53 protein-coding genes and 2 riboswitches (1 of these 55 running past the window's edge) are annotated in these 57,278 nt (G+C 61.2%); of the genes, 33 read left to right on the top strand and 20 right to left on the bottom strand.

Translation table 11 applies throughout. The annotated features are described in order from the left end of the window. The 5 genes from RCO31_RS25170 to RCO31_RS25190 all read left to right on the top strand — a co-directional run. Positions 1-707 (top strand): NAD(P)-dependent oxidoreductase (locus tag RCO31_RS25170; RefSeq protein ID WP_308971325.1); only part of this gene is annotated, 707 nt, incomplete at its 5' end. Between the two features lie 98 nt (positions 708-805). After that, a riboswitch (Fluoride riboswitch) is annotated at positions 806-869 on the top strand. A 167-nt stretch (positions 870-1,036) separates the two neighbouring features. Then, positions 1,037-2,173: an MFS transporter gene (locus tag RCO31_RS25175; protein WP_374991534.1), complete on the top strand. Its 1,137-nt coding sequence runs from the start codon at positions 1,037-1,039 to the stop codon at positions 2,171-2,173. Further along, positions 2,173-2,577, top strand: coding sequence for a fluoride efflux transporter CrcB (crcB, locus tag RCO31_RS25180; RefSeq protein WP_308971327.1), 405 nt, complete (start codon positions 2,173-2,175; stop codon positions 2,575-2,577). Before RCO31_RS25175 ends, crcB (RCO31_RS25180) begins: the two co-directional genes overlap by 1 nt. Beyond that, positions 2,574-3,026, top strand: coding sequence for a fluoride efflux transporter CrcB (crcB, locus tag RCO31_RS25185; protein WP_308971328.1), 453 nt, complete (start codon positions 2,574-2,576; stop codon positions 3,024-3,026). Before crcB (RCO31_RS25180) ends, crcB (RCO31_RS25185) begins: the two co-directional genes overlap by 4 nt. A gap of 2 nt (positions 3,027-3,028) precedes the next feature. Then, on the top strand, positions 3,029-3,373 hold the full coding sequence (locus RCO31_RS25190; RefSeq protein ID WP_308971329.1) for a DUF190 domain-containing protein: 345 nt from the start codon (positions 3,029-3,031) through the stop codon (positions 3,371-3,373). A gap of 192 nt (positions 3,374-3,565) precedes the next feature. Here the strand turns inward: RCO31_RS25190 and RCO31_RS25195 are convergent, their stop codons facing one another. Together RCO31_RS25195 and RCO31_RS25200 are read right to left on the bottom strand one after the other, a co-directional pair. Next, the gene (locus RCO31_RS25195) at positions 3,566-3,934 is read right to left on the bottom strand and encodes a RidA family protein (protein WP_308971330.1); all 369 of its coding nucleotides are present in this window, start codon (positions 3,932-3,934) and stop codon (positions 3,566-3,568) included. An 8-nt stretch (positions 3,935-3,942) separates the two neighbouring features. Continuing rightward, positions 3,943-4,275, bottom strand: a complete 333-nt coding sequence (locus RCO31_RS25200) for a putative quinol monooxygenase (protein WP_308971331.1) — start codon at positions 4,273-4,275, stop codon at positions 3,943-3,945. 218 nt (positions 4,276-4,493) lie between these two features. Here RCO31_RS25200 and RCO31_RS25205 point away from each other — a divergent pair, with 218 nt between their 5' ends. From RCO31_RS25205 to RCO31_RS25220, 4 genes are all read left to right on the top strand, one after another. Continuing rightward, positions 4,494-5,405, top strand: coding sequence for an AraC family transcriptional regulator (locus RCO31_RS25205; protein WP_308971332.1), 912 nt, complete (start codon positions 4,494-4,496; stop codon positions 5,403-5,405). Further along, entirely contained in the window at positions 5,402-6,100 is a 699-nt protein-coding gene (locus tag RCO31_RS25210) for a formylglycine-generating enzyme family protein (RefSeq protein ID WP_308971333.1), read from the top strand. The genes RCO31_RS25205 and RCO31_RS25210 overlap by 4 nt, the downstream gene beginning before the upstream one ends. A 143-nt stretch (positions 6,101-6,243) precedes the next feature. Then, positions 6,244-7,290 (top strand): aldo/keto reductase, encoded by a 1,047-nt coding sequence (locus RCO31_RS25215; protein ID WP_308971334.1) that lies wholly within the window; start codon positions 6,244-6,246, stop codon positions 7,288-7,290. A 215-nt stretch (positions 7,291-7,505) separates the two neighbouring features. Then, a complete protein-coding gene (locus RCO31_RS25220; RefSeq protein WP_308971335.1) occupies positions 7,506-7,751 on the top strand; it encodes a hypothetical protein in 246 nt (81 codons plus the stop codon). Between the two features lie 23 nt (positions 7,752-7,774). Here the strand turns inward: RCO31_RS25220 and RCO31_RS25225 are convergent, their stop codons facing one another. The 3 genes from RCO31_RS25225 to RCO31_RS25235 all read right to left on the bottom strand — a co-directional run bounded on the left by RCO31_RS25225 (position 7,775) and on the right by RCO31_RS25235 (position 11,778). Continuing rightward, positions 7,775-9,154, bottom strand: coding sequence for a S41 family peptidase (locus RCO31_RS25225; protein ID WP_308971336.1), 1,380 nt, complete (start codon positions 9,152-9,154; stop codon positions 7,775-7,777). 217 nt (positions 9,155-9,371) lie between these two features. Further along, entirely contained in the window at positions 9,372-10,223 is an 852-nt protein-coding gene (locus RCO31_RS25230; protein WP_308971337.1) for a fumarylacetoacetate hydrolase family protein, read from the bottom strand. 19 nt (positions 10,224-10,242) lie between these two features. Continuing rightward, positions 10,243-11,778 (bottom strand): bifunctional 3-(3-hydroxy-phenyl)propionate/3-hydroxycinnamic acid hydroxylase, encoded by a 1,536-nt coding sequence (locus RCO31_RS25235; RefSeq protein WP_308971338.1) that lies wholly within the window; start codon positions 11,776-11,778, stop codon positions 10,243-10,245. A 142-nt stretch (positions 11,779-11,920) separates the two neighbouring features. Between RCO31_RS25235 and RCO31_RS25240 the strand changes: the two genes are divergently transcribed. Continuing rightward, positions 11,921-12,898 (top strand): amidohydrolase family protein, encoded by a 978-nt coding sequence (locus RCO31_RS25240; RefSeq protein WP_308971339.1) that lies wholly within the window; start codon positions 11,921-11,923, stop codon positions 12,896-12,898. On the opposite strand, the gene RCO31_RS25245 is transcribed toward RCO31_RS25240, so the two are convergent. Next, positions 12,895-13,671, bottom strand: a complete 777-nt coding sequence (locus RCO31_RS25245; RefSeq protein ID WP_308971340.1) for a DNA-binding transcriptional regulator — start codon at positions 13,669-13,671, stop codon at positions 12,895-12,897. The genes RCO31_RS25240 and RCO31_RS25245 overlap by 4 nt on opposite strands. Positions 13,672-13,846: 175 nt before the next feature. On the opposite strand from RCO31_RS25245, the gene RCO31_RS25250 reads away from it, so the two are divergent. From RCO31_RS25250 to RCO31_RS25265, 4 genes are all read left to right on the top strand, one after another. Beyond that, a complete protein-coding gene (locus tag RCO31_RS25250) occupies positions 13,847-14,821 on the top strand; it encodes a VOC family protein (RefSeq protein WP_308971341.1) in 975 nt (324 codons plus the stop codon). Positions 14,822-14,857: 36 nt separating this feature from the next. Next, complete coding sequence (locus RCO31_RS25255) at positions 14,858-15,829, top strand: tripartite tricarboxylate transporter substrate-binding protein (RefSeq protein ID WP_308971342.1); 972 nt, start codon at positions 14,858-14,860, stop codon at positions 15,827-15,829. A gap of 122 nt (positions 15,830-15,951) precedes the next feature. Then, positions 15,952-16,926, top strand: a complete 975-nt coding sequence (locus RCO31_RS25260; RefSeq protein ID WP_308971343.1) for a Bug family tripartite tricarboxylate transporter substrate binding protein — start codon at positions 15,952-15,954, stop codon at positions 16,924-16,926. A gap of 48 nt (positions 16,927-16,974) precedes the next feature. Then, positions 16,975-18,627, top strand: a complete 1,653-nt coding sequence (locus RCO31_RS25265) for an alkaline phosphatase family protein (protein ID WP_308971344.1) — start codon at positions 16,975-16,977, stop codon at positions 18,625-18,627. Between the two features lie 11 nt (positions 18,628-18,638). Here RCO31_RS25265 and RCO31_RS25270 read toward each other — a convergent pair whose 3' ends face one another. The 3 genes from RCO31_RS25270 to RCO31_RS25280 all read right to left on the bottom strand — a co-directional run bounded on the left by RCO31_RS25270 (position 18,639) and on the right by RCO31_RS25280 (position 23,603). Beyond that, positions 18,639-19,835: a CoA transferase gene (locus RCO31_RS25270; protein WP_308971345.1), complete on the bottom strand. Its 1,197-nt coding sequence runs from the start codon at positions 19,833-19,835 to the stop codon at positions 18,639-18,641. Positions 19,836-19,941: 106 nt separating this feature from the next. Further along, positions 19,942-22,398: a CoA transferase gene (locus tag RCO31_RS25275; protein ID WP_308971346.1), complete on the bottom strand. Its 2,457-nt coding sequence runs from the start codon at positions 22,396-22,398 to the stop codon at positions 19,942-19,944. A gap of 8 nt (positions 22,399-22,406) precedes the next feature. After that, positions 22,407-23,603 carry an acyl-CoA dehydrogenase family protein gene (locus tag RCO31_RS25280; RefSeq protein WP_308971347.1) on the bottom strand — a complete coding sequence of 399 codons (1,197 nt, stop codon included), beginning with the start codon at positions 23,601-23,603 and terminating at the stop codon, positions 22,407-22,409. A 377-nt stretch (positions 23,604-23,980) separates the two neighbouring features. On the opposite strand from RCO31_RS25280, the gene RCO31_RS25285 reads away from it, so the two are divergent. From RCO31_RS25285 to RCO31_RS25300, 4 genes are all read left to right on the top strand, one after another. Next, positions 23,981-25,135, top strand: a complete 1,155-nt coding sequence (locus RCO31_RS25285; RefSeq protein ID WP_308971348.1) for a thiolase domain-containing protein — start codon at positions 23,981-23,983, stop codon at positions 25,133-25,135. Further along, positions 25,135-25,521 (top strand): Zn-ribbon domain-containing OB-fold protein, encoded by a 387-nt coding sequence (locus tag RCO31_RS25290; protein WP_308971349.1) that lies wholly within the window; start codon positions 25,135-25,137, stop codon positions 25,519-25,521. Before RCO31_RS25285 ends, RCO31_RS25290 begins: the two co-directional genes overlap by 1 nt. A 106-nt stretch (positions 25,522-25,627) precedes the next feature. Continuing rightward, positions 25,628-26,782 carry an acyl-CoA dehydrogenase family protein gene (locus tag RCO31_RS25295; RefSeq protein ID WP_308971350.1) on the top strand — a complete coding sequence of 385 codons (1,155 nt, stop codon included), beginning with the start codon at positions 25,628-25,630 and terminating at the stop codon, positions 26,780-26,782. 30 nt (positions 26,783-26,812) lie between these two features. Next, positions 26,813-27,619 carry a hypothetical protein gene (locus RCO31_RS25300; protein ID WP_308971351.1) on the top strand — a complete coding sequence of 269 codons (807 nt, stop codon included), beginning with the start codon at positions 26,813-26,815 and terminating at the stop codon, positions 27,617-27,619. A 960-nt stretch (positions 27,620-28,579) separates the two neighbouring features. Here the strand turns inward: RCO31_RS25300 and RCO31_RS25305 are convergent. After that, positions 28,580-30,949, bottom strand: coding sequence for a xanthine dehydrogenase family protein molybdopterin-binding subunit (locus RCO31_RS25305; protein WP_308971352.1), 2,370 nt, complete (start codon positions 30,947-30,949; stop codon positions 28,580-28,582). A 278-nt stretch (positions 30,950-31,227) separates the two neighbouring features. On the opposite strand from RCO31_RS25305, the gene RCO31_RS25310 reads away from it, so the two are divergent. Both RCO31_RS25310 and RCO31_RS25315 read left to right on the top strand, forming a co-directional pair. Then, a complete protein-coding gene (locus RCO31_RS25310; RefSeq protein WP_308971353.1) occupies positions 31,228-32,304 on the top strand; it encodes a Ppx/GppA phosphatase family protein in 1,077 nt (358 codons plus the stop codon). A 1-nt stretch (position 32,305) separates the two neighbouring features. Then, entirely contained in the window at positions 32,306-32,992 is a 687-nt protein-coding gene (locus RCO31_RS25315) for an RlmE family RNA methyltransferase (protein ID WP_308971354.1), read from the top strand. A 40-nt stretch (positions 32,993-33,032) separates the two neighbouring features. On the opposite strand, the gene RCO31_RS25320 is transcribed toward RCO31_RS25315, so the two are convergent. Beyond that, positions 33,033-34,502 carry a PepSY domain-containing protein gene (locus tag RCO31_RS25320; RefSeq protein ID WP_308971355.1) on the bottom strand — a complete coding sequence of 490 codons (1,470 nt, stop codon included), beginning with the start codon at positions 34,500-34,502 and terminating at the stop codon, positions 33,033-33,035. Between the two features lie 2 nt (positions 34,503-34,504). Further along, entirely contained in the window at positions 34,505-36,775 is a 2,271-nt protein-coding gene (locus RCO31_RS25325) for a TonB-dependent siderophore receptor (protein WP_308971356.1), read from the bottom strand. Between the two features lie 101 nt (positions 36,776-36,876). Then, positions 36,877-37,069: riboswitch (cobalamin riboswitch) on the bottom strand. Between the two features lie 390 nt (positions 37,070-37,459). Between RCO31_RS25325 and RCO31_RS25330 the strand changes: the two genes are divergently transcribed. Further along, positions 37,460-38,137: an energy-coupling factor ABC transporter permease gene (locus tag RCO31_RS25330; RefSeq protein ID WP_308971357.1), complete on the top strand. Its 678-nt coding sequence runs from the start codon at positions 37,460-37,462 to the stop codon at positions 38,135-38,137. A gap of 616 nt (positions 38,138-38,753) precedes the next feature. Here the strand turns inward: RCO31_RS25330 and RCO31_RS25335 are convergent. Continuing rightward, positions 38,754-39,167, bottom strand: a complete 414-nt coding sequence (locus tag RCO31_RS25335) for a hypothetical protein (RefSeq protein ID WP_308971358.1) — start codon at positions 39,165-39,167, stop codon at positions 38,754-38,756. A 277-nt stretch (positions 39,168-39,444) separates the two neighbouring features. Between RCO31_RS25335 and RCO31_RS25340 the strand changes: the two genes are divergently transcribed. Next, positions 39,445-40,296, top strand: a complete 852-nt coding sequence (locus tag RCO31_RS25340; protein WP_308971359.1) for a hypothetical protein — start codon at positions 39,445-39,447, stop codon at positions 40,294-40,296. A 47-nt stretch (positions 40,297-40,343) separates the two neighbouring features. Here RCO31_RS25340 and RCO31_RS25345 read toward each other — a convergent pair whose 3' ends face one another. The 4 genes from RCO31_RS25345 to RCO31_RS25360 form a co-directional block, all read right to left on the bottom strand. After that, positions 40,344-40,766: a hypothetical protein gene (locus tag RCO31_RS25345; protein ID WP_308971360.1), complete on the bottom strand. Its 423-nt coding sequence runs from the start codon at positions 40,764-40,766 to the stop codon at positions 40,344-40,346. Beyond that, positions 40,754-41,227, bottom strand: a complete 474-nt coding sequence (locus RCO31_RS25350; RefSeq protein ID WP_308971361.1) for a hypothetical protein — start codon at positions 41,225-41,227, stop codon at positions 40,754-40,756. The genes RCO31_RS25345 and RCO31_RS25350 overlap by 13 nt, the downstream gene beginning before the upstream one ends. Before the next feature lie 36 nt (positions 41,228-41,263). Further along, positions 41,264-42,214 (bottom strand): hypothetical protein, encoded by a 951-nt coding sequence (locus tag RCO31_RS25355; RefSeq protein ID WP_308971362.1) that lies wholly within the window; start codon positions 42,212-42,214, stop codon positions 41,264-41,266. Between the two features lie 114 nt (positions 42,215-42,328). Continuing rightward, on the bottom strand, positions 42,329-42,952 hold the full coding sequence (locus RCO31_RS25360) for a hypothetical protein (protein ID WP_308971363.1): 624 nt from the start codon (positions 42,950-42,952) through the stop codon (positions 42,329-42,331). 269 nt (positions 42,953-43,221) lie between these two features. Here RCO31_RS25360 and comJ point away from each other — a divergent pair, with 269 nt between their 5' ends. After that, positions 43,222-43,704 (top strand): competence protein ComJ, encoded by a 483-nt coding sequence (gene comJ / locus RCO31_RS25365; RefSeq protein ID WP_308971364.1) that lies wholly within the window; start codon positions 43,222-43,224, stop codon positions 43,702-43,704. A 153-nt stretch (positions 43,705-43,857) separates the two neighbouring features. Here the strand turns inward: comJ and RCO31_RS25370 are convergent, their stop codons facing one another. Continuing rightward, positions 43,858-44,283 (bottom strand): hypothetical protein, encoded by a 426-nt coding sequence (locus RCO31_RS25370; protein ID WP_308971365.1) that lies wholly within the window; start codon positions 44,281-44,283, stop codon positions 43,858-43,860. Positions 44,284-45,137: 854 nt separating this feature from the next. On the opposite strand from RCO31_RS25370, the gene RCO31_RS25375 reads away from it, so the two are divergent. Next, the gene (locus RCO31_RS25375; protein WP_308971366.1) at positions 45,138-46,100 is read left to right on the top strand and encodes a hypothetical protein; all 963 of its coding nucleotides are present in this window, start codon (positions 45,138-45,140) and stop codon (positions 46,098-46,100) included. A 305-nt stretch (positions 46,101-46,405) separates the two neighbouring features. Here RCO31_RS25375 and RCO31_RS25380 read toward each other — a convergent pair whose 3' ends face one another. After that, positions 46,406-47,062 carry a LysR family transcriptional regulator gene (locus RCO31_RS25380; protein ID WP_308971367.1) on the bottom strand — a complete coding sequence of 219 codons (657 nt, stop codon included), beginning with the start codon at positions 47,060-47,062 and terminating at the stop codon, positions 46,406-46,408. A 143-nt stretch (positions 47,063-47,205) separates the two neighbouring features. Between RCO31_RS25380 and RCO31_RS25385 the strand changes: the two genes are divergently transcribed. Further along, the gene (locus RCO31_RS25385) at positions 47,206-48,432 is read left to right on the top strand and encodes an MFS transporter (RefSeq protein ID WP_308971440.1); all 1,227 of its coding nucleotides are present in this window, start codon (positions 47,206-47,208) and stop codon (positions 48,430-48,432) included. Positions 48,433-48,824: 392 nt separating this feature from the next. Here the strand turns inward: RCO31_RS25385 and RCO31_RS25390 are convergent, their stop codons facing one another. Then, positions 48,825-49,469, bottom strand: a complete 645-nt coding sequence (locus RCO31_RS25390; protein WP_308971368.1) for a glutathione S-transferase family protein — start codon at positions 49,467-49,469, stop codon at positions 48,825-48,827. A gap of 359 nt (positions 49,470-49,828) precedes the next feature. Here RCO31_RS25390 and RCO31_RS25395 point away from each other — a divergent pair, with 359 nt between their 5' ends. From RCO31_RS25395 to RCO31_RS25430, 8 genes are all read left to right on the top strand, one after another. Continuing rightward, entirely contained in the window at positions 49,829-50,638 is an 810-nt protein-coding gene (locus tag RCO31_RS25395; RefSeq protein WP_308971369.1) for a class I SAM-dependent methyltransferase, read from the top strand. Positions 50,639-51,092: 454 nt separating this feature from the next. Beyond that, positions 51,093-51,536, top strand: coding sequence for a hypothetical protein (locus RCO31_RS25400; RefSeq protein ID WP_308971370.1), 444 nt, complete (start codon positions 51,093-51,095; stop codon positions 51,534-51,536). A gap of 544 nt (positions 51,537-52,080) precedes the next feature. Further along, on the top strand, positions 52,081-52,434 hold the full coding sequence (locus RCO31_RS25405; protein WP_308971371.1) for a metalloregulator ArsR/SmtB family transcription factor: 354 nt from the start codon (positions 52,081-52,083) through the stop codon (positions 52,432-52,434). 109 nt (positions 52,435-52,543) lie between these two features. Further along, complete coding sequence (locus tag RCO31_RS25410; RefSeq protein WP_308971372.1) at positions 52,544-53,035, top strand: SRPBCC family protein; 492 nt, start codon at positions 52,544-52,546, stop codon at positions 53,033-53,035. A 1,315-nt stretch (positions 53,036-54,350) separates the two neighbouring features. Next, positions 54,351-54,821, top strand: coding sequence for an NUDIX hydrolase (locus tag RCO31_RS25415; protein ID WP_308971373.1), 471 nt, complete (start codon positions 54,351-54,353; stop codon positions 54,819-54,821). Between the two features lie 23 nt (positions 54,822-54,844). After that, positions 54,845-55,492 (top strand): TenA family protein, encoded by a 648-nt coding sequence (locus tag RCO31_RS25420; protein ID WP_308971374.1) that lies wholly within the window; start codon positions 54,845-54,847, stop codon positions 55,490-55,492. Between the two features lie 413 nt (positions 55,493-55,905). Beyond that, positions 55,906-56,367 (top strand): carboxymuconolactone decarboxylase family protein, encoded by a 462-nt coding sequence (locus tag RCO31_RS25425; RefSeq protein ID WP_308971441.1) that lies wholly within the window; start codon positions 55,906-55,908, stop codon positions 56,365-56,367. Between the two features lie 152 nt (positions 56,368-56,519). After that, a protein-coding gene (locus RCO31_RS25430; RefSeq protein WP_308971375.1) for an SDR family NAD(P)-dependent oxidoreductase crosses the window boundary here: on the top strand, positions 56,520-57,278 show its 5' portion. The gene runs 105 nt beyond the window's last position; only the first 759 of its 864 coding nucleotides appear in the window; it begins with the start codon at positions 56,520-56,522; its stop codon lies beyond the right edge, outside the window.

The following is a 57,278-nucleotide window of genomic DNA, read 5'->3' on the forward strand; positions in this document are numbered from 1 at the left end:
TGGCTCCTCATCTGGCGACCAAGCTGAACATCGTCGGCATGGACAATTGCTTTGAGGCAGCAAGGCTGTTTGACGTCAAGCACACCATCTATGCGAGTTCGCTCGCCGTCAGCGGCCTGCAGTCTCACTTCGGAAAAAACAAGTCGAAGGAAACCGACGGTAAGTTCGGAAGCAATCAATATGCGATGCACAAGATATTCAACGAGTGGCAGGCTCATGATTACCATCAGAAGTATGGCATGGTGATTACCGGCGTTCGTCCCACCAACGTAACCGGTCCGGATAAAGTGCGGGGATCGATCGATCACGTAAATTGTATAACTCTGCCGGCTCGCGGTCGTCCGGTTAAGTTTCCTTTCCGGGATGCGATGCGTATTCCCATTCACGTGGATGACATTGCGGAAGTCTTCGCCAGGATTGCGGTAACGGATCGGCCGGTGCACGCTATTTACAATTCAGGAGGGACGCCGCTCAGCATGGGTGAGCTTGCAGACCTCGTTGCGGAATTTCTGCCCCAGGCTGACATAACATTTGAGAAGGACGCCGGTGGGCTCGCGCAGTCAGCCAACTTTCTGATCGACAATACCCGCCTGATCGAGGAATTCGGCGTTCAATACGCGCCCTTCAGAAGCCGCGTCTTGCAAATTATCAACGATGTCCGACAGAGCGAGGGTCTCCCGTCGGTGACGGATCCCACGCTCCGATAGTGCCGGAAGCAGTCGAAGAAAATAGTGCCGTAGCGGCTTGAGATGCCTGGGCTACAGGCCGACCTTTCTTTTCGTTACGTCTATGTGCTAGGCTCGAGCCATCAGATGGGGATGGAGTCCCCCGATACCCGCCCGTCGTGGGCTGATGACTCCTGCTGATGGTGGGGCTGCAAGGCCTCGTCGCGGCGGGAGCATGGTGTAGACCCGCCGATGGCGGGTTTTTTGTTGCCTTGATGTGGACGTGAGGCAGCTGCGTGGCAGAGACGACCAAACCCAGTTCCGTATTGGGTCAGATCCCGAAAGGGGTTTGGGTGCTGGGTTTTGTGTCCATGCTGATGGACATCTCGTCGGAGATGATCCACGCGCTTCTGCCAGTCTACCTGGTAACTGTGCTCGGCGCATCGATGGTGACCGTCGGGCTTATCGAGGGAATTGCCGAGGCCACCGCGTCGATCACCAAGATCTTCTCTGGTGCGCTCTCCGATTGGCTCGGCAAGCGGAAGCTTCTCGCGGTGATTGGTTATGGACTGGCGGCCTTTACCAAGCCGGTCTTTCCGCTTGCACCATCGATCGGCTGGCTGGTCGCTGCTCGCTTTGTCGACCGTGTCGGCAAGGGCATTCGTGGTGCCCCGCGCGATGCACTCGTCGCAGATCTTGCGCCGGCGCAACTGCGCGGGGCGAGCTTCGGCCTGCGCCAGTCGCTCGATACGGTTGGGGCGTTCCTCGGCCCGCTGCTTGCGATCTGCCTGATGTGGTTGACGGCGAGCTTCCACGCCGTGTTCTGGGTCGCGGTGATCCCGGCATTCCTCGCGCTGACGTTGTTGTTGTTTGCGGTTCACGAGCCGATGCGGCAGCCCGGCGCTCGGGACGGCAAGAATCCGTTGAGTCTCGCGGCTATCAAGCGGCTCGGAGCCGCCTACTGGCTGGTCGTTCTGGTCGGCGTCGTGCTTACGCTTGCCCGCTTCAGCGAGGCCTTCCTGATTTTCCGTGCTCAAGATGTCGGGCTGAGTCTGACTTTTGTGCCGGTCGTGCTCGTGCTGATGAACGTTGCCTATGGGCTGTCAGCTTTCCCGGCGGGGGTGCTCTTCGACCGCACGAACCGGAAGGGACTTCTCGCTGCCGGCCTCGTGCTGCTGGTGGCGGCCGATCTGGCGCTTGCGCTGATGCCGAACCTGGGCGGCGTGGCGCTCGGCGTGATCTTGTGGGGTCTGCATATGGGATTCACACAAGGGCTGCTCGCGACGCTCGTTGCCGATACGGCGCCTGCCGCCTTGCGCGGCACAGCATATGGCTACTTCAACCTATTGACTGGCGTCGCCATGCTTGTCGCCAGCGTCATGGCGGGTGCGCTATGGGACGCTTACGGTCCAGCCGCTACCTTCCTCGTTGGCGGCGCATTCGCGGTGCTGACGCTTGGCGTACTGGTCGCGATGCGCGGCGTGACGGGCAGGGTGGCCGCCGATTGATGGGAGCGTTGGGCAACGTGCTAATCAGCTTGATGTGCGTCGCGATCGGTAGCGCGCTTGGCGGGATCGCCCGCTATTTTGTCTCGGGCGTGGTGGCACGGCGATTGGGCGAGACATTCCCCTGGGGCACGATGACCGTGAATGTCAGCGGGGCCTTTCTGGTCGGTATTCTCGGCGCACTGGCGGCAGACGGCAGTTCACTGTTCGCGTCCAGCAATCCGTGGCTGTTTGCCGTGACAGGCTTTCTTGGCTGCTACACGACGGTGTCATCCTTCAGCCTGCAAACGTTGGCGCTTGCCCGCGACGGCGATATCAACCGCGCGGCAGGCAATGTCCTGCTGTCCGTGCTGCTTTGCCTTGGCGCCGTTGCCTGCGGCTTCGGCGTCACGAGGTTGCTCGCATGAATGATGCAGCCCCGCCCGAACAACGACGCCTGGCGTCGTCTGGCTTGAACAAGACGGCGCAGCTCTATGGCTGGGTAGCGCTAGGCAGTGTGCTCGGGGGCATCGCGCGTTATCTTGTGTCGATCGCGCTTCAGTTCGGACCGGCATTTCCGTGGGCGACATTGTTCGTCAACGTCAGCGGTTCCTTCATCATCGGCTTCTACGCAACCCTCAGCGGTCCCGACGGACGACTGTTCGCCCGTGCCGCGCAACGACAGTTCGTGATGACGGGGTTCTGCGGAGGATACACGACCTTCTCGACCTTCAGTCTTGAGACCTTCAGGCTGCTGGAGGCCGGCTTGGCAGGCGCCGCGCTGATGAATATCTCCGCATCAGTCGTTGCTTCACTCCTCGCGGTTTGGATCGGCCATATTCTGGCGGATCGCCTCAATCGTATCAGAGGGACATGACAATGCAGATACCAAGAGAAGCGCTTCAGCTCCGCATCTTCATTGGTGAAAGCGACAGCTTCGGCGCATCGCCGCTGTATGAGGCCATCGTGCTCAAGGCGCGGGAACTGCATCTTGCCGGCGCAACCGTGTTGCGAGGAGCAATGGGCTACGGCAAGTCGAGCCGGCTTCACACCACGAAGATACTTCGGCTCTCGGAGGATTTGCCGCTGGTCATCGAAATCATCGATAGCGAGGATAACATCAACCGCTTCCTGCCTGTTCTCGATGAGATGATGACGACCAGCGGCCTCGTGACGCTGGAGAAAGTTCAGGTTCTCCAATATGGAAACAAGGTGCCGGCATGAAGCGGCCTCGCCGTGATGAGGTCGCGGCTTCAGTGTCGTCCCCCGCGAAAGCGGGGACCCATACGCCGTGTCGTCAATGAGGCAGAAATGACTCATTGACTTGATTTCAACAGCAGCGCTCAACAATGAGCGCGGTGGTCATACGTCCCCGCGTTCGCGGGGACGACGTTGAGATGCAGCTTAATGCGCAAACTAAGAGACCTTCACCGCGGCCGTGACGACGACTTCGATCCGCACACCCTCGCCAAGATCGTTGATCCCGATGGTAGCGCGGGCCGGCAGCGCGTTCTTCGGCAACCAGTTGGTCCACACCGGGTTCATCTGGGCCTTTTCGGCGATGTCGGTCACGAAGATCGTGGCGGCCAGGATATGATGCTTGTCGGAGCCGTGCTTCTCGAGAAGTTCATCGATCTGGGCGAAGACGTCTGCTGCTTGCCCGGCCATATCGAGCGTGAGATCGTCGGCAACGACACCGGCGAGATACAGAGTATTCTGGTGTCGAACGACACCGGACAGAATGGACGACGGTTCGTGTCTGGTAATCACTTCAGAGCCTTTCATAGCAAGGTTCAGTCGTTAAGGATGTGGCACTTGGCCACGCGCTTGCCGGTCAGCAGCTTGTCAATCCGCTCGTGCTGCTCATCATGGCCCGGCTGCTGGCGATGCTTATCAATGGAAGCCTGATCGCGCCAGCGCTCCGTGAGGAAGACGACACGCCCATCACCGCCGATCGGTTGCGACACTTCCATCCGCAAACAGCCGTCGTCTTTCAATGTTGCCGCGCAATTCTCGATCAGCCGGTCCATGAACACGTTGCGGTTCTGCTCGGGCACATCGTATTCGACGATGATGGCGATATGTGGTTCCTGGCTCATTTTCTTCTCCCTTGTGCTGCATCGCATGACGCGACGTCCTGACCAGCGACATCCCGCCGCGTGTCAGCAGCTTCGACAGAATGCTCTGGATCCGGGCCCTCGATTGTCAATCGACGGCGAGGTCGGCAACGAATCCTCACAGATTATTGTTCGGCAGTCACGTTGAAAACGCGCTTCGCCGAAGCCTACGATTTTGGCCGGCATTCGTGCAGTGGTGCAGGAAAGCCCGATCAAGAGCGTCTTGCATGTCACGGTCTTCCGCCAACGAGGCCTGGAAAGTCAGTCCGCTACCCTCGGACCACAAAAGGTTCGAATGGGATGGCGCGTGCTTCGAGAGCGCTCGCCGCGGCTATACCCAGGCGGTCGAGGGTGCGATTTCGCCGAAGCGCCATCTTCTGATGGTGACGTTACATGGAGGAGCGCGCCAACACGAATACGTCGCGGATTGCGGCTTTCGCTATCATGGGGCAGACCGGCCCGGCTCGGTCTCATTCCTGCCGGCCGGTTGCGCGAGGCAGTTGCGGTTGCGGGACGTCGCATGGGACTGGGCGTCATTGGCGCTCGACCCTGAAGCAGTGCCGATACTGACCGAACACGGCTCGCTTCGTGCCTTTAGTTGTGCTGAAGATAGCTTCGTGTTCGGTGCACTTGGCGAATTCTATCGCCTGGTCCGCGCAGATGGCGCGGTTGATCCGCTCTACTGCGAGGCGATGACCGAGGCCCTGGTGCAGTACGTCGCCCATCGTTACTTCAGCGTGCCTCCCGTTGCAGAGCACGTCGGCTTGACGCGGCGACAGGTGTCCCGCGTCGTGGAATACGTCGACGCCAACCTTGCCGTGCGCTTGCGTATTGCGGAGCTCGCGACACTCGTCGGACTATCGGAGGGGCATTTCCAGCGCGCCTTCAAGATGGCGACAGGGCAGTCGCCGCTTGCCTTCGTGAACTTCTGCCGGGTGCAACGGGCGTTGGAACTGCTCTCGCGGACCGATGCGCCTATCCTCGAGGTTGCTGCGCACGTCGGATTTGTCAGCCCAAGTCATTTTGCCCGGGTCTTCCGAAGTCTGGTCGGCACGACGCCTCTCAGATATCGCCTTGAAGCACCTGACAAGGCGCGTCCCGTTGCGGAGATCTCTTCTCCTGGCATGAGGAAGGAATGAAGCGCTCGGTTGTTGGCGTAGTTGCGCTACTCGCAGCTCTCGATGCGTGTCCGGCGCTTGCTGCTCAGTCCGATCGTGTGCGGATCGATGCGTTTCTCATCGACCGAACCGAGGTCACCATCGCCCGCTATCTTGATTTTGTTCATAACAGAGGCGTGACGACTGCCGCCGAGCGCGATGGCGGCGGGCATGAGTTCGTTCAGGGCTGGCAGAGGAGGCCGGGATGGTCATTTCGTGCGCCATTTGGCGTCACCGGTCGGGATGATGAACCGGCCACCCATCTCACTTGGGCCGAGGCCGACGCATATTGCAGGTTCGTCGGCGGCAGGTTGCCGACCTTCGAAGAGTGGAAGCTCGCGGCCTATACAGAATTTCGCGAGGCAGGCGATGGTGACGGGCGGAGGCGACAGACGTTTCCCTATCCGGTCGGCGCTGAATCCAATGGCATGAACACGGCCGACGCGGACGGTTGGCCTCGGCTTGCCCCGGTTGGAACCACGAAAGCTGGGATCAACGGGCTCTATGATATGGGCGGCAATGTCTGGGAGTGGGTCGCCGACCGCCGTAACGGCGAGGCGCTGACCGCAGGCGGCTCCTTCTGGTATGGGGCTGCGCAAACCAGGTCAGAAGCGGCGCAATGGAAAAGCGCCGATTTTTACGCCGTGTATATCGGGTTTCGCTGCGCTTACGACTGAGGCTGCGTGGCCGCTGGTCGCCTTACGTCCTTCACCTCGGGCGAAAATATCGGAAATGGAGCATTTCATCAGGAATGCGCGCGCGGATCGACAGCTTGGTGCCTTAAGTCAGGTCGGCTTTGGCTTCAAACTGGAGATCGCATATGTCCCATCATCACGGTTTGCGCAGCACGTACAGCCGCCGGTCGGTCATGCGCGCGCTCGGCGCTGGCGGCCTGGCGTTCGCGTGCAGTTCGTCTTTGCCGCACTTGGCGTTCGGCCAGGCGGGAACGCCGATCACACGCGCCGTGCCCAGGACCGGAGAACGAGTGCCTGTCATCGGCCTGGGAACGTTCGAGACCTTTGACGTCAATCCGGGCGAACCTCGTGAGCACATCAGGGAAGTCATCCGGCGATTCCACGCGGCCGGAGGTCGCGTCGTCGACACATCGCCGCTCTACGGCATGTCCGAAGTCAGCGTCGGCGATTTTGCAAACGAACTCGGAATATCAGGTGACCTGTTCATCACCAACAAGACGTGGACGACGGGCGAGTGGCTGTCTGACGACAGCCACTCCGAAGCGCAGTTTCGCAAGTCCAGCGAACGGCTGTGGCGCAAGGCGATGGACGTGCAACAGGTACATAGCCTGGAGAATCACGATCAGGTTCTTCATCTGCTGCGGAGATGGAAGCAGCAAGGCCGCGTCCGCTACGTCGGCGTGACCCAGTGGAGCAATGAATATCATCCGATCGTCGAGCGCCTTGTCCGCAGCGGCGGTCTCGATTTCATCCAGATCAATTATTCGATACTCAACCGGGCGGCCGAGCAGCGAATCCTGCCCGCTTGCGCCGATCACGGCGTCGCGGTGCAGGTCAACATGCCGTTTGAGAAGGCGCGATTGTTCACACCGGTCGCGAAACAAGCCGTTCCCGAATTGGCTCGTGATATCGGGGCACGCAGCTGGGCGCAGTATTTCCTAAAATTCGTTGTTTCGCATCCGTCCGTCACCTGCGTCATTCCGGCGACCAGCAATCCCGAGCATCTCACCGACAACATGGGCGCGCTTTACGGTGAAATGCCCGACCAGGCGATGCGTGGACGGATGGCAAAGCACATGGAAAACATCCCGGGTTTTGACATGGCGCTTCGTCAGGCGCCGTATCCCGGCAAGCAATATGGCGGTGTTGTGACATGGCCGTTCCGCTCATGACCATCGCGGCGAGTCCAGCCTCACCGAAAGGCGATCGCGCGCGACGCACATTTGTTTGAGTGGAAGTTGATCTCGGTCGGGTCGCCGCTCGTGCTATTCAGAGGCTGGCCGTGTCCGAAGCGGATCACATTCAAGCCGTCAGACACGCCAGCTCCATTGCAGTCGAACGTCGTCTCGAAGCGTTTCGTGATTTCGGAAACGGGAGAGGATCAAACATGAAGCGCACCTATTACCGCCGCAAGCTTTCGTTCGCGTTGCCGGCACTGCTTTTCCTCACTTTCTCGGTTCTCGAGACGGTCGAGATTTCGTCGGTCGGCAATGCGCTGAATCTGGCGCTCGGCCCCGACGAGCGGGTAGCCGAACAGGTCACACTGGTGAGCGACACCGAAGGAAACGCACCGTGCGCAAAGACGGGCTGCGTCAGTAAGCCCGCCGCGTGTCGCACCTTCAGGGACATTTAGAGGGGGCAGGGGGCTAGCGTCGCCTATTGGGCTTCGAAGCCGGTGGCCAGCTGCGCGACTGCCGCTTCGAGAACAGGATCAGCGCCGGCCGCGTAAGGCACAGGCCGTTCGACCCTGATGTCCGGGGCGACACCGGCACCTTCCAGGCGTTGTCCATCGAACGTGAGTGAACTGGTGGCGACGTACAGCATTAATCCGCCCGGCATGGCATACGGACTGCCACTCGATACGGCACCTGCCGTCTGCGTGCCGATCGTGCGGCCAAAGCCGCTGCGCTGATAGCCGTACGCGACGATCTCGCCCGCGCTACGGGTCTGATGGTCGATCAGTATGGCCGAGCGTCCGCGGAACGACCGCACTCCGGTCGCGCGCGCTCCGTGGTCGCCGCCTGCAGCACTGTCCTTGCCCGATCGATCGATGAAGCGCAGCGATCCCCAGTAAGGTCTTTGCGCGGTGCCAATCATATCGAGCAGTTGCGCCGCCGCGTCGATACTGCCGCCGACGCGGCCCCGCATATCGACGATCAGCGCGTCCAGCGGTGGGCCGTGATCGCGCGGCGGATCGACCGTGGACGGATCGAGGTCCGCCAGCGCTGCCCTGAAGGTTCTGGTCTCGTTGACCGCCCACACGTGAATGTAACCGATCCGGCGGCCATCCTTCTCGATGATGCGCGCGCTGGCCTTCGTCGCTGCGGAGAAGGCGACGGAGGGGACGATGGGAACGACCGGCACGCCGATACGTACCGGCGCTGCGCCGCGGGTGCGGCGGATTTCGATTTCGACGCTGCTGCCAATCTTGCCGCGGAATGCGGCGATCGGGCTGTAGGTCTGACCGTCGACGGCGAGAATCTCGTCGCCGAATTTCAGTCCTGCTTTGTCCGCGGGCGATCCTTCCAGAACGCCGTCGACGAAGTGACGGCCGTCGATCGCGGTCGTGAACGCGCCGATACCGGGGAAGTAAGGCCCGGTGCCCCAGAATCTGTCTTCGATCAAGCCGGCCGTGCCGCCGGCCCCGCGCAGCGCATCAAGCGTAAGATAGTAGCGAAATTCGTCCGGCGTATAGAGGCCGGTGTGCGATGTGTGGAGTTCAGCGAGCAATGCATTGATCAGAGAGACTGCTTCGTTTTCGCTGCTTGCTGAAACAATGGCTGGGCGCGCGGCGCGCGCGCGTGCCTGCCAATCGAGCGATTTCAACAGCTCGCTGTCCACAAACCGTCGATCGATGGTTCCGACCACGGCGTCGAACAGCGCCGGCAGATCAACGGAAGACGCCTGGGCTTCTGTTCGCTGCGAGGCCGCAGGCTGCTCGGCGCGGGCAATCGATCCGAGCTCCGGCACGGGGCAGACCGCTGCCAGCATGCCGGCAAGCAACCAGACCGAAAGGTGAGCTTTGATCCGCTGCATATCGCGCATCCAAGCGATCTGCGATGCGCCGGGCAGGGAGCATCGCCAACCTTCATCTGAGGCTCATTTCACGGTAAATATATGTCACGCGCTTCGCGTGTACACTATGCGGTCGGCCGGGAGTTGGCGCCGGCCGACCATATTGCCAGGGTGACGAACGATCATCTGGTCAAGACGATATGTTGCGCGGCCAAAACGTCTTGGCCGGTCTGGCGCGCTATTCGCCAACGACGGGATTGCGCAGGACCCCGATGCCCGAAATCTCGACCTCCACAGTGTCGCCTGGTTTCATGAACAGTGGCGGCGTGCGCTTGAGGCCGACGCCGCCCGGCGTGCCGGTCACGATCACATCACCGGCCAGCAGCGGAATGATCGTCGAACAATAGGCGATGAGTGCCGGGACGCTCGTAATCAGCTTGTCGGTGGTCGTGTGCTGCACGCGTTGGCCGTTCAGCCGCGTCTCAAGTGTGAGCGTTGCCGGATCGGAAATCTCGTCAGCCGTCACAAGCCAGGGGCCAAACGCGCCAGTGGCTGCGAATGTCTTGCCTGCAAGAAACTGCGAGGTGTGGCGCTGCCAGTCGCGGATGCTGCCTTCATTGTAGCAGGCATAGCCAGCGACGTGTCGCAGCGCATCGTCCTCCTTGATGTGACGGCCGCCGCGCCCGATAACGACGGCGAGCTCGCCTTCGTAGTCGAACTCCTCGGAAACGGCCGGCTTGATCATCGGTCGCAAATGGCCAACCTGGCTGCCAGCGAAACGGGCGAACAGGGCCGGCTTCGCTGTGACGGCGCGCCCGATCTCCGCGACATGATCATGATAATTCATCCCGACACAGATGATCTTGTCCGGGTCGGGGATCACCGGCAACAGCGTCACGTCTGACAGGGGGATGTCCGGACTGGCCGATCCTGCGATCTCCCGTGCGGTGTCAAGGCCGCTGTTCGTCAGCAGCTGCCGCAAGGTCTTGTGCCCGCTGGTCGCCAGGCGGGCGCCGAGGTCAATGAGGTGCCCGTCTTTCACGACGCCGTAGGACGGCTTGCCGGCATATTCGTAAGAAGCGAGTTTCATTGCATTCCTTGCGTCGTGATCAGAGCTGGGCAGCCAGTGCGTGCCGGGATTGGATGGGTGCCGGCAACAATCGCAGCAGCGCGGTGAAATCGTCTTCCGTCATCGCGGTCCCCACCACATAGCGGTCGGGTCGGACGAGCGCGGCGTTGACGCTGTTTTGGTCAAGCCAGAGCTGAAGCGCGCTTGCGGCGTCATCGATAATGCGAATGCCGATCTCGCGAGCGGCCGCCTTTGCCCGCTGGGAAAGCGAGTGTGCGAACGCTGGCGCCGCAAGCAGGGCAAAGTCGTAACCGACGACATGGTCGAGTTGCGTTCCGCCGATCAGCGCGGGTTGTGGAGCCAGTTGACCGCCGAGGCTGTCATCGCTGATCCACAACCCGGGTCCGAGGCGCGGTTTCGCCGACGTGAATTTCACGGTCTCATCACCCTTGCGCCCGAGCGCGGTCAGCGCCACGCTCGCGTTCTTCGTATTGATGATGCCGCCGAGCCGTATCGCCCGCTCGATGTATTCCCGGACGTGAGGGGAGCGTTCGCTCTCATAGCTGTCCAGGAGGCTGTCCGGACTGCGTCGCGCGACGACATCGGCGAGTTTCCAGGCAAGGTTCGACGCATCGCGAATGCCGGCGCACATGCCCTGTCCCAGAAACGGAGGCGTCTGGTGCGCGGAGTCGCCGGCGAGCAAAAGCCGGCCGACGCGCCAGTGTTCGGCCACAACGGAGTGGAAGGTATAGACGGCAGCGCGCTCGATCGCGCCGTCTTCAGGCCCGACCCAGCGGCGCAGGAGCGGCCAGATGCGGTCCGGGGTCGTCATCACATGGACATCCTCGTCGGAAAGCAGGGTGATCTCCCAGCGTCGACGGTTGTTTGTGCCACGGACGTAGGTCGCCGGCCGGGTCGGATCGCAGTACTGCACGCTGTAATCGCCAAGGTCCGGACGCGGGCGGCTCAGTAGGAAATCGATCACCAGCCAGCGCTCATGGAAGCCGAGATCGTCCATCGACACGCCCATGAACCTGCGAACCAGCGAACGCGCGCCATCACAGCCGACGACGTACTTCGCCCGGCATTTTGCGAGCCGTCCGGTAGACAGATCCTCGAACCGAACGACGACGTCACAAGCTTCCTCCTCCAGGGCAAAGACGTCGCAGCGCGTCATGACGGAAACGCTCGGCCAGCGTTTGAGGCCGCTGCGCAAAGCCGATTCAAGATCGGGCTGATGAAACCGATAGCTGGGATGCCATCCTTGCGATGCGATTTCAGACGAACGCGACCAATCGAGGATGAGCTTGCCGTCAGCGTCGACGAAGTGCATGCCGATTGAGGGTATGGCATTCCGGTTGATCGCGTCACTCAGCCCGATCGTTTGGAAAATTCGCATTACCTCATCATCGAAGTGCACGGCACGCGGCAGATGATAGGCTGCGGACTCCCGCTCCAGCACAAGTGTCCTGACGCCACGCAGTCCGAGAAGATTGGCGAGCGTAGCCCCAACCGGGCCGTATCCGATGATGACAACCTCGACCTCTAGGTCGCGGTGTTGCGAGCTCTGCGTCATGACCGCATCAATCGGCGACCAGTTGGCGGGACGCAAGGCGGGTTCGGCTTCTGTCCGCGAGGCGGACAGTCGTTCGCTCGGCCGGTCGGTCTCGCAGGAAGTATGATATGCGGTCTGTTACCCTCGAAGTGGAGCAAAGCCTATGTCGCAGGATGTGATCGACGTTCATGCGCACATTCTGCCGGATGCGTATCTCGAGGCCATGCGCGACGCCGGGCTCGCGAATGCACGCGGGCAGGTGGTGGGCGATGGTTTTCCGTTTCCTGTCTGGAGCCTCGAAGACACCTTGTGCGTGATGGAGCGTCACCGGGTTCGGGCCAGTGTGCTTTCCATCACCGCGCCGGGCGTGCAATTTCTGAAAGGGGCGGCCGCGAGGAGGCTCGCGCGTCTGCTGAACGAGGCTATGGCGGATATTGTCCGCGCTCACTCCACGCGATTTGCCGCTCTCGCCGTTCTGCCGTTGTCAGACGTTGAGGCGTCGCTGCAAGAGGTCGGCTACGCCCTCGATGAACTGCATCTTGATGGAGTAGGTCTCTACAGCAATGTCGACGGAGTCTATCTCGGGGACCCGCGTTTTGAACGGCTTCTTGCAGAGTTGAATCGTCGGGAGGCCGTCCTCTTTATCCATCCCGCGCAGCCGCCGGCATTCGCGCATTTCGGTCTCGGACTCCCGTCGCCGATCCTGGAGTATCCGTTCGACAGCACGCGAATGCTGGCGAGTCTGCTCTATTCAGGTGCGCTCGCGCGATATCAGCGCATCAAGCTGATCGTGCCGCATGGCGGTGGTGCCGTTCCTTATCTGGCGTCGCGGATAGCCCGCGCGGCCTCGGCTGGCTTCCAGAAGGGCGTGAGAACCGCGCCGGACGAAGCCATGCGGCTGCTTCGCACGGTCCATTATGACCTGACCGCCATGGGCGAGCCGGGCAACCTCGCGCTCTTGAAGGAATTCGTCCCGGTCGACCGGCTGCTGGTCGGCTATGATTATCCGTTTCGACCGGAGGCGACAATCGCGCCGCAGGCGTCGACTCTGGATGCATTTGAGGGCTTCACAGACGCTGGAAAGACGCTGATCAAGGCCGGCAATGCCATGCGTTTGTTTCCTCGGCTCGCGACCAGCTAGGTCGGTGCGCCGAGCCGAGTGGCTGCCTCCATCATCGGCGGAGCAAATTGCGAGATGGCGTCCCGCGGATCGAGCGCGATGCGGATCCAGATGATGGACATGCAGCCAAGAACGAAGCCTTCCTTGACGATCGGAACGGCGATGCTCGATGTTCGCGAGTTGTATTCTCCGTCTGTCCGCACCCCGAAGCCGCGGGCGCGAGTTTCAAGAAGCATGCGGTCAAGATGATCCTTTGCTAGAAAGGGTTGATCGTCAGGATCCTCCGCACGGGAAATGTGCTTCAGGATGATCTCGCGCTCGGCGGCCGGACAAAAGGCGAGGTAAGCGCGGCCGCTCGAAGTCCGCAGCATAGGTAGTCGCCGCCCGATCATGCCGCGATCGATCGAAAGCGGACTCCGCGCGTGCGTCGTCTCCTGAACGACCATCGCTGCATTCTCGTAGGTCGACAGATCGACCGGCCAGACGAGCCGCTTCGAGAGTTCGCCAATGACCGGGGCAGCGGCCTCGCTGATCAACATGCTCGGGTCGTAGCCATCGCCGAGGCTGGCGGCCTTTCTTGTGACACGAAAGCGGTCGTCCGAGGCGCTGCGGGCGACGTAGCCGAGCTCCTCCAACGTTTCGAGCAACCGGTAGACTGTAGGTCGTGCCAAATCGAGCCGCTGCGCAAGTTCGCTCACGCGGATTCCGCCCGAACGGTTGACCTCCAGCAGGACATCGAGGCCGCGCTGAATGGACCGGACGCCGTCGGTGCGCTTGTCGGCTGTGGTTGACATAAGCTGTTTGCGGAAGCCCTGGACAATCGGTTGAAGCTGTCCACCTAATGGACAGAACTTGAGGATCGGTTGAGCCGATGCCTCCGCCTGATGTAATGGCGTTGGCGAGAGCTTGTAAACCGAGCGTCGCTGTTGTTGCGGTGCACGAAGGCCGCGAGGGCCCATGTCAGCAAACATGTCAGCAAATACTGAACTGAAGTCGCTTGGATATATCGGCGTCCGGTCCGACAAGCTGGCCGACTGGAGCGAAGTTGCGGTCAGGCTGCTCGGCATGCAGCCGGTCGATCAGGCGAAAAGCCTGCGCACATTCCGGATGGATGACCGCAAGCAGAGGTACATCGTATCCAACGATGGCGCGGACGGCCTGGGCTTTATGGGGTGGGAAGTCGAGGCTCAGAGTGATCTCGGCTCGCTCGCGTCACGGCTTGAAGCTGCCGGTACTGCCGTCGCGCATGGGTCGCGTGCCCTGGCCGAACAGCGCCGCGTCGCAGATCTGATCACGTTCGCGGACCCGGGCGGAAACCGGCTCGAAGTCTTTTGGAAGCCGGAAGTTGCCGACACACCGTTCGTGCCGGGCCGGCCCATATCGGGCTTTCGTACCGGACCGCTCGGCATGGGCCATGTGGTGCTGAACGTGAGCGGTATCGATCGTCTGTTACCCTTCTATCGCGACCTGTTGGGCTTCGGGATCAGCGACTACAGCCTGAAGCCCTACAAGCTCTACTTTTTCCACGTGAACGGACGGCACCACAGCTTTGCGATGGTGGAGTCGGGCAAGCAGACCCTGCACCATTTCATGGTGGAGCTCGGAAGTCTGGATGACGTCGGGCAGGGTTACGACCTCGCGCAGACGCAGGCGGACCGCATTGCGTACTCGCTCGGTCGGCACACAAACGATCACATGACGTCGTTCTACATGCGGACGCCGTCTGATTTCTTCATCGAGTATGGATGGGGCGGTCGCGTCATCGACCCCGCGACCTGGCAGCCGCACGAGACCTTCGATGGGCCAAGCTTCTGGGGCCACGAGCGCTTGAATCTTCCGCCCGAGCAGCGGGATAGCTTCCGGCAAATGCGGCTCGATGCGGCCGCACGCGGCGTGCGCGCCCCGGTCAACTGCGCCTGGCTGGAGCAGGTCAGGCACGACTGAATTCATCAATCAGAGCATTATCTGGGAGAAGACAGGATGTGCCGCCTGATGCGCGCGTGCGCGCTTTTGCTTGCGGTCCTCGCCGCGTCTGATGCTGGCGCGCAGGAGTGGCCGGCGCGCTTCATCAAGATGATCGTGCCCGGCTCGCCGGGCAGCGCGCCTGACGTGATGGCGCGCTTCATCGCGGATCGGCTGACGCAGGTCTGGGGCCAGCAGGTGATCGTCGAGAACCAGCCGGGGGCCGGTGGAAACATCGGCGTTGCCGCCGCTGCGCGCGCAGCGCCGGATGGCTACACCTTGTTGTTCAGCCAGGCGACACCGCTGACGCTCAACCAGCATCTGTTCAAGCAGATCCCATACGATGTCGAGAAGGATTTCGATCCGGTCACATTCGTTGGCGACGGCCCGATGCTGATCGCGGCATCGCCGAAGCTTGGCGTCAGGAGCATCAAGGAGCTGATCGCGAAGGCGAAGACGAGCCATGGCAGACTCTCTTATGCGACGCCGGGCGTGAAAGATGTGCCGCATCTGACCGGCGAGTTGCTCAAATCGATGACCGGTATCGAGATGCAGCACGTCTCGTATCGCGCCAATACCCAGGCCGTCACCGATACGATGACGGGCGTGGTCGACCTCGTGGTCGACGGTGTGCCGGCGCTGCTTCCGCAGGTGAACGCGGGCAATCTCGTCGCTTTGGGCGTGACCTCCGAGCGCAAGTTGCCTGGGCTCGAAGCACTGCCCCTCGTGAACGAGACGCTTCCGGGGTTTGCGATCTCGGGCTGGTTCGCCGTGCTCGCGCCAAAGGGCGTTTCGTCCACCATCCTGCAGCGGGTCAACAAGGACGTGCAGGCGGCGCTGGAGATCGAGGATCTCGTCACGCGGATGAAGGATCTCGGTGTGTATGTCGACCGTTCGAACACCACGCCGCAGCATCTGGTGGGTTACATGCGTGCGCAATCGGAGATGTTCGGCAACATCGTGCAATCGGCGAAGCTCGAACGGGATTGATCGCCGCAGATCAGGACTGTTGCGACGTTGTCCGTCTGATGGACGGAGCCCAGAAAGACGCTGCTCCGGTCGATGCGAAATCCTAGTCTTGTTGGCATCGTTCCCGTGCACAAGGTCACAGTATGACAGCGTTTTTCACGAGCTCTGCGAAGCTCGCACTTGCCGCATGGCTGACATTGACCACGGCGCCGGCGATCTCGCAGACATCCTCGTCGACCATCCGCATTGTCTTTCCGTCCGGCGCGGGCGGCAGCGGCGACACGTTAGCGCGTCTGCTGGCAGATCGCATGCGCAGTGAACTTGGGCAAACGGTGGTCGTCGAGAACCGTCCCGGCGGTGCCGGCAGGATGGGGCTCTTGACCGTGAAGTACGCCCCTGCGGACGGGACGACCTTGTTGTTGACGCAGATGGCGCCGATGACGTTGCTTCCGCATGTCCACAAGTCGCTGGACTATGATCCCGTGAAGGATTTTGCGCCGATAGCACAGGCGGCCAGCTTCAGTTTCGGCCTCGCCGTCAACGTGGATGTTCCTGTCAGCACGCCGAAGGAGCTGCTGAGCTGGTTGAAGCAGAATCCGGACAAGGCGATGTTTGGCGGCCCGGGCAGCGGAGGGCTACCGCATTTCTTCGGCCTGCTCGTCGGTCAGGCTGCAGGCGTCGAGATGACCCATGTGGCCTACAAGGGAACGACGAATGTCATCACGGATGTGCTGGGTGGACAGCTGCCAATGATGGTTGCGCTGGCCAGCGATTTGGCTCCGCTGCACAAGGACGGAAAGGTTCGCGTGATCGCCACGACCGACCAGCAAAGATTCTCCGGTCTTCCAGATGTGCCGACCTTCAAGGAAAGCGGCATCGACATTGTCGGTACGGGCTGGTTTGGCCTCTACGCGCCGGCGAATACGTCGCGCGTCGTCATCGATCGGCTCAACAACGTCGTCGTTGAAACGCTGAGATCGCCCGCGATCCGGGAGCAGATTGCCGTGCGTGGCCTGAAGCCGACCGGCACGTCACCCGAAGAGCTTGCCGCGATTCAACGCGCTGATTTCGGCAAGTGGGGGCCGATCATCAAGGCGTCCGGCTTCACGCTCGACTGACGCTTGCCGAGCTGCAATTCCGATGCACCTGTGAAGGGGTCCAATCTCGTGCCTTCAACCGTCAAGAATGTCCTGTTCATCATGTGTGATCAGCTGCGCTGGGACTACCTGTCGTGTGCCGGACATCCGACGCTCCACACGCCGCACATCGACGCATTGGCGGCACGCGGCGTGCGTTTCACGCGCGCTTATGTTCAGTCGCCGATCTGTGGTCCGTCTCGCATGAGCTTCTATACCGGCCGCTACATGCACTCGCACGGTTCGACCTGGAACGGGATTCCGCTGCAGGTCGGCGAACTGACCATGGGCGACTATCTGCGGCCGCTGGGCGTGCAGACGGTGCTGGTTGGAAAGACCCATATGGTTGCCGATCGCGAAGGCATGGAGCGGCTTGGCGTTGCGCCTGATTCAATCATCGGCGTGCGCGTGTCCGAATGCGGGTTCGATCCTTATGAGCGCGACGATGGCCTGCGCGGCAGGAACGGCATGGGAGGCGGGCAGACGAAACGGGCGCGCTACGACCGCTTTCTGAACGAGCAGGGCTATGGTGGCGACAATCCGTGGCACGACTGGGCAAATTCCGCCGCGGACGAGGGTGGAGGGATCGCATCCGGATGGGCCATGCGGCATGCCCGCAAACCGGCGCGCGTCAGTGAAGAACACTCCGAGACGCCGTACATGACCCGGCGCGCGATTGACTTCATCCGTGAAAGCGGAGAGAGGCCCTGGTGCCTGCACCTTTCCTATATCAAGCCGCACTGGCCGTACGTCGCGCCGGCGCCATACAACGACATGTACAGCGCCGACGATCTCGTTCCGGTCGTGCGTTCGGAAAAAGAACGGCAGGAGGCGCATCCGGTCTATCGCGAGTTCATATCGCGCCGCGTGAGCCGCACCTTCGCCAGGGACGAAGTGCGCAACGAAGTTGTCCCGGTCTACATGGGCCTGATCAAGCAGATTGACGACCAGATGGGTGTTCTGTTTCGCTTCCTTGAGGAGAACGGATATTTCGAGAATACGATGATCGTGTTCACGTCGGATCACGGCGACTATCTCGGCGATCACTGGCTCGGCGAGAAGGAGCTGTTCCACGATCCTTCAGTGAAGATTCCGCTCATCGTCTACGATCCTTCGCGCGCAGCCGACCAGACACGCGGGGCGACCTGCGATGAGCTGGTGGAAAGCATCGACCTGTTGCCGACGTTCCTGGAGGTATTCGGCGGCGTTCCGGTTGAGCAGACTCATCGCCTCGAGGGGAGGTCGCTGCTGCCGCTCGTGCGTGGCGCGCGCCCCGCGGACTGGCGCAATCATGTGATCAGCGAATACGATTACTCCGTGCAGTCTGCCTGCGCAGCGCTCGGTGTTGCGCCGCAGGACGCGCGCATGTTCATGGTCGCCGACCGTAGCTGGAAATACATCCACGCCATCGGTTTTCGTCCGATGCTGTTCGACCTGTCGGCCGATCCGGACGAACTCCATGACCTCGGCGCGGACCCGAGTCATGAGGCGGTTCGCCAGCGTCTTGCCGCTGTGCTGTCAGCCTGGGCGCTACGGTTGTCGCAGCGGCAAACCCGTTCCGATCAGCAGATCGTCAACATGCGGGGCGGCGCCGAGAAGCGAGGAATTCTCATCGGCGTTTGGGACGAAGCGGATGTCGGACGCGAGCTGTGGTCGGGCTATCTGTCCGACCGGGCTGAGTGACCGAAACGAGCTTATTTCACGATCCCGTCGTCGCGCAGCTTGCGGACGTCGTCGGCGCTGAACCCGGCAGCCGAGAGCACCTCCTCATTGTGCTGACCGATCGTCGGGGCGCGCTTCGGCTTCGTCTTGTCCTCGCCTTCGATCCAGAACGGGCTCGAGACCGTCAGCATCGAGCCATCCTCGGACGGCACCAGAGCGCCGGAGATCTTGGCCTGCTCGTCGTTCGGCACGTCCGACATGGCATAGACTGCGCCAAATACGACGCCGTGGTGGTCGAGGATGGCGCCCCATTCCGCAGCCGTCTTCTCGGCGAAAATCTTGTCGAGCGTCGAGGCCAGCGCGATGGCGTGTTCCTTGCGGTCGGCCGTTGTCTGAAATCTCGGATCGTCGAGCAGTGGCGATTGGACCGCTGTGCGGAACACATCCCACCGCCCGTCATTGTGCACGATCGACAGCACCAGCCATTTGCCGTCGCTGCAGCGGTAGCTGTTCCGCCACGGCATCATATGCTCCGCGCGCGCCGGCTGACGCTCGACGGTGTCGCCGCACAGCGCAGACTGGACCGAGCAGGCGTTGGCCCAAAGCCCGTTCGCCAGAAGCGACGAGCCGACATGGGCGCCTTTGCCGGTCTTCTCGCGGCGGTAGAGCGCGGTGACGATGGCCGAATAGAACCCCATCGCTGAGGGGTGATCGCCCATGCCGGGTGGCGACCGCACCGGCGCCGCGTCGCCTGCGCGGACGAGATCCATCATGCCGGAGCGCGCCCACCAGACGGTCGCGTCAAAGCCTGGCTTGTTAGCTTCCGGGCCGCTCTCGCCATATCCGGTGAATGATGCGTAGATCAGCCGCGGATTGAGGGCAGAAATGTCATCATAGGTCAGCCGCAGCCGCTTGCGGACATTCGGTGGAAAGTTGGTGATGAACACGTCGGCTTCGGCCACGAGCTTGTAAAGCACGTCGCGACCGGAATCGGAGGCAATATTGATCGCCAGGCTCTTCTTGTTGCGCGAATCCATCAGCCAGTTCGGATTGACCGGCGAGCGGGCGCCGACGGGAGGTTGTCCCGGGATGCGGTACGGATCCCCGGTCAAGGGCTCGATCTTGATGATTTCGGCGCCGAAGTCCGACAGCACGGTCGCTGCGGCCGGTGCAGCGATGTAGCTCGCGCAATCGATGACCTTCAGCCCTTCGAACAAACCTTGCGACACACGTGTCTCCTTCTTCTTGGTCTTGTTGGGCGCGGGGGCCCGTCATTGACCGCCAGCATCTAAAGCATGCCGGGCCAATCGGGAAGTCTGGGTTGGGGAACCGGCGCTATTCCGCGGCGTCTTGGGCGGCCGCCTTCTTTTTCGGCTTTGGCGGCAGGGCGATGGTGCCGATGACGTCGCTCGCTTCCAGCGCTTTCAACTCCGCATCGGTGAGGCCCAGCACCTCGCGCAACACCTCGTGATTGTCGCGGCCGAGGGTGGGCGCGAGCGAGCGCACCGAAGCGGGCTTGTCCGCGTCGCCTTCACGGTAGGCATTCAAGGGCAGCAGATGCGGCCCAACGAACATTTTGTCGACCGATTGCCAGTGGCCGACGGCGAGAAGATGCGGGTCATGCGCGAGGTCCATCGGCACCTTGGCGATACCGGCGGGAACGCCCGCGGCCTGCAGCTTCACCATCGCCGAATCCGGACGGACAATGCTCGTCCACTTGGCGATCTCCGCCTCGATCATGTCTTCGTGCTGTCGGCGACCGTGCGCCGTCTTGAGCTGGGGATCGGCGGCAAGTTCCGGACGGCGCATCGCTCGGCACAACGCCTGCCACTCATCGTCGTCGCGCACCGAGATCGTGATCCACTGGTCTTCGCCCATCGCGGGGAAACACCCTTGCGGTACATAGTGCGGATGGCGGTTGCCGAGACGGGGAGCCGTGGTGCCGGTCGCCGACTGCTCGACGATCGAGGGCGCCGCCATCGGCAGCAAGCATTGGACCTGCGCCAGATCGATGTGCTGGCCTTCGCCGGTGTTCTTCTGATGCATCAAGCCGAGCAGCAGCGCGGTCGCGCCGTTGAGGCCGCCAATCGGATCGCCATAGGCGATATGGCTCATCGACGGTGGATCTTGCTCGAAGCCTTGCACCGTCGGCAGGCCGGAGGCTTGCTCCAGTGTCGAACCGTAGGCGCGGCCGTTGCGCCAGGGGCCTTTCATGCCGAAGGCCGGCATGGTCACCACCACGAGCTTCGGATTGATCTTCAGCATCGTCTCGGCGTCGAGGCCAAGTCGCGGCAGCACGTCGGCCGCATAATTGTCGATCACTGCATTGGCTTCCCGCAGCAAACGCTTCAGCAGTGAGCGGCCCTCTTCGGACGTGAGATCGAGGGTGATGCCGCGCTTGTTGCGGTTCATCACCTGGATCCAGTGCGTTTTCTCGTAGGTCTGTTCCTCGTGGTAGGGCGGCCGCGTATCGGTGCCGCGAAACCAGTCCGGATACTGTATCGACTCTACCTTGATGACGTCGGCGCCGAGATCGGCGAGCTGACGGGTCGCCGATGGGCCCGCCCAGCCCATGGTGAGGTCGATGATGCGCACGCCCTTCAGCGGCAGCGCCGCGTCGGCAGCGACCGCACCCTTGGCAATCCGCATTCGTGCGGGCAGTGGCGTTGCGTCATGCTCGCCTGCAAGCGGAGCCGGGCCGTTGGGCTTCGGTGGCGTCCGCAGCAGTGCTTGCGGCAGCACCGGACCCTCGAATTCGGCCGCGCCGATGCTAACCTTGCCGAACGAGCCGCGTTCGCGATGAAACGGCTGCTGCAGCAGTTCGCGCATGGTCGGAACGACGGCCAGCGGCACACGATATTCGATACCGAGCTCGAACCATTCGCTCGCGGTGCGGGTCTTCAGGATCGGCGCGAAAATCTGCTGCAAGTCGGCCGCGTGAATGAAGCGGTCGAGACCCTTCGAATATTTCATCTCGCGGGCGAGCTCGGGCTTGCCGATGATCTGGCAGAAACCGATCCACTGCGCCGGCGTCGCCACGGTCACGCCGAGGATGCCGTCCTTCGTTTCCCAGGTGCCGGAGGGATAACCGCGGCCGAAGATGTTGATGCCGCTACGCACGCGCGAGAAGCCGAACTCGAGCGCAAGCGCGGTGTCGAATTCCGTGACCTGCAGCAATGCCTCATAGACGTTTGTGCGGTAGCGCCGCGCACCGTGCTCGCGGCTGTACAGTGCGGCGACGCTCGGGATGAATGCGGTGAGGCCGCCGAACACTGCGGCCTGACCGTCGCGGCCAAGCATCGGCGGCCCTTCGACCGCGCCGATCAGCTTCACCATCCCTGCAAGGCTGCGCACGACAGCCTCGGTCGGCTGGTATCTGCTGTATGGCCCGGTGTCCCCGAACCACGAGATTGCCGTGATGCCGAGTCCCGGATCGGACTGGCGCAGACTCTCGTGCGAGAGGGGCGAGATCTTGATGTCGTCCGGATGCCGGCCGTCGAGCAGCAGATCGGCAGTCTGCAGCAGTGCGCGGACTCGCCTAATATCTTCGTCCCTGGCGAGGTCCGCCGTGATGCTCTGCTTGTTGGTGTTCAACCAGGCGAAATGCGCGCTCTCGCGCTTGCCGCCGCCGACATCGACCAGGACGCCGAGCGCGCGCGATGGATCACCGCTGGGTTGTTCGACCTTGATGACTTCAGCACCGAAGTCGGAAAATTGTTTGCCGCAGTAACTGAGCGCGTCGCCGATTCCGATTTCGACGACGCGCAATCCCCCCAGAGGCAATTCAGACATCTATCGCTTCAAAGGCCGAGAACGGCCTTCGCCAGAATGTTGTGCTGCACCTCGCTGGTGCCGCCGTAGATCGTGACCTTGCGGTTGTTGAGATAGACGCCCGTCGCAACGCCGGCCCAGTCGGGGCCGATCGCGTCCTCGTCACTCTCGGCCTCGAGTGCCAGCCGCTGCGCGAACGGACCGGCGACCTCCATGTAGAGGTGTGTCAGTTCCTGCCGCAGTTCGCTGGAGCGCAGCTTCAGAAGCGAGGAGAGGGGGTTTGGCGCATCGCCCCGGCTCTTTTTTGAATCGCTGTCGAGGATGCGCATGGTTGTGATCTCATGCGCCTTCGCTTCGACCTCGAGCGACAGAAGACGACCGCGGAACGATGGATCCTCGATGATCGGCTTGCCGTTCTTCATTTCGGCCATCGCCAGCTTGCGCAGGTGCTGCATCCGCTCGCGCATGGCGCCGATACGCGCGGCACCGGTGCGCTCATTGCCGAGCAGGAACTTAGCGCAATCCCAACCCTTGTTCTCCTTGCCGATCAGTTGATCGACGGGAACCTTCACGTCCTCGAAGAAGCACTGATTGACTTCGGCGCCGCCCTCCATGGTGTGCACCGGGCGCACGGTGACGCCAGGGCTCTTCATGTCGAAGACGAGGAAGGAAATGCCTTCCTGCTTCTTCGCCTTCGGATCGGTGCGGACGAGGCAGAAGATCCAGTCGGCGTACTGCGCGTTGGTCGTCCACATCTTCGACCCGTTGACGATGTAGTAATCGCCCTCGCGGCGTGCGCTGGTTCGCAACGAGGCCAGATCGGAGCCGGAGCCGGGCTCGGAGAAACCCTGGCACCACCAATCGTCACAGTTGGCCATCCGCGGCAGGAAGCGCTTCTTCTGCTCTTCGGTGCCGAAATGGGCGACCACCGGCCCACACAACCCGACATTCATGCCGTTCGGCAGGGGCGCGGGCGCCATCTCGAGTTCCTCGCGCAAGATAAAGCGCTTTGTCGTCGACCAGTCCTGACCGCCCCATTCGACCGGCCAGTGCGGCACGGCCCAGCCCTTGGCGTTGAGCTTGCGATGCCAGCCGACGATGTCCTCCTTGTTCGGCACCACACCGTCGATCAGCTTCTGCTTGAGCTCGGCCGGCAGGTTCGCCTTGATCCACGCCCGCACTTCGTCGCGAAACGCCAGCTCTTCGGCGGTGAAGCTCATGTCCATTGCGTTTCTCCACGTTCCCCCAGGACACGGCGCGGCCGTGTTACGCATTCTGGAACAGCCTTGTCGCGGCTGTTGCTTTGCACAATCGTCGGCCCGCGTCGTGCGCAGGCATTACGTTGCGAATATCCAAGCGACTATACACGGCGCACGTGCGCCGACCACTGCTGGAAGCCATTCCATTTTTGCACGAGCCTAAGGCAAATATTGGTCTCGCCGCCCTGCACGTGCCCATGACAAATGTCGTGCGGGACGAATGCCGCCAAGGCTCAAGACCCGAGGTCAACCTCGCGACGCGGTCAGGACGATTTGCGCGCGGCGCTTACGCCGTGATTAGATCGTGCAATCCGTGTTTCGACAGAAGGGCAGGACACACCTGAATGAGTATCAAGGGCAAAGCTTACATCATGGGGGCCTATGAGCACCCCACGCGCAAGGCGCCGGACAAATCCGTTCCGCAGATTCACGCGGAGTCGGCCATGGGCGCGTTGAAGGACGCGGGGCTCACCAAGGACGACGTGGACGGCTACTTCTGCGCGGGTGATGCGCCTGGCCTCGGCCCGCTGAGCATGGTCGACTACATGGGCCTGAAGGTGAAGCACGTCGATTCGACTGACGTCGGCGGTTCCTCCTACATCCTGCATGTCGCGCACGCGGCCGAAGCGATCGCCGCTGGCAAATGCTCGGTCGCGCTGATCACGCTCGCCGGCAAACCTCTGACGTCTCCCGTTCCGCGTGCCGTGATCCCGACGGCGCCGGATGCGTCGTATGAGTCGCCGTATGGCATCGTCGTCGCCAATTCCTACGGCATGTGCGCGATGCGCCACATGCACGAATACGGCACGACCAGCGAGCAGCTCGCCTGGATCAAGGTCGCGGCCTCCCATCATGCGCAGTACAACGAGCACGCGTTCCTGCGCGATGTCGTGACGGTCGAGCAGGTGGTCAACTCGCCGATGATCTCGAACCCGCTGCACCGGCTCGATTGCTGCGTGATCACCGACGGCGGTGGCGCACTGGTTGTCACGAGTCCTGAAGTGGCGAAGAGCCTGAAGCGCCCGCTGGTGCGGGTGATGGGCGCCGGCGAAGCGCCGAAGGGCCAGGCGGGCGGCGATACCGATCTGACCTACTCGGGTGCGCGCTGGTCCGGCCCGATCGCGTTTGCGGAAGCCGGCGTGAAGCACTCCGACATCAAGTACGCGTCGATCTACGACAGCTTCACCATCACGGTGCTGATGCAGATCGAGGATCTCGGCTTCTGCGAAAAGGGCCAGGGCGGCAAGTTCGTCTCCGACGGCAACCTGATCTCGGGCGTCGGCAAGCTGCCGTTCAATACCGATGGCGGCGGCCTGTGCAACAACCATCCGGCCAACCGTGGCGGCATCACCAAGGTGATCGAAGCGGTGCGGCAGCTGCGCGGCGAGGCGCATCCCAAGGTGCAGGTCAAGAATTGTGATATCGCGCTGGCACATGGCACGGGCGGCTCGCTCGGCGTTCGCCACGGCGCGGCAACCCTTATCATGGAGCGCGTGTGATGGCGGAGCGTCAATTTCCAGCGGCAATCGCCAACCCGGAGAGCCAGCCCTATTGGGACGCGGCGGCAAAGGGCAAGCTGCTGCTCAAGGCCTGCAAGGGCTGCAAGAAGAACTTCTTCTACCCGCGCTCGATCTGCCCGTTCTGCGGCAGCTCGGACACCGAGTGGAAGGAAGCGTCGGGCAAGGGCGAAATCTATTCGCACTCGACCATGCGCCGCGTGCCGGAGCCTTACGCGCTCGCCTATGTGACGCTGGCCGAAGGCCCGAAAATGCTGACCAACATCGTCGACTGTGACTTCGACGCACTGAAGATCGGGCAGAAGGTGCATGTCGTCTTCAAGCCGGCCAAGGAAGGCCCACCGATCCCGGCCTTCGCGCCGGATTGATCAAGAGACGTGCGGCGCGGATGGTGAGCCTTCCGCGCCGTTGTCTTGCTGGACTTAAGAAGACCCGGCGTCCCCTGGACGTAACCGTGGCGCAGAGGGGGAGCTCATGGATTTCGGTCTCAACGACGAACAGAAGCTGCTGAAAGACAGCGTCGATCGGCTGCTGGCCGAAAGGTACGACTTCAACGCCCGCAAGAAGTTCTCCGAGAGCAAGCTCGGCTGGAGCCGCGAAATGTGGAACCAGTATGCCGAGCTCGGCCTGTTGGGCGTTGCGTTCGGCGAGGAGCATGGCGGCATCGGCGGTGGGCCGGTGGAAACCTCGATCGTCATGGAAGCGCTCGGCCGCTCGATCGCGCTGGAGCCCTATGTACCGACGGTCGTGATCGGCGGCGGCTTTATCCAGGCCGGTGGCAGCGACAAGCAGAAGGCGGAAATGCTGCCTGCGATCGCGGAAGGCAAGTTGTTGCTGGCCTTCGCCTACACCGAGCGGCACTCCCGTTACGACCTTGCCGACATCACCACGAGAGCGCGCAAGGACGGCAAGGGGTGGGTGCTGGATGGCGAGAAGGCGCTGGTGTGGCATGGCGACACCGCCGACAAGATCATCGTCACTGCGCGGGTTTCGGGCAATCAACGGGACAAGGACGGTATTGGACTCTTCATCGTCGATGCGAATGCGGCCGGCCTCACGCGCAAGGCCATGAAACTCGCCGACAGCCACCAGGGCGCGGATATCTTCCTGAAAGGCGTCAAAGTCGGTGCCGACGACGTGATCGGCGAACCAGGCCGGGCTTACCCGCTGATCGAGCGGGTGGTCGATCGGGCGATCGCTGCGACCATCTCCGAATCGATCGGCTGCATGGACGAACTGCTGGCCACCACGACGGAATACCTGAAGACCCGCGAGCAGTTCGGCCGACCGATCGGCACCTTCCAGGCGCTGCAGCATCGTGCGGTCGACATGCTAATGAACGTCGAGCAGGCGCGCAGCATGTCGATCCTGGCGACGGTGATGTCGGATCAGTCCGACAACAGCGAGCGGCGGAAGTCGATCTCCGGTGCCAAGGTGCATCTCTGCAAGGCGTCGCGCTACGTTGGCGAGCAGGCGATTCAGCTGCATGGCGGCATCGCCATGACGATGGAATACAAGGCCGGGCATTATTTCCGGCGGCTGGTCTCGATCCAGACCCTGTTCGGCGATCTCGATCACCACATGGAATTGCTGTCGGAGGCCGGCGGGCTCGCGCCGACCGACGACTGACGACAACGTGCATCCTCAGGAGATTTGGCCATGTCGACACCGTTCGCCCCCTACAGCATCGTGGCGTTCAATGCGGCGAAGCTCTCCGAAAACAAGATGCACGACGACACCGTGGCGAAGAAGTTCGGCTTCACCGGCGGCCTGGTGCCGGGCGTCGACGTCTACGCCTATATGAGCCATGCACCACTCACGGTCTGGGGGCGCGCGTTCCTTGAGCGCGGCCATATGGAAGGCCGCTTCGGTAAGCCGATCTACGACGGCGAGACAGCAACTGTGACCGCGGCGGAGCGCGACGGCGGCCTGGACATCCAGATTGAAAGCCGCGGCGTCGTCTGTGGCACCGGCCGGGCGACACTGCCGGCGGCACCGTCATCCGCAGTGCTCGACGACTTCAAGCTTTCGACGCCGCCGGATCACGAGCAGCGCCCGCCCGCCGACGCGCAGAGCTACAGGGCCGGGGCGTGGCTGAATATCCATCCCTTCACATTTTCGCCGGACCAGCAGGCGGAATACTTGAAGAGCATCTGCGAAGCCGATCCGATCTATGCCAAGGAAGGCATCATTCATCCCGGTACGATCCTGCGCGCCTGCAACTGGGTGCTGACCCACAACGCCAAGATGGGGCCGTGGATTCACGTCGGCAGCACTCTCCAGCACCTGACGCCGGGTCATGTCGGTGACGAGATTTCTGTGCGAGCGCAAGTGTCGAAGAACTTCGAAAACAAGGGCCACAAGATCGTCGAGCTCGACGCGCTGGTGATCGCCAACAACAAGACGCCGATCGCCCGTGTCACGCACGCTGCGATTTACGAACCGCGGCAGGTGAGGGCGGCCTAGCTCGGACGTTGCCGCAGGCCATCCATCCGGCCTGCGGCTCTGATTCAATTGTCAAACAGCCTGTGACCTGTAGCCCGGATGAGCGAAGCGACATCCGGGTGAGACGTGTCGCAGAGTCGGGCCCGCATATCGCTTCGCTCATGCGGGCTACAGACGTGCATCGTCGCCCCCGTTCTTTGTCCGGCCTGAGGCTTGCCGGTCTTCTTTGCCGTCCCTTGCCCGAAAGGGCTGTGCGGAACGCAAGGGCGTTTCACCGCGCCCGCGGCGCCATGTGCTCTTGGGAAGCACATGGCAGCCGTATGCCTTTGGGAAGCACACGGCAACCGTATGCCTTTTGGGCACACGGCATGCCACGGAGGAGGCTCAACGCCTGCGCTCCGCACGCGATGGTTCTTTTAACGGCTTGCTGCATGTCCCCAGGCCTCGCCACTTTCGCTGGCTTCGCCCGGTTCGTGCGAACTGTCGCCCGGACATGCACTTGGACCGTCCGTCCGTCGTACCGGCGTCTTTCCTTCAGGCATCACACGGATTTCTCCGGCGCTTTCCATAGGCCCGGCATCGTAACGGCCATCGCATCCCGCTCCGCATCGATAAGACGATCGCGACGCGCCCTTCCATTGGAGCGGGACGGGAGGAGGATAGCTGGCGCACGGAGAGCTGCAAGAATAATTTCGGAAAAAACGAACTTGCTGTGAACATCCTGTGCGTATCGTCACGGCCCGTCATTGCGAGCGCAGCGAAGCAATCCAGCGCTGAGCCTGACGCAACCGCTGTACTGGATTGCTTCGTCGCCATAGGCGAGCGAAGCGACGCCGTTCTTCGACCGGCTATGCCTCGCAATGACGGCGGTGGGTGTCGCTTTGCTCACCCGGGCTACAAGCCTTCTCGCGGCAAATGTCGCGCTGGATTACCGCGCCGCTTTGCGGCTCGCGATGACGAAGTGCCGGCTTCGCTAGGCGCTTAGGCTGCCTTCGACTTGGCCTGCTGGATCGCCTGCCAGACGCGCTCGGGTGTCAGCGGCATGTTGATGTGCTTGACGCCGACCTCGGCGAGCGCATCCATGACAGCATTGACGACTGTGGAAAGGCTACCGGCGCAGCCAGCTTCGCCGCAGCCTTTCGTGCCGAGCGGGTTGGTCGTCGCCGGCGACGGATGGCTATCGAGCACGACCTCGGGAATGTCGACCGCGCGCGGCAGGGCATAGTCCATCAATGAGCCGGTGACCGGCTGGCCGCTCTCGTCGTAGCTGACGCATTCCATCAGCGCCTGGCCGATGCCCTGGGCGACGCCGCCATGCACCTGACCCGCGACCATCAGCGGATTCACGACCACCCCGAAGTCGTTGATGCCGGTGTACTTCACGATTGCGATCGTGCCTGTCTCAGGATCGACCTCGACCTCGGCGACGTGACAGCCGTTCGGGAACGTCGCCTGGATATCGCCGGTGACATGATCAACGTCGAGTGAGGCGGGTCCGCCGTTGTTCTGGCCGTCCTGCAACTGCTTCGCGAGATCGAGAATGTTGATGCCGCGGTCGGTGCCGACGATGTTGAAGTGGCCTTCGGAGAACTCGATGTCGGCGGATGCCGCTTCGAGGATGTGCGCTGCGGCTTGTTTGCCCTTCTCGATAACAAGGTCGGACGCTTCAACGATCGCCTGGCCGCTGGCCGTGATCGAGCGCGATCCGCCCGTGCCGTTGCCGGCGTGCACGACATCGCTGTCGCCCTGTACGAGACGGATCTTCTCGAACGGCACACCAAGGCGCTCGGCCAGCACCTGTGCATATGGCGAGGCATGGCCTTGGCCATAGTCCAGCGTGCCCGTGATCAGCGTCACGCCGCCGTCCTTGTCGAACACGATCTTGCCGAGTTCCTTGCTCGGTGGTGCGGTGACTTCAAGATAGGCGCCGACGGCAATGCCACGCAGCTTGCCTCGCTTGCGGCTCTCCTTCTTGCGCCTGGCGAAGCCGGCGTAGTCGGCTGCCGTCAACGCGTTCGCCATCACGCCCGGGAAATCACCGCTGTCATATTGGAGGCCGGAGGAGGCCATGAACGGCATCTGCGCGCTCTTGACGAGGTTCTTCTTGCGGAGCGCAATGCGGTCGATGTTCATCTCCTCGGCCGCCCGTTCGATCAGCCGCTCCATGAAATAGTTCGCTTCGGGGCGGCCAGCGCCACGATAAGCGCCCATCACGGACGTATTGGTGAGCACGCACTTGATGTTCACCTCGATCAGCCGGGTCTTGTAGACGCTAGCGATGTTCTTGGCGATGCCGAGCGAGAGCGGGCTCGGCATCACGCCCGCAAGGTAGCCGCCGACATTGCCGAAGCCCTTGACGCGCACGGCCAGGAAGTGCCCGTCCTTATCGAGCGCAAGTTCGGCCGTCACTTCGCTGGCGCGGCCGTGGCTGTCGGAGAGAAAGCTGCCCGAGCGCTCGTCGGTCCATTTCACGGGCCGCCCGAGCATCTTCGAGGCATGCAGAATGGACGTGTATTCGGGATAATTGACAGACTTCATGCCGAACGAACCGCCGACATTTCCGGTGAGGATGCGGATCTGCTCCGCCTTCACCTTCAACAGAGTCGCGAGCAGGATGCGGTTGCCGGCGACGCCCTGGGTCGGCACGTGCAGCGTGTAGAAGTCGCGCGCCTTGTCGTAGACGCCGATGCCTGAACGGGGCTCCATGGCGACGACCGCGACGCGGGTATTGTCGAGGTCAAGCCTCGCGACATGCGCGGCCTTGGCGAATGCATCGTCCACCTTGGCGGTGTCACCATAGTGAAAGTCGAGCACCATGTTGTTCGGCACGCTTTCGTAAAGCTGTGGTGCGTCAGGCTTGATCGCATCTTCGGCGCGCGTCACCGCGGGCAGGGGGTCGATATCGACGGACACGGCCTCTGCCGCATCTTTGGCTTGCGCCAATGTTCCGGCAACCACGACGGCAATTGGATCACCGACAAAGCGCACTTTGCCGACCGCCAGGATGGGCTTGTTGGATTGCAGCAGCGGCGAGCCATCCTTGCTCTTGAGCGGCATGCGGCTGACGAAATTTCCATAACCCGCCGCCACCATGTCTTCGCCTGTCCAGATGCCGAGCACGCCGGGCATCGTCTTTGCCTCAGTGACATCGACCTTTCTGAGCACGCCATGCGGATGCGTCGAGCGCACCATCACGGCGTGGGCCTGGCCGGAGAGGTTCAGGTCGTCGGTATATCTGCCCTTGCCGCGGACCAGCGTGTCGTCCTCCTTGCGGACCACGGGCTGGCCGATGCCGTACTTTTGCGCTGCAATGGTATTTTCGACAGAACGTGACGACAGGTGGTCTTGCATTGCGGAATCCAGGCCTTGGAAGCGAAATTTGGATGAGTTTGGCGGCTGCGCGTACGCACGAAGCTAATGAATCGCCCCGGCAGCGACAATGACGATTGCGGCATGACGCCCGTGCCGCCAGTGCGCCTGGACCCCGGAGAGGAGCCGCAGTGCTCCGATCTTGGCCACAATCGGTCCGGTTTCCGCGCCTTGCACCGAATTCCGGCACTGCTAGACTTTGCCTGAATCGGAAACATTCGAGCCGCCTGGGCAGTAGTCCGCGGCCGCAGGAACTTGAGATGGAACAGGAGTCGTGGCCGCGCGGTGGCGCGGTGCCGCGCAATGAGGCGCACGGGCACGTGACGCGCGAACAGGCGGCGCCTCGCGGAGAGCCACGACGGCATCCGCATGACACGGCCTATGCGGCGCTTGATCTCGGTACCAACAACTGCCGCCTCCTGATCGCGCGGCCGACCGATAGCGGTTTCCGCATCGTCGACTCCTTTTCGCGCATTATTCGCCTCGGCGAAGGCATCTCCCAGACCGGACGGATCTCGGAGGCGGCGATCGATCGTGCGCTTTCGGCCCTGCGCGTGTGCCGCGACAAGATCGTCACGAGGCGCGCGGCGCGGACGCGGCTGATCGCGACGGAGGCCTGCCGCGCTGCTTCAAACCGGGAGGATTTCCGGGATCGGGTGGATCGTGAGCTGGGCATCCGCCTGGAAGTGATCGACCGAGAGACCGAGGCGATGCTCGCTGTCACCGGTTGTCTGCCGTTGCTCGATCCGCAGGCCTCCGGGGCAATCCTCTTCGATATTGGTGGCGGCTCGTCCGAGCTGGTACGTCTGGACCGCGACCCGGCACGACCGCAGGCTGTGCCGAAGATCTCCGGATGGATTTCGCTGCCCGTGGGCGTGGTCACGTTGGCGGAGCGGCGCGGCGGCGTACATGTCACGAACGAGTCCTATGCCGCGATGGTCGACGAGGTCGCCGCAATGCTGGCACCGTTCGCGAAGATCCATGGTGATGACCTCGCCGGCATGCATCTGCTCGGCACGTCCGGCACGGTGACGACTGTGGCGGGAATCTTTCTCAACCTGCCACGGTACGATCGCCGACAGGTGGACGGGATCTGGATGGATGATGTGGAGGTCACGCGCACTGTGCAGCGGCTGCTGGCGATGAGCTATGAGCAGCGCGTGAACAACGCCTGCATCGGCACCGAGCGCGGCGACCTGGTTCTCGCCGGCTGTGCGATCCTCGACGCGATCCGGAATGCGTTTCCCTGTCCGCGACTGCGCATCGCCGATCGGGGCTTGCGTGAGGGCATGCTGGTGCAAATGATGCGCGAAGACGGCCTCTTGCGGATAGCCTGAAGTGACCAAGGACAAGACCGGCCGGCTCCACGTCACCGTCAGGAGCGGGCGCAAGCGCAAGCTCTCCTCGAAGCTGTGGCTGGAGCGCCAGCTCAACGACCCTTATGTCGTGCGGGCGAAGCGCGAGGGATTTCGGTCGCGTGCGGCCTACAAGCTGAAGGAGATCGACGACAAATACAAACTGCTCAAGCCGGGCATGGCGGTGGTCGATCTTGGTGCCGCTCCTGGCGGTTGGAGCCAGATCGCAGCGGCGAAGGTGGGGGCCGTGGACCGCAAGGGCAGGGTGGTCGCGATCGATCTCCTCGAGATGGCGGAAATCCCCGGCGTCATCTTCGCGCAGCTCGACTTCCTCGACGACGAAGCGCCCGAAAAGCTGCGCGCCATGCTCGGCGGCGGCGCGGACCTCGTGATGTCGGATATGGCGGCGAACACCACCGGTCACCGCAAGACCGATCAGTTGCGCATTGTCGGGCTGGTGGAGACGGCGGCGGCTTTCGCCTGCGAGGTGCTGAAACCGGGCGGCGCGTTTCTCGCAAAGGTTTTTCAGAGCGGCGCTGAAGCAGAGCTGCTCGCGCAGCTCAAGCGCGATTTCACGACGATCCGCCATGTCAAACCCGCAGCAAGCCGCCAGGATTCGTCGGAAAGGTATCTGCTTGCGACGGGGTTCAGGGGTCAGCAAAGGCCATGATCGTCACGCGGTGCGGGCCACCGTCATGGGCGCAAGACCATCAATTCGCTGCTCGATATCTGGTTCTGCGCCTCAGATAGCGCCAACCAATGACGATTCCGCTCACCGAGACGATCGTGCCGACGACCGATAGCAGCAATACAACGATGTCCCAGGCGGGACGGTGCATCAGCAGTAGCTGAAAATCGAAACTGTGGAGCGCATTGAACAGCCAGCGATAGGTGCGCCGGCTGCTATCTGTGCGACCGACGATCTCGCCGGTGACCGGGCTAATATGAAACCAGGTTTGCGCGTCGTCGTCGAACATCGCACGCAGCACGGGGAGTTCGCGGTGCTGATGATGTGCGTACCAGTAGGCGTCGTACTGTTCGACGATGCTCCGGTTCACAAGACTTGCTTGTGGCAGTAGCTTTGTCGCGGCGGTCCAGAGGCGATCTTGCGGGAGCGGTGCGACATCGCCTGACGTCACATCGGTCGGTGTTAGCGTGCCGTCGCGCGACGCGAGGATCGTCGTTGGTGTGCCGTCGAGCCAAACGAAGCGCGCTTCGACCGAGGCACGTTGCGGCGCCGGCAATTTCGCAGCGATGGTTGGTGCGTCATGGCCGGCATAACGCTGCAACACTTCGCGAGGCGTGTTGCGACTGGCAAAATAGTCGCCAGGGTTGAGCGATAGCCACCCGGAAAACATCCAGGTCAGCACAAAGATGCCGGCGATCAGGCCGGTGACGTGATGCCATGCCATCCAGTCGCGATAAGGGGTAATGTGACCGCTGGCATAACGCCGACGCAGGCGCACGCGGAGAATGCCGACCCAGATGCCGGTCATGCCGACGATCAGGCAGATTCCGGAAATCCACAACACCACCAGGCGCCATAGTGGGCCGTCCTTCCGCAGCACGGTGGGATATATCCAGTGCGGTATTGACCCGAGCCAATTCCAGAAGCGCTCGGCGCGGTCAGTGTCGAGTACAATCTCACCGGAGCGTGACGACACGTAGAGCTTCGTACCGGCATCGTCAGCCAACGCGACCAGATAGAGCGGCCGTGCGGGATTATATCGCGCGGTCACGCTCCATTGGTCGCGATCGACGACCTCTTCGAGTTCAGGCGATTTGCTGGCGGGATGATGCTTGGCGACTGCGAGAGCAGTCTGTTCCGAGACCTGCGTAATTGGCCGACCGTCAACGGCGGAGATGACCTGCCGCTTCCCGTCCCAATCGATAAAGCGATAGACCGGCTCCTCTGCGAGCATGGTCAGCCGGAGATCACGCGGATAGCGCGTGGCGTTTGCCGCCTTCATGGCATCGTCGGGGGACAGCGCTACTCTTTGCCATACGATCTCAGGCAGCGCCGCCAGCCTCTCCTTGTCGGAGAGGCCAGGAAACGCGACATACATCATCACGACGCCTGAGATGAACCACATGGCGAAGAACAGGCAGGTAACAATGCCGAGCCAACGGTGGCCGATATACAGCCACCTTCTTGCCGTGCGTACCGGCCCGCGGCGCACCGTTAGAACTTCACATTCAGAGCGACTTGAGCGGTGCGGGGCAGTCCGAGCAGCCACTGGTTGGTGCCGCCGGACGTCGCATAGACCGTGTCGAACAGATTGTAGATTCGGAGCGACAACGTCGTGTTCAGATCAGGCTTCCATTGCAGGCCTGCATTCACGATGTTGTATGCCGGCCGCGCGAGCGTGTTGGCGGCATCCGCGTAGGTGCGGCCGACAAACTGTACGCCAGCACTGGCCGACCAGTTCGGCGCAAATGCCCATGTCACCCAGATGTTGGAGACATTTTGGGGTACGTTTACGGGTACATTGCCGGCGTAGTTTACCGGAACGCCGCCGACGGATTGCACGAAATCATCGTACTTGGCGCGCAGTATGGCGGTATTCGCATCGATACGCCAACCATAAGCGAGTGCGAGACCGATCGAAGCTTCAATACCCCGCGACGATTGCTGCCCCACCTGAACCGTAACGGTTGGTCGGTCAGGATCGCGTGCGAGCAGATTGTTCTTGACGATCTCGTAACCGGCCAGCGTCCACTCACCACGGCCACCCCAGAAGGACTGCTTGACGCCGATCTCAATCTGCTTGCCGTCTGAGAGCTCGAAATTGCGGTTCGCTGCCGACATGGTTATCAGGTTGCTGACGGGATCAACCGCGACCGAGTATTGACCGTAGAACGCAAGATCCTTGATCGGCGTATAGACCGCGCCGGCCCGCCAACTGGTGGCCGGGTATGATTTTTCAAAGCTGTTGGCGGGATTGATGTAATCGGTACGGACGACCGTTGGTTCGTCCTGCCGGATACCGCCAACCAGAGACAGCTGATCGGTCACCGAAAGCCGGTTCTCCGCAAATAGTCCATACTGGTGGGTGCTTGTGGAGAACGACGGCACCGTCCTGTTCGGGCTGTTGAATATGCCCGGATCGAAGTCGAACAGGGCGACCGAAGACGAGCCGCCATAGGGTGAGTTGTTGGTGTGCGTGAAGTTGATTTTGTTGACGTCAAAGCCGACGACGAGTTCGTTCTTCATCCCGAATATGTGGCCGCGGATGGTGGCGTCCATGCGATCGCCGATCTGTTCCTGATCGTGGAAGATCTCGATGTAATCGCTGCGGTTGATGCGCTGCGTTGCAGGGCTGTAGACATAGCTTTCGATATCTCTCCAGTGCCGCTGACTGTTCAGATAATATAGCGTGTTTCGGATGGAGATGCCGTCGGCGACCTGCCATTCCGTCTTCACCTGATTCCAGCTGTCTTGATAGCGGATGTGGCTATCGATTGCGTTGTAGTTCTGGAAGCGCAGGGACTCGTCGAGCCTGCCGCTGATCAGCGGCGTGCCGAAATAGCGTGAAGGGCGGCGGTCGCCATAGTCTGTGGAGATTGTCCACGTGACGTCTTCGCTCTGCTTGATCTGGACTGCCGCATGCAACGCGACATTGGAGGTTCTGTCGCGGTCGACCCAACCGTCGGACAGGTTGGCCGTTGCCGCTATTCGATAGGCAACGTTCTCGCTGATCGGTCCGCCGCTATCCACCGCGACGCGGGGCGTCAGATTGGTGTCGAACGAAAGCTCAGCTTGGTTGCGCGGAAGCCAGAGCGGCATTTTCGAGATCACGTTGATCGCGCCGCCGATTGCGCCTTCGCCATACATGACGGAGGCGGGACCGCGCAGCACCTCAATCCGCTCTGCGGACCAGGTGTCATAGGGAAAGGTGAGCGTGCCCGAGCCGACGTAGAGACGCGTTCCGTCATACAGCGTCATTACGGTTCCGTTGCCGGTGAAGCCGCGCGTGTTGAAGGACAGGCCGCCATTGCCCGGCGCCGGACTCGCCGTAAAACCGGTGGCGTTCTGCGTCACCGCATCAATCACGTTTTGCTGGCCGCGCTCGGCCATGGTCTCGGCCGAGATCACCTCAACACTGGCTGGTGTCTGCAAGCGGGTCAGGCCCAGGCGGCTGCCCGTCGATGTGGTGCCGGTAAGATTGAGCGTCGGTGCCGCGAAGACTGGATCGGTTGCCGTTACCACCGGCGCACTGGTGTTGCTCGCGACGTCGCGCCGCGGGCGTGAGTGTCTGACATTGCTGCGGGGTGTACTGCGGCGCGCGGCCGATGGTCTCGCTGGTGGCTGTACGATCTCCACAGGCTCGAGCATCCGGCCCGGCTGGGCGCTTTGCGATCGCCCTTCGGCGGGCAACAGCAAGCAGGAAGCTGCAACGGAGAAAAGAAATGGATTGTAGCGTTTGAATGCAGGAAAGGTGACAAATGGCATCTAAAAGCTCGCGACAACGTGGCACGTCACCGCAAACTAAGCCTTCTGCTCCTCAACGAAGCAGAGTGACTTCCACCAGGACACCCCGCCCAATGTGCTCGCGTGTGACCACGACTGACGGCAGGTCTCCTGGCTCGCGGGTCAGTGCCTTTCGCCGCCTTCCCGGGCAATGAACCCAGTGGCATTTGGCGAAGGCTCGCCGCTTACAGTTGCGGGGGCAGCTGCGGAACTGGGCTCACGCCCTCACCGCATTCCCATTTTAATCCCGAAGGAACCATCGTGATGACGATAGTTTTAGATCCGAAAGAAAGTCAACGGTGCGGGCACGGGCTGACCGGTGTCGTGTCGCGTTATCCGCAAAGCAAGTGCTGTTTTTGCAACCACGCGAGCGAGTGTCACCTTGGCATCCGCGCGTAACACGCTGGATCGATTTGACCTGATCGCTCGATGGCACTCCGCCGGCGAGCGTAGTCCTGAAAGAGCAGTGGGACGACATTGTGTGGGACGACACGTCAGTTGCGTGGGACGACGTTCAGGAGCGGTCCTTCCGCCCCTGGATTTTCGTTGGCTCCTTCACTAAGGATCGATACGGTTTGGCCGCATCGACGAGTTTGTGTTGGCCAGCGAGCACTGCGATAGTGCATCGTTCGTCGCCGATCGCTCCGTACTGCAGAAGGACGCCCCATGCACATTGAACCAGGCCTTGTACAAGAGCCCAAGATCATTCTCAGCTATGCGACGGCGGCTGCGGCCGGTGCCTATGCCTGTTGGTACGCCGCGAAGGAAGCCCGGCAGGGAGGGGGCGCTCTGCTTCTGGTACGTTCGATCATAGCGACCGCGTTCGTATTTGTTTTTTTCGAAGTGCTGCCGCATTTCTCTGCAGGCGTGTCGGAAGTTCACTTCATCTTCGGCTCGACGATATTTCTGCTGCTTGGGGTTGCCCCGGCCGCTTTTGGACTGGCCTTCGGTCTGCTGCTGCAAGGCATATTGATGGCGCCGAATGATCTCCCGCAATACTTCGTGAATGTCACCACCTTGCTCGTGCCGCTGTTTGTCGTGAGCGCTCTGGCAGAGCGACTGATTGCGCGCGAAACGGCTTATGTGGACATCACTTACAAGCAGATGCTGTCGCTGTCGGCCGCGTATCAGACAGGCATCGTCGCATGGGTCGCCTTTTGGGTGCTGTATGGAAGCGGAGTCGAGGCTGCCAATCTAGAGTCGCTGGGTCGGTTTGCGGTTGCCTACCTGCCGGTCATCTTGATCGAACCGATCGCGGATGTCGCAGTTCTTTGGACCGCAAAGGCGTTGCATTCGTCGCCAGTCGTTTCAGTCCTTTCACCTCGCCTCAATCAAATGGGATAGAAGTCTGCCTGATTGTGGGGTCGACAAGCCTGCACCTGTACGTTTGTCGCTGCGTCAGGTGTCAGGTGCAAGAAGGGGAGCCTTTGAAGCACCCCGTTTTTACCGAATTGGCGCCCCAGCGTGGATGAAACTGATAACTACATCTTCGCTGGAGCACTATGATATCGCATTCCGTTCTACGCTAACACCGCCTCAGATGGCACGGATCCCGCCACAAAACTGCGATTTGGGTACGCGTGGGCTGTCCCGGTGGGCGAACGGTCCCGTGCCTGACGGCAGCGGTGATCGACGCCTACCTGCCCGCTTTTACCCGGCTGGAAGCTGTCGACTATGGCATCAGCGCGGCGCAGCACACCAACCGCGGGCCGGCGACCACATCGGCGGTCCTCAGCTATGTCGGCAAGCCGATGACCATGCGGGACGGCAGGATGAAGATCGTCCATGGCTGGGAGGATACGCATGTAGAGCGCTATCCTGGTCTGGGATATCGTCTCTTCGGCAATTGCGACATTCCGGATCTGACGCTGTTCCGCTGTTCCCCGCGCGCTACCCGAAGTTTCTATCCACGGCCATTCGTGCCTCTAGCGTTCCCAGTCAATGTTTGCTGCGCCACTCCTCAGGCATTTCGCCTGGAGTCGCGCGCGGTGAATACCGTAGAGAGGCCGCTCGACAGAGGAAACCACCACAGGTCTATCTTGCCGTCCGTTCCGGCGGAGAAGACAGCGTCGCTGCCGTCCAGCTTCGCCGCGAACGCACTCGCCCCCATCACCTTGGCATCGATGGCAACCTCGTAAAACAGCACGATTTGCAGCGGCGCGAGCGCGTTCATGTGAGGGCGCAGCGTCTCGCACAGCGCCGCATGAGTCTGCGGAAGATCGCCGTCCACGTAGAGGAGAACCCAGATGACGATTTCATTGTACTGCGACTGCAACTCGCCAACGGCCTCCTTCCAGTGTATTCCGTTGCGTGATGCCAGTTCATTCAGCGCTGCCTTGGTGAGGAGCAGCATTCGCGCGAGATCGTCGCTCATGGCTTCCCTATCGGCAACAGCTCCAATCTTAACCCCTATACTATCAGTACATGAATTCGCGAAATTGCTGACTTTCGCTCGTCACGAAGCTCTGCGATCCAATCGCTGAGAAAATCGGGATATTCGTGAACCTTGAGTAGCATAATGGAAGGAATGCAAAGAACGTTCTCTCACAGGAAAGTTCTAATTCAGGCGGCTATGAGCAGTCTCGCCTGCACGTATGCCACCGACCTTCTCGCGCAAATTGCGAAAGCTCCCGAAAGGAGAAAATCAACCATTGAATGCGTACGATATGGAGATGCTGCACCGTCGGGCAGAGAAGGGACCCGATTGTCAGGGCTGGGTGTTCGGGTTGCCACCGGGCATCACACCGCAGCAATGGCCGCTCGACCCGAACAATGGCTACCCGCTGATGCATGGCTTCACTGTGCTGCTGCCCGAAGACTACCGGGCTCACGGGCCGGAGATCGTTGCACTGAGCTTCTTCGGGACAGCGCCCGATCACAACGATGGCGCACCCTTCGAAATCGCCGGGCTGCGAGAGCAGGTTCTGGCGTTACCCGTCCATCCCCGACTTCACCGCTTTCAGGATATGCTCGATTGCGAGTATGCGCTGATCTTGCTGACGCAAACCGAGTTTGACGGCCCTGCCTGCCTCCCGCCTAAGCCGTTGATCGAGACACCCCGCCCGCCGGATTGGATGACAATGGGAGCGGCTGCATCCTGCGTGCAGGAAAGCAGCCACAGTGTCCTCACACCCGAGGGGAGCTACATTGTTCGCGACCTTGGCGAAATACCGCCGCCTGATCTCGGCTATACCCGCGCCATTCGCTGGACTCCACGAAGAAGCGATCCCAATGCCGGTGTGCCGCCGCGGTGGAAATCCCTTGATGGAGATCAGGGCTACGTGTCGTGCTGGCATCGTCCTGAACAAGGCGGCAATTACAGCCTCCACGATTGGGCACGGGACCACGAGCTAAGCCACATTGGCGGCACGATGCAATCGGAAGATACCAGTCTCATGTTCAGCCCGTATTATATCGAGTTCGCAGATCATTTCGGCGGCTTCAACTTCGGGGGCCGTAGCGGGCAACTCGATTTCCGGGACATGCAGTTTGATTGGAACTAGTTTGGCCCTCTTCGTAGAACGTCGCGCAACTCCTAAAACCCGCTACGTCACATATGTTTGTCGCAGTTTGCGGGAACTACGCGACAGAGGATCGAGGACGCTACGACCGCTGGAATACCTTTGTCCAAGAGGCCGTCATCAGCATGTGACCGGTTTCCGTCCGGCCTTAGACGGTAAAACTGCCCCAACATGCCCGACACAAAGAGGTCGTCGCCAATCTGCCTTATACGGCTTACGTAGCCGCGTCTTCTAGCGCCTTCCCGGCGCAGCCCCGCATCCGGCACCTGTTCGTACAGGTCATGCGGGAACTGTAGCCAGACCGCGCCTTCTTCCGACAAAGTGACGAAGAACGGGCGGTCCATGTCAGGGTGCTTGTATGAGCAGACGTCAATCAACACGTCGACAACCACATCGCCACGCCAGTGGTCCTTCGCCGGATTTTGCGTATGAAGGACGATCAGCGTGGCCACATCGTGATCTCGATCACATCCGGCTCGACCGGCACGCTGTCGTCCCGGCTGCCCTGAAACTCCATCCAGGCGATGCGGACCGCAACATCCGTGCTGTCCAGCAGGAATATCGGTCCGGCGGGCAGCGAATCGGGCATGGACGGGCTGGAAATAGCAAACTTGCGCGAGGGGAACCGGGCGGCGGTTGTCTCGACGCGCGTCCATGGATTGCCCCTCATCGGTTCTGCCGGGGCATGGTCCGGCTCGGTATCGTAGATCGCGATACGGATGTGCTGCTGGAGACAACCCAGCGTATAAACCACAAGGCCGGCCGGCGGAACGAAGAAGCTGCGGCGCTCCATTTCGGGCGTTATCTCGACCGGCGGCGTGAAGCTCAGGTCATCACGGTCGATGAGGTAGAACTGCGAGTAGTCGGACTGCCATGCGAAGGCGGCCCAGCCGCGTGGCGACAGGAAACGCATCGATATGCCTCTTCGGTTTTGGCGCTTGTGATTGGCTCATAGATAGAGGGTGGAGAAGCGGTCGGGCAGGTCGAAAAGCTCCGCTTCGAGGTCCGGCTTTTCGGCGACCGATAAAAGCCATTGCAGGAACACATCCTCGGTCATCGTCGCCGCGAGAACCTCCAGCACCGCCCGGCAATTCGGTTCCGGGAAGAACGAACTCTCACCCGGGACAAGGTTCTCGAGCTTCAGGCAATGTGACCATTCCCAGTCGATATCCGGGTCGCCCGTGAAATCCGGTGGTTGCCTTACCTGCCCTGTAAGCACGTCGTGCGCGCCGACGAACCAGGCGATCAACTGGGCGCGCCAGTAGGGACACGCGATGGAGAGGACCGACGTCATCCAGGGCCGCAGACTTTCTTCAGGCAGGTATTTGATGTTGAAGAACAAGGCTGCGGACAGATCACCGCTCGCATCGTTCCAGCCCCACAGGCCGCTCGGCCATCTGTTGTGCCTGCGCAGCAACGTGCCGAGGACCACATTGCCGTCCCGCCAGCAATTGCGATCCATGATCGTCCGGCCGAGCGTATTCAGGACGTCTTCCCGGAAAGCGGGGTAAGGCGCATCCGCAACGCCCGATGGATATTGCGTCATGAAGCCGGTGACAAGCAGCTCATTCAATGCCCAAATGTCGCTTTCGTTCGCGCGCAGCACGAGACGCGGAAGAAGGTAATGGAACCACTCCCGCCACTCGTCATAGGGGCCGAACGAGCTGGTTCCGCCGGCGATCTCCTCCAGCGCCTTCTCGAACTCGTTGACCGGAACGGCGTCGATATCGCCCATCAGGTTCGTGAACATGTGGCGTGTCTTGCTCATGAACCATGCCTCGCCCATCGGCTTCGCCGGCCTCGGGAAAGCGGCGTGCATCCGCTCAAGTGCGGTGATGTCGGGACCTTCACCGGGTCGCCAGCGAAAAGCGTTGCCGATCAAAAGTTCTCTTTCCTGCATGTGCTTGCCGGTATCCGGCGGATCAGCGAAGAAATACAACCGAGCGGGCGATGCGCAATCGTTGGTCCAACGCTCTCCAGGCGCGGCGGGCGGAGCCATGCAAGCGCGGGCCGATCAGGCGTCCCTGTCCCGCTCGTCCTGATGCTTTTTGACCCAGCGCCAGAACGGATCGTTCGACGTTTCGGCGAAAGGTTCGGGAATCTCGTCCAGTATCTCCGTAGCCGTTTCGGGGATCGTGACGCCGTAGCGCCCGGTCAGCCAGGCCCGATAGGCCGCGTTGCGGCCGCCCTCCCGGGGCGGCTTGTGCGGCATGCCCGCGCAATCCCCGCTGATCTCCTCATAACCGATCGCCATTAGCCGCAGGAAATCGAGCGGCGTGTGGCCGAGGAGGCAGACGAGTCCTTCAGAGCCGAGATGCACGATCTGTCGGCCGCCCTGGTCATCGAGCCAGAAGGCGGCATGGGAGCCGTCGCCGCCGGTCCGCGCGAAGAGAACGAGCCGGTCCTCGATGTTCGGAACGACGTCACCGAACCAGTCATGTCCGTTGCCGTGCGCCTGCTCGGGCGTCGCGACCCGGAAAAAGATCGCCGTCACGCGATCCGATTGCAGGTCGTCGTTCGTGCCGAGCAGGCCGAGCATATCCCCCGGATAGGCGTCGCTCGGCGTGAAGAGGCCGTTTGCCTCCATCCAGCCGAACAGCTCCCGGAACTCGTCCGGCAACGGCATCGCGGCCGGCATCCGGGCGGCCATCTGCTGCGCGTATGCCATATGGCGTCCCCTCGTTGACAATGATGCGGACACAGTTGACCGGATGGTGTTCCCGTTCGTTTGCTATCGGCCCGTTCAAGAAGGCTTCCGACCGCGACGGCTATAGTAATATCCATTGCTTCGTGAAAGAGCGGTCAACCCCGCACTCGGTATCGAACCGTCAAGAAGCCAAGGGTGCGGCACATCGCCATTGCATCTGTCAAAGTATGTCTACCCTCCTGATAGTGGAGCTATAACCCATGACTGATCGCTTTCCTCTCTCCATCAGCTATGCTCAGATTGCGGTGTTCGATCTGGATATGGAAACTCCATTTAACGACTGGAACGATCGCCACTACACCCAGGGTTTCTCGTGGCGCGAGGGCAGCGTCTCGTTTGCCATTCCAGACGGCAATAGAGTTTTTGTCGAGGTACTGACCGATGGAGAGCAAAGCCAGCTTGTGGGGGAGCCGACACGGTTTATTTTAGTACCGTTCGATGCCCCAAATGATGACGTCGCCATAGCGTCGATCTTGAATGAACGTTCCACAACAATCGGTAGCGGGAAATACCAGTTGTCATTCGAGTTGCTGCCGGGGAATACGAGGGCTAATGAGCCTTATGAAAGGTTTGTCCGACTTACTTTCAGCAGGAACGAAACGCCAATTTTCGAGATTATACGAGGCGATTCTGAGATGGTCATCGATCTGCCGCTTGATAAGAATGCCGTTGCAGTAAAATGATGATAATAGGCTTACTCCCCCTGAACTTCCGAAAGTAACTTTTCGAGAGCTTTATAGTTCGGCGGACTGTGGCCAAATGACGTACCAACATCATAGTGTAGCGGAACCAACCCTTCTTCCCCACCTATATGGAGACAGTCACAGACGAAGCTCTCAGGCTCCGAGGCGGATGCTGCGCCATGTCGCCATCACTGCGTCGATCGTCTCTGGCGCATTGAAATAAGCAGCCAACGTGAACTCGTTTATCCCCTGAGCGACGAAGCCATAGAATGCTGGTTGCCGACCGTCATCGCTCTCTTCTGCTAGCCGGTAGCCAAAACGAGTTAGCGCGCCGTCACGCTCGATACATTCATCTGTTGCCTCGCCCGATCGTGCCAACCGCCATCCGTCTACGGGATCGGCGCGATCGTCCTTCCGTTTGCCGGCGTCAATCCAGAAGGTCAGCCCTTTGGGTGTGTGCCAGAACACCAAGGAACCGTCATCGATACGCCGCGCCATCGGGAACGGGAGACGTATGACGTAACCGTCAAGGAGCGGTTGATCGGGATCAACCAAGGGCGGCGGCTTCAGCGGAGTCATTGTTCCGCTATCCTGCCGCCGAAAAGCCTCTTTATGAAACCGGTCATCAGCATTCTCCATTTGTCGCGAAAATCCCCGCCACGTGCGACAAATATGCGACAAGGCATCAATACGTGCGCACACCGGTGATCTGCGGCCGGCATTCTTCACCTTGGGGGTGCGCTGGCGACAACCTCGGGGGGCAGTGGACGCCCCAAGGGTGCGGCGATTTCCTCGATCCGATCTAGCGTGAGACCAGGCCGCAAGTACTTCGTAAAATGTGTGTCTCGCGCACCAAGAAGATCGAACAAGCGTCCAGCGGCGTTAGCGATGCTCACTTGGCCCCCAGTGTAGTATGGCGGTCTGGACCGGAAACCCGACTTTGGGACGCTAGTTGATATGGTTCGAAGGCGCAAATCACCGAGTCTTCTGTCGCGACCACTCCATTTGACAGATGGGCGGAGCACAGCGGCTTGGCCCAGAGGTCGATCGTCTCGACGATCCCAAGCCGGGCATCGCCTCTCCGAGTACAACGGCAAGGTGACCCTGAACGACGGCAGGCTTGAGCCGCTCGGCAAGCTCGCCGCCTTTCCGGACTGGCTCCGGCAGATCCGGCAGGCCCACGGCCTCGCCTTCGATTTCGCCAAAGGCCGAATCTCCTGCGGCCAAAAAAGCGCTCGGCGGCGAAGACACTTGTGCATGGTTCGAGGGCGAAACCTAGGTCCTTTGAAAGGTGGTGATGGGGAAGGCGGACGGCGATGGCTGAGGCGTTCACCGGTCGAGACATTTCGTACACGGCTCGCATAGAATTCCCTAACTTTGGCCGGGGACATCGGGTGGCGGCCATCCTCTGATCAGGCTTGTGGAGCAAGATTTTGGCTTTGAAAGAACCCGTTACTTTCCGCGCAGGCTGCATCATCGAGCGCAACTATCTCTATGTCGCCGCGAAGCCGAACAGCCTCGACAGCGAGGAAGAGTATAGCCGGATGTTTTTCTACGACGGACAGAACAGTTCTGCTCCATGGGTTCGCCACGACCTGCCAAACTGGACGGTAGTTTCGGTTTGCGTTTTCAAGGATATGCATGACGGAACACGCAAATATGCAGCTCTCTCGAAGCATGGTGAGATTGAATACACATGGCCGGGCGGCAGCGTAATCGAGACAATCGATGGGGCGGGACTGAAGGAAGCGCATGGGCCAGCATACGGCTACACCAGCTCTATCCGGGAAATCGACGGCGTTCTCCACGCTTGCGGGACAGGAGGCCAAGTTTACAGGCGAGGGCAAGATGGTTGGAGCCATATTGCTGAAAGCCTGAAGTCTCCCGCGGGCCTCGGGTCGACGGAGGCTATTGGCCAGCACGATTTTTCCGACTTCGACGGTTTCGGACTAGGCGACATATACGTAGCTAGCGGTAACGGTGAAATACATCACTTCGATGGGAAGACGTGGCAGCGCTGCCAAACCGCCACGACGGAAATCTTGACTGCGATCCATTGCGCCGACGGAAACGATGTATGGGCATGCGGATTTAATGGCGTCCTGCTGCGCGGCAATTCTCAGGATGGGTTCGCGGCCATCAGTTCCGGCAGTGACACGGCAATTTTCACCACGATCACCCGCTTCGAAAACAAGACTTACATTGGATCGAGCGAAGGCCTCTTTGTGTATGACGACCAGAACGATTGTGTGAAGCGCGTTGCCGCCGACTTGGCCGAGACTTGCCTTGTTCTCGATGTGAAAGACGGCGTGCTCTGGAGTTTCGGCTACGATGATATCGTTAGCTTCAACGGCAAGACTTGGGTGCGCCTGGAGCATCCAGACAACGTGCCCTGACGCTTCCCCTCCGCTCAGGCGTTGCCGATGTCAGCGAGCGGGGTATCCCTTGCACGCCGGTCCGCATGCCGTCGCCCAGGGCATTGATTGCGGACCTTCGGGCTCAGCAGCGCACACCATCCGCGCTTTGATCCTGCAAGCCAGTCTCGGTGCTTGAGGTCCCGATGGCAAATTCCGTTAACTCGGACGCTTGGCACAATTCACACAGAAATTGCAATGACATAGGTGTTCGCAGTTTCATCCTGTCCGGCGCGCCCGAGGCGATTCGAACTCCGAGCAGGTTGTAAGAGTTAGAAGCGCCGTGTTCAGACGGAAAAGAAACGCTTAGATGCTCTGGCCGCTCGGCTTGCTGTGTCGATGACCGGCGGCCGCTTGGTTTTTGCGGTGGGTTCAAGCTCCACGTGGTCAAGCAGGCAGGACCGCAAGATTTCGATCTCCGGGCAATCCGCCGTGCCGGACGGGCAGATCAGGAAGCCGCTCTCGAGAGGCTCGCATCTGTAACCGGGATAGCGCCGCAGCCTTTCGGCGATCACCACATCGACCTTGCCCTCGAGCAGTTCGTGCAGGCCCGCGGGCTGGCTGAGGCGAATGGCTATCTGAGGCTGGGCCCGGCGAAACTGGGCGAGGCGCGCCCGCAACCCATCAATGTCGAAACTGGCATGTACGCCAATATGCAGCAGGCTTGTGATGTCCTCAGGCCTGAGGTCGGCAGTGGCGTCGGCGAGGCAACGAAACGCCTCACGTACTCGAATTAGATAGGCCTCGCCGCGGGAAGTCAGGATGATTTGCCGCGTCAGCCGCTCGAACAGCTGCACGCCCAACCGCTCCTCGAGCAGGCGGACTTGCTGGCTGACGGCACCGGCAGTGACGTGCAGCTCGTGGGCGGCCTGCTTGAAGCTGAGATGGCGGCCGGCGGCCTCGAAGGCGCGCAGGGCATTGAGTGGCGGCAGCAGATACGTCATGGCCGGCTCCGAGCTGGGCGGTAGGGCACGCAGGGTGCATGAGTTTCGCTCGTTCTACAAAAGAGAAAATCTGCTTTGTCGCTGCTGAAGGCGGGCCGTATGGCTGACCGAGACAACGGACATCGAGGAAGTCTAGCAAAGTGCTGCCTGAACTGCGGTCGATCGAAACTTCGTATTCCTGGATTCGCCTCGCCGTCTCGATCACGCTCAGCACGCTGGGCTGCGTGGGCATGTGGTCTCTGGTCGTGGCGCTGCCGGCAGTGCAAGCCGATTTCAACGTGGCGCGAGCCGACGCGGCTCTGCCTTACACATTCACCATGATCGGTTTCATGATCGGCGGCATCTTTGTCGGCCGACTGGCCGATCGATTCGGCATCTTGCCACCACTCGCCGGGGGCACGATCTTAATGAGCCTCGGCTACGTCATCACTGCCACCGCGCCGAGCCTGCCCATCTTTGCAGTTGTCTCCGGCGTCACGATCGGCCTCGGTAGCGCAGCGAGCTTCGCGCCATTGGTAGCCGACGCTTCGTTGTGGTTCGACAGGCACCGCGGCCTCGCCATTTCGCTGGCGACTGCCGGCAGTTCTCTTGCCGGCGTGGTCTGGCCACCAATCATCCAGCATTTCATCGCCGAGGTCGGCTGGCGCCAGACCCATATCGGCATCGGTGTATTCTGCCTGGCAACGATGCTCCCGCTCTCGCTGCTTCTGCTTCGACGGCCGGTATTCCACAAGCCTGCGGCCGAAGTGGCGAGCACCGGCATGACGATTCAAGCCGTAGGCCTGACTCCTGGTGTCACCCAAGGCCTGCTGGCATTTGCGGGCCTGTGCTGCTGCGTCGCCATGTCGATGCCGCAGGCGCACCTCGTTGCCTACTGCGGCGATCTGGGATACGGCGCCGCGCGCGGTGCTGAGATGCTGGCGGTCATGCTTGGCTTCGGCGTGACGAGCCGTCTGATCTTCGGCTGGGTGCTGAACCTTATCGGCGGCCTGCCGACCTTGCTGCTGGGCTCGACCATGCAGGCCATTGCACTTGTGCTTTATCTACCGTTCGACGGGCTGGTTTCGCTCTACGTCATTTCCGCCTTTTTTGGCCTGGCGCAGGGTGGCATCGTGCCGAGTTATGCGGTGATTATCCGTGAGCTGTTTCCGGCGCAGGAAGCCGGTTTTCGCGTCAGCCTTGCCATCTCAGTCACGCTCGCTGGCATGGCGTTAGGGGGCTGGCTGGCTGGTGCGATCTACGACTGGACCGGTTCCTACTCAGCGGCGCTGGTCAATGGCATTGCCTGGAACGTCGTGAACATGGCGACCGTAGTCTGGCTGCTACGCCGCAAGCGTCAGCAGGCCGTCGGCGCCCTCGCTGCGGTCTAGACTTGCGATCCGGGGCCCTGCGTGAAACGAGCTCTAAAGCGTGATGGGTTGAAGTTGAATCGAGCGATCCGTCATTGCGAGGAGCCGAAGGCGACGAAGCAATCCAGCCGCGCGCGAAGCGCGCCACTTCAAAGGCTCTTCTTTGAGGGCGCGCCTGCGGGCGCGCGCTGGATTGCTTCGCTTCGCTCGCAATGACGCTGAACGCATTTCATCTCGTAGTGATCTAGTCTTTCGGCCTCGCAGGAGGGGCCGGTGCCTCACGGGCCGACGCATTACCGCATGCAGATGCTAGTGTCCCGAATCCGAAGTTCGCTATACTTTGCAGCGAGCTCAGAGCGAACTTCGGATTCGATCAGGACACTGGAAGATGTCCAAGTCGCCTTCCATTCCTGCTATGCAGCCTCCTTGAAATCTCTAATCTGCGCATCGAACGCACGCTTGAAGGCCGGTCGCGCGGTGCAACGCTCGACATAGGCTGCGAGGCGCTTGTCGCTCGTGACAATGTTCGTGTGTTTCAGGATGCGCAGCACCGTCGTCATCATTAGATCGCCACACGTGAAGCGGTCGCCATCGAGATAGGGCTTGTCGCCGAGCGACTTGGAGAGGGAGGACAGGCGCTTCTGCACGAACTCCACGGCTCCCGGCCGCCGCAGCTTCGCCCAGTCCTCGTTCGCGTAGAAAAGATCGATCAACGCGACGTTCATGGCGAAAGGCTCGATGGAATTGAGCGCCGAGATTAGCCATTGCGTCGCGCGGCAGCGCGCGCCCGCGTCTTTCGGCAGGAGCGCCTCGCTCCGTTCGCCGATATAGAGCACGATAGCGCCGGATTCGAAGAGGACGAGGCCATCTTCCTCGAGAATCGGCACCTGCCCGAAGGGCTGTAGTGCGCGATAGTCCGGCTTGTCCTGATCGCCCTGCTCAAGAAGGCGTGTTCCGTAGGGCAGGCCAGCCTCTTCCAGAGCCCAGCGCGCGCGCAGATCGCGCACCTGGCCCTGGGCGAAGTCCGGAACCCATTTGAAAGCGGAGATCGTGATCATGCAGCGTGCTCCTCTACGATTTTGAGCGGCAGGACGTCGATGGGGCGCCACAACCGCCACAACTACGAAGGTGCCCGATCGTTCAAAGTTGAATGACGAGATCGCAGTTTGGGCGGCTACGGGCCATTCCAGCCAACTGTGCCGGGCTCGCGCCCAGCGTAGCTGAAACCGATAGCTACGTCTCCGCCGGTGTGCGTAGACGGGTGAAGGTCGTTCGACTCCCACTCACACAAGGCCCACAGCCTACAACTGTCAGTGAGCGTAACCTTTGCTGTTCCGTGCTCGGCGAAATGCAAGGTCGATAGCTGGTCGAAAGCGGAAGTCGCTACGCTGCGTCCGCTTGTTCCGACAAGAACTTTGTGCTCCCCTGGGGCATGCCCCTTTGCCTGGACGCCTCGCCGTTTGCCGGCACGGCACAGTACTATGATCGTTTCCGTGCGCCGTACGCGCAGGCGGCAATCGATTTCATAATCGAAACCTACGATCTCAGTGAGGGCGTGCGTGCTCTGGATTTGGGATGCGGGCCGGGCACGATCACCATCCCGCTTTCCTGCGCTGTCGCAGAGGTCATTGCCGTCGATCCAGATGCAGACATGATCGCGGAAGGTCGACGCTTGGCCGCATCCAGGGGTCAACAGAACATTCGGTGGCTGCAGTCCAGGGCCGAGGACATTTCGCCCGAAGCAGGGCCTTTTCGAGTCGCCACAATCGGACAAGCTTTTCACTGGATGGATCGTGACGAGGTGCTCCGAAAGCTCGCAATCCTCACGGCGGACGGCGGAGGACTGGCGCTGGTGAACCCCGGCAGGCGGCGTCCACAAGAGAGCTGGGAGCCCGTGGCCAGCGAGATCGTCGCCGAGTTCCTTGGTCCGCGAACTCGGCATCCGAAATCCAATCCGCAAGAACCTGAACACGAACCAGCGCTGCGCCGGTCAGAATACTTCTCGCAATTCACAGCTCGTGAGTTTCCGAGCACGATTGCGCGGGACGTGAGTTCGATCATCGGATGTATCTACTCGACTTCAAACTCCACCAGATCATTATTCGGCGACGACACTAAGGCGTTCGAGGCGGAGCTATCCCGGGCGCTGCTCAGCCTCAATCCGGCCGGTGTTTTCAACGAACACGTCGAGACCGAAGTCGTCGTCGCGCCGAAGAGAACTCGGTAAGGCCGATTCCAGCCGCACAGCAGCGGGTCCCGCTTTCGGAGAAGTCTCGAGGGCCGGGGAGTGCGGCTGTGACGGCGTTGTCTGCCGAAAGAAATGAGCTGACGAGGCCGCCGAACACCGCCCACGCTACGATAACGAATTTCGTTCAATGTGGTCTGGTGAAGCGCATTGAAGGAATCGTGGAGGAGGCGGCGCGCCAGCATGGAAGAAAATGAGAACTACGTTTCCTCCGAAACACCATGATATCGCCGTCTCCGGCTCGTGAATGCCACCGATTACAACCCAAGTTCGCCAAAGTTACTACGACCGCAGCATGGCGACGGGGCTGGTCGTTTCGGGCACTGCTTTGATTAAAGTCGAAATATATCTCTCAGCCATGCTCCACCTATTATTTATTGATTCCCAGACAAGCTTCTGACCTTGCCAGCAGACAGATCAGAAGGAAGTAAAGTCCATGAAATACGCATATCCGATCGTTGTCGTAGCTGCGTGCCTTGCTTCTCTTGGCATCGCTGTCGCGCAAGACTTGCCGCAGGCTGTCACCGATCTCCGCCTGACTGACATCCAAATTCGCGAGAAGCCACGCGCGGAATATGGCCGCAACGTGCATGGCACGTTACCGGGCGGCTCCCGTGTCGAGATCGATCTTGATCGGAATGGTGTCATCAAAGAAATCGAATCTCGCGGGGACAGACTCTTTCCCGTCGCCACCATCAAAAGCCTTATCCCGGCCCCGGTCACCAAGAATGCATCATGGCCTGCTGATGCCCGGTTGGAAAAGATCGAGTTCGAGAGCGCGGGTCGAATCGAGATCGAAGGCCGTCTTTCCGACGGGCGTAAGTTTGATGCCGAGTTCGCCGCCGATGGCCTCATGATTGACTTCGACACGGACAGCTGAAGTCGGAGTTCGTTGGAACGCGGCGATCTCCGTGTGTGGGTAACCACCTCCGGCGCGGTTACCGTAAGCGCATGGCCCGTGCAGCCCAAATGCTCACTGGGAATCAGGATGTGCTCTAGATTCTTGTTTGCGGCATGTCCTGACCGGAAAACCGGTACGCACTTCCGGGACAGGCGGCTTACGACAGCGAGCTGGTGCGCCAGCGCAGATGAAACTGATAACTAAGTTTCCGCTTTCGCACTCTGATGTTCTCGCCGCCGACGCGCAATCCAACCGCGAGTATCAAAGGCCCGCCAAAACCACACCCGCGGAGCACAGCGGCTTCGGCGGCGCGCAGTCCAGTCCGTTCGCTCCGTGACCGGCGAATGCTCGTCGTCCGACGGTCTCGCGTAGCAGCGACGCCACCGTCATCGATGGCTGCGGCTTCCAAAATAAAGAGCGTAATTGGCTAGCTTGCACCGTCATCGTCTACCCTCGGCACGATTAGTAAGCCAGATGGATAACTGTTATTGACAGCCGGCGGCGCGCATATATAGTTAGCCGTATGGATAACTTTTCATCGAGTCTCGACCTTGTATTCGGGGCCCTTGCTGACCCAACCAGAAGAGCGGTCCTCGAGCGTCTGGGCGAGGGCGAGGCTTCGATCGGCGAACTCGCCCAGCCATTCGACATGGCGCTGCCGAGCCTTATGAAGCACGTCCGGGTACTCGAGGCCGTCGGTCTCGTGGAAACTCAGAAGAGTGGGCGTGTTCGCACCTGCCGGTTGAAGCCGGCTGCGATGACCGAAGCTGAACGTTGGCTGGTTGAGCAGCGTGCGGTTTGGGAAGCACGCCTGGATCGGCTCGAGGCCTACGTGAAGGCAATCGAGAAGAAGTCCGGGAAAAGAAGGTTGAAATGACCGAGTTCGCAAACGGTGGCCGCTCCTCGCTGCGGTCACGATCTCCGGGAGTTCGCCAGGTTACTAACACTCACTGTCGCATGCCCCATCCCAATCAAAGGATTTGACCATGACCTCGTCCACCAACGCTGCGCTCTCGCAATGGGCGCTCGATCGCGAAATCGTTCTCTCGCGGGTCATCGATGCGCGACGCGACGTTGTGTTTTCTGCCTGGACCGACCCGGAACATCTGCCGAGCTGGTTCGGGCCAACCGGTTTCAAAATCGAGACCAAGGAAATCGACATACGCGTCGGCGGTCTGTGGCGCTTCGACATGATTGCACCTGATGGCCAGCGCTTCACCAACCGGATGAAGTTCCGTCGCATCGAACGACCGACTCTCATCGAGTTCGATCACGGAGCGGACAGCGATGACGATCCGGGGCAGTTCCGGACAACCATCACGTTCGACGAACAGGGCGATGGCAAGACCGTGATTACATTGCGTCAGTTGCATCCAACCAAAGCGAGGCGCGACGCGGGCATCGGCTTCGGCGCAGTCGAATACGGTTATCAGACGCTCGAAAAACTCGCGCGCCATGTCGAGGCATTGCGTACCTAATCGATCTGCCGCCGGATCCGGTCATGGAGTGCCGCTGATCGTCGCGAAGGCTCGCGTTCGCACTCGCGCTTTGTCATCTCGTCATGAATGATGGTGCCGGCTTGCGTCCAGGCAGAGATCGCGGTTGCCGGCACCAAACTTCGTCGCCGCATACCCCATGGCGTCATTCAATCTCCATTGGGATTGAAGTTGGTGCCGGGGACCCTTTGGCCGGAGCTGAATGTTCCGGACCCAAAATATCCCGTCGATGAGCGGTTAGATGGACGGTAGGAGTTATAGGACCTGTTGAACGGCCGCTTAGAGGCGTACGGAGCGCCGTCGACGGTGCCAACGATAGCGCCACGCGCGTTCGCTGGGTTGCGCTTGGTGCGCGCGTCCGCCGACGCAACGGAAAATGCGATAGCGCCCACAACGCCTAGAGCCGTCGCCAGTTTCCACTTGTTGCTGATCATACATCTGTCTCCTGATTCTCTGGGTTCCAACGATGTTGAGCACCACGGACGGCCAAGCCATGTTCAACCGCCACGGCGCGGCTTTGGACATGGTCCGCTGCTCCCGAAACACAAGAGATGTCGCGTTGAACATTCTGTAATCGTTCAATTTGTAGAAATCGGTAAGCGTCGACGTCGAGCGAAACTGGAGTTTCTTTTTCGCGACGCCTCGATGACGAGGGAAAATCACGCGACACTCGTTGCATAAAATCAAGGAGGCTCCGTCACGGCCTCCATTTGCTCAATGCGACTGACGAGCGGTCCGCGCCTCGGCCCGTCAGGGGCGGTCATCTCGCAGACGTCAGTTCGCGTCGCGTTTCGCATCAGGCGCAAACTTTGTTGCTCCACGCTCCACCTGAATGTCTACAATGTTCGAATCCCGCCGCTTCGTGAAGGTCTGCTTTTCGTGGGGCGCGTCAAATGGTGACCTCTTGGCGTTTGTCACGGCACTACCAGCCGAGGAACAATGAGTTTGATGAGAGCGCCGAATGCCACCGAACACCGCCCGCCCTCCGACAACGAGTTCTTGTCTGGAATAACTCAGCGCAGCGTTTCGAGGGAAACCGTGGATTCGGCGGAACTAGCGCGCCACGGTCGATGAAGATGGGCACTACTGTTTCGCCGCGGCGTTATGATCCCACGCTCGCCACTTGGGCGGAAAGCACGGCCCCGAAGCATTGAACTATTCGCACCGATTGTCACTTGACCACAGAGGACGGTATTAGGAGCGATGGTCGGCTGGATAGATTTTCGGAACGGCGCCTTTGTGTTCCAGAAGCATGACGGTCCTCCATCTGCCAGCGTGAACGTGGATATATTCGAACGTGTGCCCTCCAACCTTCGGAACGCAATCTCCAATAGCGGCAAGCATCGCGGCCGTCATCCACCAAGGCCAGATTTTGATGGTCCGTCGCGCGAACCCGCCCGATGCCGGGCTTTGGGGCTTTCCTGGCGGAAAGATCAATGCAGGCGAGACCATTGAGGCTGCGGCCGTCCGCGAACTGTACGAGGAAACCGGGATTCAAGGCGAGGCGAGGCGCGTCTTCACCGCCGTCGATGCCTTCGAGCGCGACGAGCACGGCGGGGTGCGGCGTCACTTCATTCTGATCGCAGTTCTCTGCCGCTGGCTATCGGGCCAGCCGATCGGCGGCGACGACGCGCTGGAGGCACGCTGGTTCGATCTCGCCGGCCTGGAAAGCGCGGATCTCGCCATGAGCTTCGGCGTGACTCATGTCGCACGGCAAGCCCATGCCCTCTCGCTCGCCGACCTGGGAGAGCGCAACGACTTGAACTGACACCGCCAGCAAGGATCAGCAAGATGACCGAACGCTTCACCGAAACCCTCCGCCGCGTGAGCGAGCCCACTTGGTCGCATGCCGTTCAGCATCGTTTCGTCATGGAACTGTTCGCGGGAACGATCCCCGATCGCGTCATGGCCAGCTATCTGATCCAGGACCATCGGTTCCTCGACAGCTTCCTGATGCTGCTGGGCGCAGCCATCGCCAGGGCCGACGGCTTGGAGGCGCGGCTGCGCTTCGGCCGCTTCATCGGGATGGTCTCGGGTGAGGAAAACACCTACTTCCTGCGCGCCTTCGAGGCGCTTGGCGTCACAGAGAGACAGCGCACTGAGGCGCCCGATACGAACCCGACGGCCGGCTTCAAGGCGATCATGCGCGAGGCGGCCGCGACTCGTTCCTACGTTGCCGCGCTCGCCGTGCTCAACGTCGCCGAATGGCTCTATCTCGACTGGGCCATGAAGGCGCCGAAATCCTTGCCATCGAACTTCGTGCATGCCGAGTGGATCATGCTGCACGACAATCCCGACTTCCGCGAGTTCGTCGCCTTCCTGCGTGCAGAATTGGATCGTGTCGGCCCGGCGGAGGAGAGGATCAGCAAGGACTTCTTCCTGCGAGCCGTCGCGCTCGAACGGGCCTTCTTCGATGCAGCTTACGAGAACGAGGCTTGATCGATCGATCTCTTCGGCGCGGAAGGGTGGATCATTGGTCACCGCACCAGCCAGCGGGTACCGCAGGAGCAGATCGGTACGGCAGTATCGTACAAAATCGTAATGTGGCGCGGCGGGTCCGGGAGGCTGCGTGCCTCGCTGCGAGATCACGGAAGCTGCGCCGCTCGCCATCGTCAGCGAGAGGGCGATATTCGCCCGAGATCGCGCTAGGCATGCCACCCATTATCGGCGGCACAGCGACTGCCGCGCGAATACCCGCTGGCCTTCGATTTTCTGAGATTCGGGCACGAGTGAACTGAATTTCGTCAGCGCCGATGTCACAAGGCGCCAGGCCGGGGTGTCTTAAGGGCGTGATCACCCTCACGAGGAGAACGATTGTGAGCCACGCCACCGCCCGATCCCGCCTGAATTTCATGCAGCAGTCGCCCGATCTTTTCAACAAGCTAAAGGACCTTGGCATGGCCATCGCTGCCAGCAGTCACATCGAGCCGGGGCTGGGCCAGCTGGTGGACATCCGTGCCTCTCAGATCAACGGCTGCGCCGCCTGCCTGGATATGCACGTCAAGCAGGCCAAGCTGGTCGGCGAGCGCGAGTTGCGCCTGTATCACATCGCGGTCTGGCGCGAGTCGCCGCTGTTTTCGCCCAAGGAACGTGCCGCGCTGGCCTGGACCGAGGCGCTGACCCAGATCGCGCCGACCGGCGTCTCCGATGACCTCTACGCCGAGCTGCGCGAGCAGTTCAGCGAAAAGGAACTCTCGACGCTGACCTTCCGCGTGATAGGCATCAACGCGGCGAACCGCGCCAACGTGGCCTTCCGCACCCCGCCTGGCAAGTACGATAAGGAAATCGGTCTGGACAAGGCCGGGCTTGCCTAAGCGCGCGTGCGAGCCGGCAAATGTCCGCGCGCGTTGAGGGATGGTTTTGGGCCGCGTCACGAGTATTCGCGAAGCCCTGCACGCGCCGGTCCTGCTACTCGAAGCTGCAAATCGAATGCTCGATAGCAATCAACGACGAAAAGGAAGACATCATGAGCAAAATCTGGTTCGTCACCGGTTCTTCGCGTGGTTTGGGCCGCAGCTTCGTCGAGGCGGCGCTGTCTCGCGGCGACAGGGTGGCCGCGAGCGCCAGAAACATCCTGAGTCTTGATGGGCTGGTCACCGCCTACGGCGACGCGTTGCTTCCGCTCGAGCTGGACGTGACCGACAGGGTTGCAGTCTTCGAAAGCGTGAAGCGGGCCAAGAAGCGCTTCGGCCGTCTCGACGTCATCGTAAACAATGCAGGTTACGCGCAGATCGGCGCGATCGAGGAACTGACCGAGCAACAACTGCGTGACCAATTTGAGACCAACGTGTTCGGCGCCGTGTGGGTCATTCAGGCCGCGCTGCCTTACCTGCGCGAGCAGGGCGCAGGACACATCATCCAGATGTCCTCCATCGCCGGACTCATCGCAATGCCGCTCGGCGGCGCATACCACGCCTCGAAGTGGCCTCTCGAAGCGCTGAATGACTCACTTGCCCAGGAAGTCGCCGACTTTGGAATTAAGGTGACCGTGGTCGAGCCCACCGGCTTCGCCACCAGGTCCGGCAAGAACCCACATCCACTAGCCAATGGCCACATGGCCAAGGCGAACCCGGTCTACGATGGACTCCGCCAGCGTCTCGCCGGGCTCGCCGGCAAGCAGCCTCCTGGCGATCCGGCCGCCGCGGCCCAGGCACTCCTCAAGATCGTCGATTCCGACAACCCGCCCCTGCGGGTACTCTTTGGCCAGGGCTTCTACCCGATGCTG

It is taken from the genome of Bradyrhizobium sp. LHD-71, assembly GCF_031157255.1.
Taxonomy (GTDB): Bacteria; Pseudomonadota; Alphaproteobacteria; order Rhizobiales; family Xanthobacteraceae; genus P52-10.

Coding starts and splice junctions, on each gene's coding strand:
- RCO31_RS25175 (WP_374991534.1), top strand. CDS start 1,037: ATGCTGATGGACATCTCGTCGGAGATGATCCACGCGCTTCTGCCAGTC.
- crcB (WP_308971327.1), top strand. CDS start 2,173: ATGGGAGCGTTGGGCAACGTGCTAATCAGCTTGATGTGCGTCGCGATC.
- crcB (WP_308971328.1), top strand. CDS start 2,574: ATGAATGATGCAGCCCCGCCCGAACAACGACGCCTGGCGTCGTCTGGC.
- RCO31_RS25190 (WP_308971329.1), top strand. CDS start 3,029: ATGCAGATACCAAGAGAAGCGCTTCAGCTCCGCATCTTCATTGGTGAA.
- RCO31_RS25195 (WP_308971330.1), bottom strand. CDS start 3,934: ATGAAAGGCTCTGAAGTGATTACCAGACACGAACCGTCGTCCATTCTG.
- RCO31_RS25200 (WP_308971331.1), bottom strand. CDS start 4,275: ATGCGATGCAGCACAAGGGAGAAGAAAATGAGCCAGGAACCACATATC.
- RCO31_RS25205 (WP_308971332.1), top strand. CDS start 4,494: ATGTCACGGTCTTCCGCCAACGAGGCCTGGAAAGTCAGTCCGCTACCC.
- RCO31_RS25210 (WP_308971333.1), top strand. CDS start 5,402: ATGAAGCGCTCGGTTGTTGGCGTAGTTGCGCTACTCGCAGCTCTCGAT.
- RCO31_RS25215 (WP_308971334.1), top strand. CDS start 6,244: ATGTCCCATCATCACGGTTTGCGCAGCACGTACAGCCGCCGGTCGGTC.
- RCO31_RS25220 (WP_308971335.1), top strand. CDS start 7,506: ATGAAGCGCACCTATTACCGCCGCAAGCTTTCGTTCGCGTTGCCGGCA.
- RCO31_RS25225 (WP_308971336.1), bottom strand. CDS start 9,154: ATGCAGCGGATCAAAGCTCACCTTTCGGTCTGGTTGCTTGCCGGCATG.
- RCO31_RS25230 (WP_308971337.1), bottom strand. CDS start 10,223: ATGAAACTCGCTTCTTACGAATATGCCGGCAAGCCGTCCTACGGCGTC.
- RCO31_RS25235 (WP_308971338.1), bottom strand. CDS start 11,778: ATGACGCAGAGCTCGCAACACCGCGACCTAGAGGTCGAGGTTGTCATC.
- RCO31_RS25240 (WP_308971339.1), top strand. CDS start 11,921: ATGTCGCAGGATGTGATCGACGTTCATGCGCACATTCTGCCGGATGCG.
- RCO31_RS25245 (WP_308971340.1), bottom strand. CDS start 13,671: ATGTCAACCACAGCCGACAAGCGCACCGACGGCGTCCGGTCCATTCAG.
- RCO31_RS25250 (WP_308971341.1), top strand. CDS start 13,847: ATGTCAGCAAATACTGAACTGAAGTCGCTTGGATATATCGGCGTCCGG.
- RCO31_RS25255 (WP_308971342.1), top strand. CDS start 14,858: ATGTGCCGCCTGATGCGCGCGTGCGCGCTTTTGCTTGCGGTCCTCGCC.
- RCO31_RS25260 (WP_308971343.1), top strand. CDS start 15,952: ATGACAGCGTTTTTCACGAGCTCTGCGAAGCTCGCACTTGCCGCATGG.
- RCO31_RS25275 (WP_308971346.1), bottom strand. CDS start 22,398: ATGTCTGAATTGCCTCTGGGGGGATTGCGCGTCGTCGAAATCGGAATC.
- RCO31_RS25280 (WP_308971347.1), bottom strand. CDS start 23,603: ATGGACATGAGCTTCACCGCCGAAGAGCTGGCGTTTCGCGACGAAGTG.
- RCO31_RS25285 (WP_308971348.1), top strand. CDS start 23,981: ATGAGTATCAAGGGCAAAGCTTACATCATGGGGGCCTATGAGCACCCC.
- RCO31_RS25290 (WP_308971349.1), top strand. CDS start 25,135: ATGGCGGAGCGTCAATTTCCAGCGGCAATCGCCAACCCGGAGAGCCAG.
- RCO31_RS25295 (WP_308971350.1), top strand. CDS start 25,628: ATGGATTTCGGTCTCAACGACGAACAGAAGCTGCTGAAAGACAGCGTC.
- RCO31_RS25300 (WP_308971351.1), top strand. CDS start 26,813: ATGTCGACACCGTTCGCCCCCTACAGCATCGTGGCGTTCAATGCGGCG.
- RCO31_RS25305 (WP_308971352.1), bottom strand. CDS start 30,949: ATGCAAGACCACCTGTCGTCACGTTCTGTCGAAAATACCATTGCAGCG.
- RCO31_RS25310 (WP_308971353.1), top strand. CDS start 31,228: ATGGAACAGGAGTCGTGGCCGCGCGGTGGCGCGGTGCCGCGCAATGAG.
- RCO31_RS25325 (WP_308971356.1), bottom strand. CDS start 36,775: ATGCCATTTGTCACCTTTCCTGCATTCAAACGCTACAATCCATTTCTT.
- RCO31_RS25330 (WP_308971357.1), top strand. CDS start 37,460: ATGCACATTGAACCAGGCCTTGTACAAGAGCCCAAGATCATTCTCAGC.
- RCO31_RS25335 (WP_308971358.1), bottom strand. CDS start 39,167: ATGAGCGACGATCTCGCGCGAATGCTGCTCCTCACCAAGGCAGCGCTG.
- RCO31_RS25350 (WP_308971361.1), bottom strand. CDS start 41,227: ATGCGTTTCCTGTCGCCACGCGGCTGGGCCGCCTTCGCATGGCAGTCC.
- RCO31_RS25355 (WP_308971362.1), bottom strand. CDS start 42,214: ATGCAGGAAAGAGAACTTTTGATCGGCAACGCTTTTCGCTGGCGACCC.
- RCO31_RS25360 (WP_308971363.1), bottom strand. CDS start 42,952: ATGCCGGCCGCGATGCCGTTGCCGGACGAGTTCCGGGAGCTGTTCGGC.
- comJ (WP_308971364.1), top strand. CDS start 43,222: ATGACTGATCGCTTTCCTCTCTCCATCAGCTATGCTCAGATTGCGGTG.
- RCO31_RS25370 (WP_308971365.1), bottom strand. CDS start 44,283: ATGACTCCGCTGAAGCCGCCGCCCTTGGTTGATCCCGATCAACCGCTC.
- RCO31_RS25380 (WP_308971367.1), bottom strand. CDS start 47,062: ATGACGTATCTGCTGCCGCCACTCAATGCCCTGCGCGCCTTCGAGGCC.
- RCO31_RS25390 (WP_308971368.1), bottom strand. CDS start 49,469: ATGATCACGATCTCCGCTTTCAAATGGGTTCCGGACTTCGCCCAGGGC.
- RCO31_RS25400 (WP_308971370.1), top strand. CDS start 51,093: ATGAAATACGCATATCCGATCGTTGTCGTAGCTGCGTGCCTTGCTTCT.
- RCO31_RS25405 (WP_308971371.1), top strand. CDS start 52,081: ATGGATAACTTTTCATCGAGTCTCGACCTTGTATTCGGGGCCCTTGCT.
- RCO31_RS25410 (WP_308971372.1), top strand. CDS start 52,544: ATGACCTCGTCCACCAACGCTGCGCTCTCGCAATGGGCGCTCGATCGC.
- RCO31_RS25420 (WP_308971374.1), top strand. CDS start 54,845: ATGACCGAACGCTTCACCGAAACCCTCCGCCGCGTGAGCGAGCCCACT.
- RCO31_RS25425 (WP_308971441.1), top strand. CDS start 55,906: ATGCAGCAGTCGCCCGATCTTTTCAACAAGCTAAAGGACCTTGGCATG.